Below are 57671 nucleotides of genomic sequence, written 5' to 3' on the forward strand. Positions count from 1 at the left end.
CTTAAATGAATAACCAAGTGTTGGCTTCCCCAATTCAACATACCTATTGGAAGCAACTGAACAATAATTCGCAGAAGTCGTTTGATGTTGCCACTATTAGTGCTGTTTTCGATGGAACTTTACAGGCTCAGGATATTAAAGTCTGTTTACAAAAACTGCTCTATGGTGTTGAAATTCTGCGTACTCATTACCATTTAGATGAGTTAGGTGCTTTATGGCAAAATATTTCATCAGAAGTAGCTGTTAACTTTATCGAATTGAATTGGCAACACCTTGATGAAATCCAAATAGCTGAACAAAAAAACAACATCACCAATGAGCTAAAATCTTGTGGTTCATCAACGCCCTGGCATCGAGTAGTGTTGGCGGATATGGGCGATACCTGTTGGTTATATCTGGAGTTATCTGGTATTAATACCGATGCTTTTTCTCTTAATTACCTGCTCGACCTTTTGCTTAGTGCCGGTAATGGTAACCTGAAACAGAGTCTTGAAAGACTGCATGAAGATATTATTCAGTATGCTGAGTTAGCCCCTTGGCTGGCTGATTTTCTGCTCGATGATGACCTGCTTGATGCGCGTGCCTTTTGGACTAAGGATAAAAGTATTGCGGGGTTGCAACAGCCGTTTTCATTACAGCGTTATATGCACGCTTCAACTATCGAGTCGTCAACCAGACAGTATAGTTTTGCCAGCGTTGAGCTGGGTGATGTATTTGATCACCTCGACAGTTACGCCTCTCAACATCAGGCGACGGTAGCCGAAGTTATCTGTGCAAGTTTACGATTATCACTCACCAAATATTCAAAAGAGGCTTCATTGGCAAGAGTCTTTGATAGCCGCGGCGATAGCACATTGGCTGAAGCGATTGGTCCACTGAGTCGGGCTGTGCCTTTATTTCCCGACGTGTCGGATTCATTCGACATTGCCGTTGAAAATGAACGTGATTGCAGTGCGTTGGCGATAGATTACAGTGAATGTTTCGCAAAGGAGCATGCACATGAAAACGACGGTTTTACCTTTATTTTTGATAGTATAGACAGACCCTCTGGGTCGGCAGCTACAATAGAGCAAGTTGCTTATTTCCCCGAAGCGTTTAAATTACAATTTATGTTAATCACCCAGGGCAATGCGACCCGTTTGCAGTTAACCTACGATAGTGATTTTATTGATGAACAGGCATTAAATTATTTTCTTACCTCGTGCAAATCTAACTTGGTTGATCACATTCAGGGTAACAAAATATCCCCCCCCCCCAGCTACAAAGCGATGGGCAAACAAGTAACTACGGGCAATGATGTCACTGTATTGAAATCATTCGAAAGGGCACTTAATATCCCTGATGCAGCCGTAACTCAGGTTGGTGGTGATATGGCCTCTTTAAGTGACATCAATGCCAGTGCGAATCGTCTGGCGCATTACTTGATAGGAACAGGCATTGGCAAAGGTGATGCCATTGCACTTTGCCTTACTCGTTCCATCGAATTTGTTATCGCCATGCTAGCGGTAATGAAAACGGGTGCCGCTTATATCCCGATAGATGTTGAATTACCCGTACAACGTATCAATACCATGTTACAAGATGCACAGGCAAAGGCATTTATTTGTCAGGGCGATTTTTCTATTGAAGGGTGTCAAGCTATCGATTATAGCGCATTGGAACTAGGGCGCTATGACATAACAACACCCGACATAACAATCGGTAGTGACGATTTGGCCTACATCTTATTCACCTCAGGCTCAACAGGTAAAGCCAAAGGTGTTAGCATAAGCCACAAAGCATTGTTAAATCATATGAACTGGATAAACCAGGAATTTTCATTTAAGCCCCAAGACCGTTTTCTACAAAGAACATCGGCGAGTTTTGATGCGTCCATCTGGGAATTCTGGAGTCCACTGCTGGTCGGTGGGACTATGGTGATAGCCCCAAGCGAAATCAACTATGAGCCGTCATTATTTAGACGTATTGTATCAGAGCAGCATATAACCCGGATGCAAATAGTACCTTCGTTACTGGAGGTTATGACGGAAGATAGTTTTGATGGCTATGAGCATAATCTTCAAACCATATTTTGTGGTGGTGAAGCGTTAAAAATGCTGACAGCAAGAAGGGCACAGAGCGTATTTAACTGTGAAATTGTTAACTTATACGGGCCATCGGAATGTTGTATTGATGCCACTTTTTGGCGTTTTAACGAGCGCCTAATCACCGATTTTGTGCCGATTGGTTATCCGGTGAATAACCTGAGCTGTCGGGTAGTTAAAGAAAATGGCACCGAGGCTGCTAAAGGGGAATCAGGAGAGTTGCAAATTGCAGGAGACTCGCTGTTTAACGGTTATTATCATCAAGCTGACTTAACCGACGAGGCGATGCATTATTGTGAAGCCAGTCAAATAAACTATTACAAAACCGGAGATCATGTACGGGTATTGGCGGATAATAATCTGATGTATCTGGAGCGACTTGATGATCAGGTTAAGCTAAATGGTTTCAGGATAGAGCCTGATGAAATAACAATGCTGGTATTAAATGCAGGGTTGGCCGAGCAAGCAAAATGTATTTTCAGTGCCTCGTCCCATAATTTATCATTATTTATCATTGAAGCTAAAGCGAGTGCAACTGAAATAATGCAAATGCTGAAAAGCGTATTGCCTGAATACATGGTGCCACATCAGTTGATCGAAGTTGAAACGTTTCCTTACTTGTCTAACGGCAAGCTCAATAAACGAGCCCTGGCTGATTGGGCGATGGAGCACAGCAGTGCAGGTTATGTAGCACCGGGCACCGAGATAGAAAGCAAGTTAGTGGTCATGTGGCAGGAGTTACTGAATATTTCGATGAGCATAGGAACTACCCATGACTTTTTTGCTATCGGGGGGCATTCGTTACTGGCGATGAAAGTAGTAAACCGGATCACAGAGGAGTTTGATATCACCATCAGTGTACGGGTGTTGTTTGAACATAAAACAATTGCAGAGCTTGCAGCTTATATAGAGCCATTAACCTTATTGGCCGATGTTGTAGAAAGCGAAGATGATGAAATGGAAGGTGGATTATTATGAATCTTGTAGCGTTACTAAAAGAAGTTAAAAACAAGGGGATCACACTCTATCTCAATGATGGGAAGCTAGCGTTTAAGGCACCTGCGGGGGCAATGGATAAAGCGTTAAAATCACAAATCGTCGCACTTAAAGTTGAACTTGTTGAGTTATTAGAAAAGCGTGAAAATGCTGAAACCACCCAGATTGAACCTATTGACAGACAACCAGGTGATGTCCTAGTGACTTCTTTTGCACAACAAAGGTTATGGTTACTGGATAAGATCGATGGAGGAAGTACGCATTATAATATACCTGAAGCGTTAAAGATAACTGGAGCATTAAAGCTTGATGTCGTAGCAAAAGCTTTTAGTAGTTTGGTTTCACGTCATGAAAGTCTGCGGACATATTTTGTTGAAGATGATGATGGTCAGCCAGTACAAAAAATCCAGGATCCAGGGATGTTTGATGTTGTGGTTATAGATTTTTCTTCAATGAGTGACGAAGAGCAACAAGCTAAAGTGATGAAGTGCGTGGAATTGGATGCAGCCAAGCCTTTTGATTTAAGTTGTGACTTTATGCTGCGGGTGCAGATATTGAAACTGAGTGATGTCGAGCATATATTGTTAGTGACTATGCACCATATTGCGTCTGATGGATGGTCAAGAGGAATTTTAATTAATGAATTTATCGCTTTATACACGGCTTATTCGCAAGGCAAGGAGAACCCTTTAGAGCCTCTTCCGATCCAATACGCTGATTATGCCTATTGGCAACATAACTGGCTACAGGGTGAAGTCCTGGATAAGCAACTTGTATACTGGGAAGAACAGTTAGTAGATTTACCCATAGTGCATGGTTTGCCGTTAAAGAGTAAACGTCCATTGGTACAAAGTTTTACCGGAGAGACTTATGACTTAATTATTAATAAGCAGACAAATAAAAATTTAAACCAATTTTGTCAGGATAATGGCGCGACATTATTTATGGGGCTGCATGCGGTATTTTCAGTACTGCTCGCCCGTTACAGCAATGAAATCGATATTGTTATGGGGAGTCCTAGCGCCAACCGGGAACAGCCAGAAGTCGCATCCTTAATTGGCTTTTTTATGAATAACCTGGTGTTACGCTGTGACTTATCAAATAACCCATCGTTTATTGAATTAATCGCCCGAAGTAAGCGAATGTTGTTAGATGCTTATGCTCATCAACAGGTGCCATTTGAACAGATTGTAGAAAAACTACAACCAGAGCGTAGTTTAAGTCATAGTCCTCTTTTTCAGATAATGTTGGTTTTACAAAATAATGACGAAGGAACACTTGAAATACCCGATATTAAACTGAGTCAGGTTCAGAAAAGTGACATTATTGCCAAGTATGATGTGATACTTAATATCTCTGAAAAAGAAGAAGGTTTATTATTAAGTTGGGAATACAATACGGACTTATTTACCACAGATACCATAACAGGTATGGGTAGACACTTTGAACAATTACTTGAAGCTTTGTTATGCACGCCAGAACAAGATGTATTTAAAGCGAAAATGCTGGGTGAGGCGGAGTATCATCAGCAACTGGTCACATGGAATAATACAGCACTAAGCTATCCTAAAGATAAATGCATTCATGAATTGTTTGAAGCGCAAGTAGAGAAAACTCCGAATGCTATTGCTGTGGTAATTGAAGACAAACAGTTGAGTTACCGGGAGCTGAACCAACTATCAAACCAATGGGCGCATTATTTAATTGAACAAGGTGTGAATAATGAAACCTTAGTGGGTATTTGTATTGAGCGTTCACTGGAATTGATGGTAAGTGTTTTGGCTATTCTTAAAGCCGGTGGCGCTTATGTACCGCTTGACCCTGCTTATCCTAAAGTCAGGCTGGACTATATGCTGCAAGATACAGGCTTGAAGCATCTATTATCTCGGTTAGATTTAATTACCGGGCTGGATGTTTCGGACAATGTCAATGTTATTGAAATTAATCCACAAATGTACCAGAAAAAAACACAGGATTATCCAGCAACAAACCTCAAACAATCCGATACTAAAAAAACATCTGATTTGGCTTATGTGACTTATACCTCAGGTCCAACGGGACAAGCCAAAGGGGTGATGATTGAGCATAAGTCACTGGTTAATAATTTGCTATCTCAGGTTGATTATTATTCATATGAAGAGAATGCTTCATTTATATTTTATAGTTCATATTGTGTCGATGGCGCATTAGAGGAATACTTATTACCTTTGATTTTTGGTGGGAAAACCGTAGTTTTTAGCCAAAATAAAATATTTGACTTAGAGTTATTTATAAATACTTTGGTCACTCAAGAGATAACCAAAGCTAATATTACCCCGGCGCTTTTATTAGCAATGAAAGATCAACTATGTAATATTTATCATAGGTCGCTATTAAAAACGCTAGTGGTAGGTGGTGAGAAGTTACCTACGAGTCTGGCAAAGAAGCTAGTTGATACAGGATATGAAGTCGTTAATAGTTACGGTCCGACAGAATGTACAATTGATGCTGTCAGATACAGGTACTCAGAAACAATAAAAGCTAATACGAGTATCATAGGTAAAGCGGTTGTTAACCATCAGCTCTATATCATGGATAATAACATGGGCTTAATCCCCATAGGCAGCTATGGGGAACTTTATATAGGGGGAGATGGTTTGGCGCGTGGTTATTTGAATAACCCGGAATTGACGCAAGATCGTTTCGTCAACAACCCTTATTATGAAGCTGACAGTGTCAATAATAGTAAATACTTATACAAAACGGGTGATTTGGTCCGTTATTTAGCTGATGGTAATTTGGAATACGTTGGCCGAACAGATGAGCAAGTTAAACTTAGAGGTTTTAGAATTGAGTTAGGTGAAATTGAGCATCAGTTAAGTGAACATGAAGGTGTTGATTCTGCGCTGGTATTGACGATAGAAAATGATATTGGCAATAAACAGTTAATTGCTTATCTTAAACCTGAATTGGGCCATGAAACAGATATTGATGACGTGGGATTGGTGCCTAATATACAACAATCACTTAAACAAGTGATACCCGATTATATGATACCAGAGCGATTTATCCTGATGCATGAGTGGCCACTTACTCATGATGGTAAAATTGATCGAAGCAGCTTGCCCAAGCCGGATATGTCATCCCACAAAGCTCATTACATTGAACCTTCAACAGCGACTGAAAGGGCTTTGATTGAAATTTGGCAACAGATTTTGAAAATTGAAACAATCGGTATTAATGATAATTTTTTTGATGTTGGTGGAAACTCAATACGCGCAATAAAGTTAATGACTAAGATCGATGAAAGATATGAACTAAGACTGCCGATCAGAACTTTGTTTGAATTACAGACTGTGACTGAATTGGCCGTACATATCGATTTTCTAATTTCTCAACAGAAAATTAACATACCCGATGTTGATATTTCAGCAGATATACAACAAGAAGAGGTCATTTGGTAACATGAAGGATTTAAAAAGGTTTCTCACATCATTACATGAAAAAGGTATTCACCTGTTTGTAGAAAAAGGCGAGCTAAAGTCCAATGCAAAGCTAGGTGCCATTACTTCGGAAATAGGCAAAAAAATCAAACAAAATAAGCTTGAAATTATCCGGTTTCTGGAACAAATTCATGGGAGTGAACGCCAAGGAGGGAAGATAAAAAAAGCGACAAATATCACCTCGTATCCTTTATCTTTTGCCCAGCTGCGTTTGTGGTTACTGGATAAGATTGACGGTGGCAGTAGTCATTATAATATGCCTACGGCGTTAAAATTGAACGGTGATCTCAATGTTGAAGCCCTTAAAGCCGCATTCAGCACCATAGTTGAGCGGCATGAGGCCCTGAGAACCTACTTTGTTGCGTCACAAAGTGAGCAGCCGATCCAAGTGGTGCAAGCGCCCGACGGGTTCGCCGTGACTGTTATAGATTTATCTGATCTGGAAGGTGAAGTGCAGGCAGCAGCATTGAAGCAACATGTCGGTGAGGACGTGACCGGCATATTTGACCTGTCAGCTGATTTCATGTTGCGGGTAACCCTATTACGGCTCGATGAGCAGCAGTATATATTGTTGGCGACCATGCATCATATTGCTTCTGACGGCTGGTCGAAGGGACTGATGGTCAATGAATTCACTACCTTGTATGGCGCTTATAGCAAAGGGCTGGCTAACCCGTTACCCCCACTTGAATTGCAATATACGGATTATAGCCAGTGGCAACGCAATTGGCTCAGGGATGATGTGCTGGATAAACAGTTAGATTACTGGAGCCGGCACTTAGCCGATTTGCCCATGGTGCATAGTTTACCGCTAGAAGGTGCCCGTCCACCGGTGCAAACCTTTAACGGTGACGACCATTATTCAGTGATAAAACAGCATAATGCCCAGGCCCTGGTGGAGCTATGTCAAAGTCATGGTGCTACCTTGTTTATGGGACTGAATGCGGCAATTTGTACCTTGCTGGCACGCTACAGCAATCAGACGGATATCGTGCTTGGTACCCCCATAGCCAACCGAGAACAAGCCGAAATTACACCCCTGATCGGCTTTTTCATGAATTCCCTGGTTTTACGTATGGATTTGTCTAATGATCCAAGCTTCAATCAATTACTGGCGCAGAGCAAAGGCATGCTGCTTGATGCTTATGCGCATCAGCAGGTACCCTTTGAGCAAATAGTTGAAAAGCTGCAACCTGAGCGCAGCTTAAGTTATACCCCGTTATACCAGATGATGCTGATATTGCATAACATTGAACAAGGCGAAGGCGAATTGCCAGGGCTGACCCTTGAATCGATACAAAATCAGGACAGTGATGCTAAGTATGATCTCATTTTTCACGTGACTGAGCTGTCTGAGGGGTTAGGGATCACTTGGAACTACAATACTGATCTGTTTAGCCATGATACTATCCGTGGGATGGCAGAACACTTTTCGCATTTACTGGAGCAGTTGCTTCAAAATCCTGACAAAGATGTATTTACAGTCGACCTGCTTAACCAAAGGCAACTGCAACAGCAGGTGCTGCAATGGAATGATACCCAGATCGACTATCAGGATGATCTGTGTATTCACCAGTTGTTTGAAGCCCAGGCTGCCAGAACCCCGGATGCAGTGGCCTTAGTATTTGAAGACACTGAGCTCACTTATGCTGAGTTGAACCACAAGGCCAACCAACTGGCCCTTCACTTGGTGGAAAATTATCAGATCACGGCAGATACCCTAGTGGGGATCTGTGTTGAACGCTCCATGGAAATGATGATTTCCTTGTTAGCTATCCTCAAGGCTGGCGGAGCATATGTGCCTATGGATCCAGGTTATCCAGCAAACCGTCTGGCCCATATCCTAGCTGATTCGGGGATCAGATATTTGCTGACCCAAACGGATATTCTGCCGATGTTTGAGCTGGATGATTCGGTTATGGTTATCTGTATAGACACTAAAAGCCTGATAAGGGATGATGAGGATGTCGCCAATATAGCCATTGAGAACCCTGCGTTAAGGTCCTCCAGCCTGGCCTATATGATTTATACTTCGGGGTCTACGGGCAACCCTAAAGGGGTCATGGTAAGCCATAAAAACGCACTTAATTTCTTCACTGGGTTAAACCAGACACTGGGCCAGTCAGAACATCAGGCTACCTGGCTGGCGGTGACCAGCATCAGTTTTGATATTTCGGTACTGGAATTACTCTGGACCCTCAGCCAAGGCAACAAGATTGTTATTCAACCGGACCGTCCGGCAGATATTTCACAACCCTGTGAGCTGGATATTAGCTTGTTTTATTTTGCAGCAGAAGAATCCAAATCCGGCGTTAACAAGTATGAATTGTTATTAGAAGGGGCAAAATTCGCCGATAAAAACGGCTTGTCCGGGGTTTGGGTACCTGAACGTCATTTTGCCAATTTCGGCGATCAATTTCCTAATCCATCAGTTGCCGCAGCGGCAGTGGCAGCCTTAACCGATAATATTGCCATTCGTGCCGGTAGTGTAGTTTTGCCTTTGCATGACCCAATCAGGGTCGCCGAGGAATGGTCTATGGTGGATAACCTGTCTAACGGTCGGGTGGAAGTGGCCATTGCATCGGGCTGGCACCCCAATGACTTTGTTTTTGTGCCAGAAGTATTTGAAACGCGTCACCAGGTAATGCGTGATAACCTGAATATAGTACAAAACCTGTGGCGGGGAGAGAGTATTAAACGCACCAACGGGCAGGGCAAGGAAGTAGACATCCAATTGCATCCCAGTCCGATACAGGCAAACATGCCGACCTGGATCACCGCAGCTACTTCACCGGTTACCTTTGAATACGCAGGTTCCATTGGTGCCAATGTACTGACCCATTTGCTCGGACATAGCATTGAAGAGCTGGGTGAAAAAATTAAATTGTATCGTGATGCCCTAGAAAAAGCAGGCTTTGACCGTGAGCAAGGGAAAGTGGCCCTTATGCTGCACACCTTTGTCAGTGATGACCCTGATATTAAGGAAATTGTACGAGAGCCGTTGAAAAATTATCTTCGCCATTCATTGCACCTGATCAAGTCTTTGGTCGAGGGCACGGAAGTGGACGAAGGAGTGGATTGGGAAAAAGATCCCGAGGTGGTACTTGAATTCGCTTTCCAGCGTTATTATCAATCTTTCGGCCTGTTTGGCAGCGTGCAAGCTTGCCAGACCAAGGTAGCAGAATTTACCGCCATAGGTGTCAATGAAGTGGCCAGCCTGATTGATTTTGGTATCGATAACCACACAGTGCTGGCCAGCCTTCCTTACCTGGCCAGTCTGCAAAAGTTATGCAAGCAAGGTAGCGCCAGACAAAAGTTGTTGTCTAAGCGCTTATTGAGGGAATGGTCACCGTTGGCATTGATTAAAAAATATAATGTCACTCATATGCAGTGTACACCTTCCTTTATCAATGACTGGGTTAATAATCAAGATGGTCAGCAAGGGCTGAATCAACTGAAAATGTTACTGGTCGGTGGAGAAGCAATCGCCCCTGGGGTCGCCTCTAAACTGGTTGAGCATGTCTCGGGTGTCATCTACAACATGTACGGACCGACGGAAACCACTATTTGGTCTGCGATTGACCGCATAGATAGTAGCGATGTACGTATCGGTTTACCTATGGCTAATACCCGTTTTTATATTCTAGATCGCCAACATCAGTTGGTGCCAGATGGCATTGTCGGAGAGTTGTGCATTGCTGGTGATGGTGTTGCTGGGGGGTATTTCAACCGCCATGAACTGACCATGAGCCAGTTTATCACCGATCCGTTTACCAGCGGTGATAGCGAAATCATGTATAAAACTGGTGACCTAGTGCAACGCTCTGCTGATGGCCGACTCAGGTTTTTGGGTCGACTCGATGAACAAATAAAATTTAATGGTTTCCGCATTGAATTGGGTGAAATAGAACATTATATCAATGAATTTGACGGGGTTGATTCGAGTTTTATCTTGGCGCATAAAAACGACAATGACAAGCGTACCCTAGTCGCTTATATCCGTATGAAAGATGGCCAAGCTAATGTCGAGCAACATACATTGGCTGACAGGTTGCGTCAATACCTAGCGACCCAGGTGCCGGACTTTATGATCCCCGCAGTCTTTGTCCTAGTGGCACATTGGCCGTTGACGCCTAACGGTAAGCTTGATAAAAGGGCCTTGCCGGCCTTGGACGGGCAACAGTCGGGTGCCCGCCATATTGAGCCTGATGGTGAGACTGAAAAAGCACTGGCCGAGATCTGGTACGGTGTATTGCAACTTGAAACGGGCAAGATCAGTGCCATGGGCAACTTCTTTAATCTTGGTGGTCATTCTTTGTTATCGTTACGCCTGGTCGCCGATATTTGCAAACAGTTTGCCATTGAAATTGATGTCAGGGCGGTGTTTGAAGCTCCGGTATTGCGGGATATGGCATTGGTGATAGATCGTGCACTGTTGGTCATGAAGTCAGCAGCATTAACAGATGAAGAAGTAGAGGTTGAAGGATGGCTTTAATTGCAGAACAGATAATTAAAAAATCTCAGGAAACGGGGGTTTATCTATTTATCGAAAAAGGAGCTTTGGGTTTTAAACAAACAAAAGGGGCGCGCTTCGATGCCGATCTGAAACGGGATATCCAGAAACATAAGGCAGAGATCATCGATTTTCTGAGCCTGCATACAAAAACAGTTCACAGAAAAGAGATAACCAAGATTGACCAAGATACTAGCTTGATCCCTATGTCTTTTGCCCAGCAACGCCTATGGTTACTGGATAAAATCGATGGTGGTAGTTGCCATTACCACATGCCAGCAGCACTAACCTTATCAGGTGAGTTAAATCTCGATGCATTAGAGTTCACCTTTAATAAAATTATCCAGCGCCATGAAAGTTTACGTACTGTCTTCAGAGAGGACGACGATGGTCAGGCCGTTCAAGTTATCCTACAGGAAGTTATATTCACCCTGCCGCTAACAGATTTGTCTAACCTGCAGGGAGAAGTACAAACCAGGGCGCTGACCAAGGCTATCGAGCAGGATGCGGTCGCCCCTTTTGATTTAAGTCGAAGTTTGATGTTACGGGCGAGTGTATTGAAGTTGGGTGAGACAGTACATGTATTACTATTCAACATGCACCATATTGCATCTGATGGCTGGTCAATGGGAATTTTACTGAATGAATTTTCATCACTATACACGGCTTTCTCACAAGGCCAACCAGACCCTCTCACACCGCTAGACATACAGTACGCCGATTACGCCCACTGGCAACGAAACTGGTTGCAGGACGAGGTATTGGATGAACAACTAGGTTATTGGAAAAAACAGTTAGCAGGATTACCTGCGGTGCACAGTCTTCCGTTGGGTAAGATACGTCCCGCAGTACAGAATTTTAACGGACAAATAGTTAGCTCGCATATTCAGCGCAGCAGTTACGATACCCTTTATCGTTTTTGTCAGGTTAATGGTGCAACTCTCTTTATGGGATTACAGGCTGCTTTTGCGGTATTGCTCGCCCGTTATAGTAATGAAACCGATATTGTGATGGGCACCTCAATCGCAAATCGTGAGCAACCAGAAGTCGCTGGTCTGATTGGTTTCTTTGTTAATAACTTGGTACTGCGCAATGATTTATCAGCCAACCCCAGTTTTAGAGGTTTATTAAATCAAAGCAAAGCAATGTTACTGGATGCCTATGCCCATCAACAGATCCCTTTCGAACTGATTGTCGAAACCCTTCAACCAGCGCGTAGCTTAAATCACAGCCCGCTGTTTCAGGTAATGTTGGTTTTACAAAACAATGAAGAAGGCACACTGGAGCTGCCTGGATTAACCCTGCTATCAAGCGGAGAAAGGAGCAGAGTAGCAAAATATGATTTAACGCTGAATGTGACAGAGAATGAATATGGGTTACAGCTTGACTGGGAATACGATAGCGATTTATTTGAGAGAAGTACGATAGCACTTATGGCAGGTAGTTTTGAGCGCCTGTTAATTACCCTGTTACAGACCCCAGATAAAAGTGTATTTGAAGTCGGGGTACTTAGTGAGGCCCAGATACACCACTTAGTGCATGAGCTTAATGATACACAGGCAGATTATCCGAAGGATAAGTGTATCCATGAGTTTTTTGAGCAGCAAGCTGAGCTAAATCCAAATAACATAGCAGTGGTGTTTGAAGATAAGCAACTTACCTATAAGCAATTAAATGAAAAATCCAATCAATTAGCGCATTACCTCAAAATACAGCATGATATAAAACCAGATACCTTAGTAGGTTTGTGTGTTGAGCGCTCACTGGAAATGGTGATAGGTATTATCGCTATATTAAAAGCGGGTGGCGCCTATGTACCACTGGATCCAAGTTACCCACAAGATCGTATCAGCTATATGCTTGAAGATGCCCAGTTAGAGCTTGTATTGAGTCAGGTTCAGGTACAAAAAGTGCTTTCAGGCTTTAATGGTGCAGTTGTGATGCTGGATGGCTTGGGTGATACAGATGAAAATCATGTCGATAGCCAGAGTCATTTTTGTAGTCGGTATGGTAAAAACAACCTCACAGTCGCAAATAGCGGATTGACCTCATCGCACTTAGCTTATGTGATTTATACTTCGGGTTCAACCGGTCAGCCCAAAGGCGTTATGATAGAGCATCAGGCTTTTGTTAATTTTGCATTATCTGACCAACGTCATTTATGCTACGACAGTAACAGTAAAATATTGAATCCATTATCCATTAGTTTTGATGCAGGTAATGGTTATTTGTTAGGTGGCTTGTTATCGGGAAGTTGTGTTTATATTGGTCACGAAATTAAAAGGGGAGGCGCTTATTTATTTGATATTATAGAGAAAAATAAGATAACCCATGCTGTTTTTCCGTATTCAGTATTGGATAAGAGTAGTATCAAAGTAACTAATTCTCTTAAGTACCTTATTTCTGGTGGTGGGAATATCAATAGCGAAGTAATTTCACTACTTGAAGAGGTTAATTTAATTAATTGTTATGGTCCAACTGAGGCAACGGTAACTAGCACCTTTGCAGAAATGTCTGTTTCAAAATTGGTGACTATAGGTAGACCCATTGATAATTGTGAAGCGTATCTTTTTTCCTCGGTTCAGCAATTGTTACCGCTAGGAGTTGTAGGAGAGTTATATATTGGTGGGGCTGGACTTGCTCGCGGATACTTAAATCGCCCTGAGTTAACAGCAGAGTGTTTTATCTCTAACCCATTTTACGATAAAAACAAAGCCAATAGCGCTCCGCGTTTATACAGAACAGGGGACTTAGTACGTTATTTAGCTGACGGTAATCTTGAATTTATCGGCCGTGCTGATGACCAAGTAAAAATACGCGGATTCAGGATAGAGTTAGGTGAAGTTGAAGCGCAGTTAACGCAACTCGACTCAGTTGACTCAGCCTTAGTGATGGCAAAGGAATTAGCAGGCAGTCAGCAATTGGTAGGTTATGTTAAGCCACAAAATGCGATAGCTGAACAGGATGTAGCAAATTATATAACAGCAGCCAAAGCATCGCTTGGACAACAGTTACCCGAGTACATGGTACCAAACATTATTATGCTGGTTGAACAGTGGCCATTAACGCCTAACGGTAAGATAGATAAAAAATCCTTGCCAACACCAGATGGCAGTTGCATGCAGGGTGAGTATCTCCCCCCTGAAACTAAAGCAGAGAAAAGCCTAGTTGTAATTTGGGCCGACTTACTTGATTTGAATGCGGATACTATTAGCATCACCGCGAACTTTTTTGAACTCGGTGGCCATTCTTTATTGATTATTCAATTAGTGGCACGTATTAAGAAATTAGGGTTAAGTATTGATGTGCCGTCTGTGTATAAATCAGCTAACCTACAAGTCCTGGCGAGTATACTTGTTAATGCAGATACTGACGCCATTGATTTTGTGGTGCCAGAGAATTTAATCCCAGAAAACTGTGATTACATTACACCTGAGATGTTGCCATTAGTTGATTTAATGCAATCTGAGTTGGATGATATCTTTGCAAAGGTGCCAGGTGGTGCGAGTAATATTCAAGATATTTATCCGCTTGCAGAGTTGCAAAAGGGGATATTGTATATACATAATGTTACTGAGCAGCGCGACCCTTATGTCATTCTTTCTTACTATGAGCTTTCTAATGAACAATCACTTGAGCACTTTATATCATGCCTTAATTTCACCATTGAGCGCTATGATGTTTTACGTACGGCGGTATTGTGGCGCAATCGTGAAACTGCATTACAAGTTGTATATAAGGAGGCTCAGTTACCGATAGAATATCTAAACTTTGATAATGCTGATAATGTACGAGAGGCTTTTTTTAGCTATGCAGATAATGGTGCTCATCGTATTGAGCTTGAAACGGCACCTTTGATTCAATTGCAAGTAGTGAAAGATGAGCAGTCAGGGCAATATTTAGCGTTGTTGAAAAAACACCATTTGTTGATCGACAACGTTTCTATAGAAATCATCATGTCGGAAGTTGCATTATTTCAACGAGGTATGGCTGATAGTTTACCTGTCCCTGTGTTGTATCGGGAGTTTATAGCGCGTACATTGCATAATCATGCGACATTAGACATAGAGGGTTTTTTCACACAGCAATTGGGTGATGTGGAAGAAGCCACTTTACCCTTTGGGTTAAGTGATGTTACAGGAGATGGCAGTGATATAGTTGAATTGCATGTTGATGTGGGTGAGGAGGTATCTACCCGCATTAGAAAAATCATGCGTCAGGAGAAACAAAGCCCAGCAAGTTTCTTTCATACGGCGTGGTCCATGGTGTTATCGGTATGCTGTGGTCACGATGATGTTGTATTTGGTACGGTTTTATCGGGTCGTATGAATGGTGATGAAAACAGTGAAAATGCGTTAGGGATGATGATAAATACTTTACCGCTAAGAGTGACGCTTAATGATTTAGATGCAAAATTGGTAGTTCAGCAAGTACATGATGGGCTTTTATCACTTATACCTTATGAGCAAGCCTCGTTAGCGCAAGCTCAGCGTTGTAGTGGTTTGGGAGGCTCTGTGCCATTATTCAGTGCAAATCTGAATTATCGGCATAATAAAGTAGAGACATTTAAGGCTGAGATAAATGAGGTAGATAATGAAATACAGACCTATGAAACTGCTTATATCACTTTAGGTTCGCAGGAACGCACGAATTATCCATTTAATCTATCAGTAAACGATAATGGCAAAAGTCAAGATTTTTCATTTGATTTTCAAATAGACAAAAGCGTTGAGGTTCAACGTATTGCTGATTATATGCAAACAGCAGTAATGTCATTACTCGAAGCACTTGAGCAGGATGATAAAACCCCAGTTAAGCAAATATCTGTGTTGCCAAACACAGAAATAAAACACTTAGTGCATGAGCTAAATGAGACCTGTTCTGATTACCCGAAAGATAAGTGTATCCATGAGTTATTTGAGCAGAAAGTTGAAGAAAATCCAGATAATATAGCCTTAGTATTCAAAGAACAACAGCTTACTTACAAGCAGCTAAATGATAAGTCCAATCAGTTAGCACATTACCTGTTAGATAATCACGATATCAAGCCAGATACTTTAGTGGGCCTTTGCGTTGAACGTTCATTGGAAATGGTTGTGGGTATTCTCGCCATTCTTAAAGCGGGAGGGGCCTATGTACCACTTGATCCTGAATATCCAGAAGACCGATTGAAATATATGATTGAGGATGCTGAATTAAAGACTGTTTTAACACAAAGTAGTTTAAGTGAATGTAAAGCTGTGTCAAAAGAGCAGGCCTTATATATAGATGAACTACTAGTTTCAGAACAAATAAATGAATATTCAGCAGCAAACATTAGTAAAACACAGTATGGTTTGCAAGCTAATCATCTTGCTTATGTGATTTATACCTCGGGTTCAACGGGACAACCTAAAGGTGTAATGGTTGAGCACGAACAGCTAAATAATTTGCTTAACGGTATTAAATCTCAATCTGGCTGTGATAAGCAAGATCAATTACTCGCGGTAACTTCTCTGTGTTTCGATATTCATACGCTTGAAATTTTCTTACCCATTACGAATGGGGCTACTTTAATTATTGCTCCTAAACGAGCGGTTACCACGCCAGAAAACTTACAAAATTTGATTGAAAAACATCATGTTACTATCATGCAGGCAACCCCATCTACCTGGAAGATATTAGTTGAAAATAACTGGCAGCCTGAGCACAAGATTAAAGTGCTCTGTGGTGGGGAAGTACTGACAGAGCAATTAAAAAATGCGCTGCTCAAACGGCACAATATTGAACTTTGGAATATGTACGGTCCAACAGAAACTTGTGTTTGGTCAGCCACTGCTCAAATGAGTTTAGCGCGAACCGTCGATATAGGTGCCCCGGTGGGCAATACAAGCTTTTACTTACTGGATGATAAGTTAAAGCTTGTTCCACACGGCTTGCCGGGCGAACTGCACATTGGTGGAGTAGGTTTAGCTCGCGGATATTTAAACCGAGCCGATTTAACTGCTGAAAAGTTCATTGAAAATCCTTTTTACGATAAAGACAATTGCAATAGTAGCGAGCGCCTATATAAAACAGGTGATTTTGTGCAACGGCTCCCTGATGGTAAGTTAAAGTTTTTGTCTCGAATAGATCATCAAGTTAAAATACGTGGCTTTCGCATCGAATTAGGGGAAATAGAGCATGTATTATCGACGCATTTTACGGTAAAAGATGTCGTGGTATTGGGCCGGGAAAATAATAATGGTGATAAACATCTGTCGGCTTATATTGTACCGACAAAAGCGCTTGACCTTGAAAGTGAAGACGTTAAATTATTACGCTATGAGTTAAAATCAGCACTTAAGCAAGTGTTACCCGAATATATGATCCCATTAGAATTTATTTTGTTAGATAAATTTCCTCTAACAAATAATGGCAAATTTGATCGTAAATCCTTGTTAGCAGCTGATTTTTCACAAGAGCAAACTTTTTATGTAAAACCTTCTGCAGATTCAGAGAAGCAAAAACAATTGTGCGATATTTGGCAAAATATTCTAGGCGTTAAACGAGTTGGTATTACAGATGACTTTTTTGAACTTGGCGGTGATTCCATAATTGCATTACGATTAATTAATGTCATGGAGCAGCATGGGCTTTCAATCAGTATCGGCCAGTTATGGACACATCGAACAATTGAGGCTTTATGTGATTCAACCGTGTTTGATCTTATAGATGAAAATGAGCATGATTTGCCTATCACCATGCTTGATAAAGGTCAATGCTTGATTGAACACTTTGAGATCGATACACCGTTCAATGAAACTTATTTACGTTATGCGATTAACAAGTTATTATCAAATGAATTATTGAATTATAAAGTTATAGAGAATAACGGTGAGCATGTCTTAGTGGCTGCTAATCGAAGCAGGAAAGAGAAAAATTCGATTTGGCAAATATTAGATGAAACAGTCACAGATGTTGATAATTTTATAGAAAAGCAAAGTAGGCGCTTGAATGATAAAATTATGGCGCTTAATGGCGATTTAATAGGATTGGCTTACCTTAACCATAATGATAGACAAATTTGTATTATTGCCACGCATAGTTCACTGATTGATGAAAATAATTGGCACAGTTTACTGGCTAATTTTAAAAATGATCTTATCAAAAAAGATTGAATTATTTAAAGCGTAGATAGGGTATTGCGCCCGATAGATATCGGGCGTTTAATGTTGATTTACTGATCCTATTGAAACGAATACGTTTTCTCACAATCAATAGTTATCGGTATTGTTATTAAAAAACTACAAATCATCGGTGTGAGATTGCATTATGGCGATGAGAGGAGAAGTTATAATGGAATTGAAGTTAAAATTGCCAACTTTAATTGAGTTAAATAAATCAACGTCCACCACCAATGTATTTTGTTTACATACCATGGGTGGCGGAATTAATGTTTATAATGGGTTTGCTGAAAAAATGTCGGAAGAAGCTAAATTTTATGGATTGGAAGAGCCATTAATTTATGATGATTTTGAATACAGTTCTCTTCCTGAATTAGCTGAATATCATGTGGATACGATAAAAGCGGTACAAGAAACAGGTCCATATACTTTAATTGGCTATTGTTCAGGAGGGCCAATTGCTTATGAAGTAGCTTATCAGTTGTCGTTGGCTGGTGAACAAATAAATAAATTAGTAATAATTGGTTCGAAGCTTCTTTCAAGCCTGATGGGATCGAACAGTGATGAAAAAGAGCGTTATTTATTTATTAAAGATTATTTATTGCTCAAATATATGCTTAATCTAGAACGACTTGATTGGCCATTGTTGGAAGATCATAAGTTAAAATTTGTGATTGATTCCATTATTAATGAGATTAAGCAACAACAAGGAAATGAATTTATCAAGGATGAGAAATGGGTTCGTAAAGGAATAAAAGCATTGTACTTTATGCGTAATGCCTTAAAAAAACATTCTGTTTCAGGCTCTTCATTTGATGTGGTTTTGTTTGATCGTTATATAGCACCAGAATTTAATAATAGGATGATGCCATGGTTTGATTGGGACAATATTACCTCGGGAGAGCTCGATGTTATTAAAGGGGTAAAATTAAAAAATCAAGATGACGATATTAATCAACCACCCTACCTTGATAAAACAGTTAACCAGTTGAAAATAAGGCTGTTTTAATTAGATATTATACCAAGTTGTAAACATGTCATTATTGAAAATACTTACTACAAATTATTATATGAATTCTAAATGATATTATCTGATGTTGAGATACCATGGATTCAAGATATTGATTCTGTAACGGTTAACTCTTTGGAAGAAGCAAATGGCATTAAATTATTGTTGAACGTAGGGGAGTGATAATTATCAGCATGGGCAGAGAAAAATGTCACTCATATTCAACGATTACTTAAACAAAATGGAGCATTATTAACCCGGGGGCTAAAAAGAAATAGCTCCAAACAATTTGGTAATTTGCTTGAGTCTTTATTTGGTTCTCCGTTGTTGCAGTATAATTACCTTCTACCCCAGAACAGGTCTCAGAGGTAATGTTTATACGGCTACTGAGTATGCTGCAGAGGAAGTGATACCTCAGCACAATGAAAATGCTTACTCAAAAATCTGGCCCAATAGTATTGGCTTTTTATGTCTGTTGCCGAGCCAAACCGGAGGGGCAACAGCGATCAGTGATTCAAGGTATATTTACTGATTCTGCTAAACTTTTGGCTTATGGATGGGCAATTAGTATTATGATACCTATTGCTCTATATATGTATTTAACCCAAAAGATGAATTATGATATTTCGATTGAGGTTTCGGCTTTGGTTGTAACATTTATTCTTATTTCACTTACGTCATTTATAGCGTGTTTTATACCATTAAGGAGAATTGTTAAGTCGCAACCTATTAACGCATTAAAATAAACTAATACTAGTTGATAGTCTTAGGCCTCTTGCTCTTTGGGACATAGGGTCTGCTGTCTGTCCTTTAGGATGATTGATGATTGAAAAATTATAACAAATAAAAGAGTAAAAAAATTTTGAATACTGATGAAAAAACAACACTGATTTGTCTGCCATTTGCAGGTGCCGGAACTTCATTTTTTAATGAGTGGATTGAACTTTCAGACAATATTACTATTGAGGCGATTGGGCTCCCAGGCAGAGAAAAGCGCTTTATTGAACCGGTTTATACTGATGTTCGTTTAGCTGCTGAAGGTATTTGTAGAGAATTATTATCTAATAATGATATTGACTTGGACAACCCGATTGTTTTATTTGGGCATAGCCTTGGCGCTGTACTGGCCTTTGAAGTAGCTCAGTGTTTACTTAAGCTGAATTTTCCCTTGATGTCCCTTATTGTGAGTGGTTCACCAGATCCATGGACGCCACGAACGCAAAAAGCGACAGGGTTGGATGATGATGCTTTCATTGAAAAAGTGTTCGAATTTTCAGAATATAAGCATGAAGCACTGGAAAATGAAATGATGCGAGAGCTGATTATGCCGGCTTTAAGGGCTGATGTTGAAATGCATGAATCTTATATTGCTGAAAAAAATGCCTGTATTGATGTACCTATCGTCGTTCTACGAGGTGATAAGGATAATTTGGTTAGTTCAGAGCAAGTTCAAAATTGGCGCCATGCAACCAGTCAATCAATTGAGTATAAAGAAATGAATGGTGCTCACATGTTTTTTGTTGACCAAGCTAAAGAACTATTATCTTTAATTGAACAAACAACACAGTCAGAAAATTTATTAGAAGAGGGAATATTTTGAGCCTTCAGGGAAAAGTAGCTGTTATTACTGGTGCGGCTCGTGGTCTTGGTCGTGCCAGTGCAATAGAGTTTGCTAAAAATGGCGCAGACTTAGTAATAATTGATATTTGTGAAAATATAGATTCAGTACCTTATGTTTTGGGTTCGTTAAGCCAGCTGGATTATACCGGGCAACTATGTAAAGAACTTGGCTCAACTGTTCAGGTTTGTAAAGTTGACATCCGCAGTATGGACCAAATAGAGCAGGCTATAGATAGTGGCATCGCAAGATTTGGTAAAATTGATATTTTACTTAATAATGCAGGAATTGCCGCACCTTCGGGCAAAATTGTTCATGAGGTTACTGAAGAGCAATGGCAGGTAATGATTGATATTGACCTCAATGGTGCCTGGCGAATGATTAAGGCAGTTGGTAAACATATGGCTGAGCAGCGGACGGGTAGCATTATCAATATCGCCTCTACTGCCGGAGTGGTTGGATATCGTCATTTCTCAGGATATGTTGCTGCCAAGCATGGCATTATTGGATTGACCAAAGCAGTCGCGCTTGATTATGCACCGCTAAAAATCAAGGTAAATGCGATATGTCCAGGTTCGGTAAGAGATTCAAAAGAAGTAGAAGGTATCATGTTGTCTGAAATTGCTCGCGCACTAGAGGTGCAAGTCAGTGAACATGAAGCAACTTTTGTTCAGGCGCAACCGATGAATGAATTGGTAGAACCACAAGATATTGCCGATGCTGCTGTTTGGTTGGCATCTGATGCCAGTCCGAGAATGACAGGGAGTGTTATTACAGTGGATGGCGGATTTTCAGTTAAATAAAATAGGCTATGACCCGAATAATCGACTTTTATTCTATCGAGGGATTAATCCCCGAAACATTGTTTTTTGAGTATCAGTCTCAGCCAAATCGACAAGTCAATGGAATTAATGAATGAGTAGTATCAAATCATCTAGATCTATTAGTAACAATGTTGCAGCAAATTCACATGCAATCTGCGCGAGAATAAATCAATCAGCCAATGCAATTGAACAGCGTTGGCAACAACTGCTAGTACAATTGCAAATTCAACACAGTGCGATATCATATGTGTCTTCAAAATTATGGATAGAATCTATAGCTGATGTAGCTGATTCTGGCTTGGCGAAAGCAAGCGTATCAAAAGAATTTAATCGTCCAATTTATAACAGCGATCTTGGTGTTAGAGCGACTCTGTTGGTTTATGGGAATGGGCTTTCCGATTTGATTGTAGTTGCTGATAAATCAATTTTTGATAAAGCAGCATTAGTGGCGATAGTAAATAGTCTAGTTTGTAATGGTATAGTTTTAGAGGGAAATTCAACGTTACAGGCTCAGCCATTGTCAGTAACAGATTTTGATTTCTTTTATGCGATGCCTGGTTTTGAAGCGATAAATACAGGAGTTGAATGTGTCGAACTATCTAATTTAGCAGATATCAATAGATTATTAGCCGTTTTAGGTTATGTTTTATCTGTATTTGAGCTAGATAATGAAAAATCAGTGTCATTTTTTCAATGTGATAACACCAATAGAAGATCATTTGACAGCAAGGATAAGTACAGACCCCTTGCATTAAATGTCAATGATCAAGATGGATTGTATACTTTATCCACAAATGTTGATGTTCAAATGGGTGTAAATTCTGTTAAAGACTCAATAAATGAATTGGCAGATAGCAAAGTTAGTATTCTCTGGGATTGCAATGAAGCTGAACTCACGCATGAGATCATGAACTGGTATTATCTGCCTTGTTTGGGACCATTGACTCCCTTGACATTTATCATTACGAAAAATGCTCACAATACATTATCATTGCTTTTGATGTTTAATAAACAATTATTTTGCCATAAATTAATTAAACGAATGCTCTGCTTTCTGGGTCGTATTGCGAGTAAAGCAGAGGAAGAAACAGCCTGTTTTTTACGTCATAGCGGTTTATTGAGTGCATGTGAAGAAAAAATTATTGCCGAGTTGGGTAGGAATGAGATCAGGCTAGATAAGCCAATTAGTATTAATGAAAGAATATTCCAGCTGGCTAAAAACCAACCTGAAAGAGTAGCACTTTGCTATGGAGATAACCAGCTTACCTATCGGGAACTTGATGATAAAGCGAATCAGATCGCACATGCATTGCTTGAAAAGAGCGTTGTTAAAGGAGACCATATCGGAATTTGTTTGTCTCGATCGTTTGATATGGTTGTTTCTATGCTGGCCATCCTCAAAGTAGGGGCGGTTTATGTACCTATAGATCCAACCTACCCCCTTGAGCGAATTGCATTTACCTGTATTGATGGAAATTTGAAATTTTTAATCAGTGAATTAACTGAAATAAACCAAGTAGAACCAGCTAGATTGATTGCCAGTGAATCTTTTTTCCAAGATTGTCGTAGCTATAGTACAGCTCCACCAGCGGTTGCAAATTTGAGTGTAGATGATGCTGCCTATATTATATATACGTCAGGGTCAACAGGTAAGCCCAAAGGTGTAGTGATCCCGCATAGTAACCTTAGTCATTTGGTCAATTCGACTACGGATGATTTTCAATTTAATAATGAAGATGTTTGGACCCTATTTCATTCCACTGCTTTTGACTTTTCAGTTTGGGAGATTTGGGGATGTTTACTGACAGGGGCAAAATTGGTGATTGTGCCTTATTGGACAAGTCGCAGTGTTAATGAATTTATCAATTTATTACGAGATAAAAAAGTGACTGTACTAAATCAAACACCATCAGCCTTTGTTTCATTGATTAAGGAAGAAGTAAGTAACCCTATAGGTGATAACCTACGCTTGGTTATATTTGGAGGAGAAGCACTTGATACTAAAGCTTTATTGCCTTGGTTGGATCGTTATCCTGAAACCCAGTGCCGGTTGATTAATATGTATGGTATTACTGAAACCACTATTCACGTAACTTCAGAAAATATAACCCGACATCATGCTGTTACCGCTTCCTCCTCTGTGGGTAAGGCACTATCTGGATGGGATGTATATGTACTTGATGATAATCAAAAAATGCAGCCGCCGGGTGTTAGCGGTGAAATTTATGTAGGTGGTGTTGGTGTTGCAATAAAATATCACAATAAAACTCAACTGACATCTGAACGTTTTGTTGAGAACCCGTTCCATCGAGGTATCATGTATAAAAGTGGTGATAAAGGCATAATGTTGGAAGACGGTAATTTGTTACATATGGGGAGGTTAGATGATCAGATTAAACTGCGAGGTTTTAGAATCGAATTAGGAGAGATAAGAAATACTCTGTTATCGCTAGAGGGGGTCACGGCAGCAGCTGTTAAATTTAGTCAGTCAGATCCTACAGATCAAGCCAGTGCAAGATTAGACACCTATGTAATGTTGGAAAGAATATCTATTGACGATGTAATAAGACATGCTAAGAGATACTTGCCCGATCACATGCAATCAGTGAGCTACCAGCAAGTGTCCGAAATGCCGCTGACACCAAATGGTAAACTCGATCTTAAGAGAATAGATCAGATGGTTATTCCAGTGTATAAAGCTAAGGGCATTAGCAAAAGCACTAAGAGTCGAACCCATTTTGAAGGTGATACTGAAAAAAAGGTCAATGCAGACGCATCAAGAGAAAAATCTATTGAACAGAAATTGACCGAAATTTGGCAAGAAGTTTTGACTCAACCCGTTAGTGCCCACGATAACTTTTTTGATTTAGGTGGTAATTCGCTTTATGCGATAAGAATTTCTACAGCAATGGAAAAAATTGGTTTATCGTCTATACACTTACGAGATATATATATTCATCAAACGATACATAATTTGATTAATTGTAGTAATGTCATTACCAATAGAGTAGTCGAAACAATTACAGAGTGAAGTAAGTTGAAGATAATTTGGCCATATAACATTAAGTAAAGTTGACGTGCGGTTCCAAGGTGAAGCGCGGTTTGGACAACAAAATACAACCACTCGTTTGTGGGCTGAAATGGGTAGTCGCCAAGAGCCGTAAGGCAACAGCAATTTCAAAAAAATCAACTCGGACATCCATTGTTATTTGAGCATTACTTTGAAGGGGAAGTAGGGTGGTGCTATTATTTTTATGTGAGAGGATTTAACAATGTCCTAGTTGATTTACGTCAAAACACGCTAATCAATCAAAGCGCTTGATTGACCAATAGCTGGCTTAAGTGCGATCTCTATTTGAGAAGCTATCTTTGGCTCTATGATATTTACGCGAACCCATTGTCAAATCTATTAAGCGAGCTCAACGGTCCTCTACCCGTTACTGACTAAACGGGTGGATTTTTACTTCGTTTATTGCATTTTTGTTGTATGAACTCTTTTTAACAGAGAGTTAGCCTGCTTTGTATTCTGTACCTTGGGTTAGCATAGCGAAAGCTGTTCTCACTGTTTTATTCGCTAACGCCACGACCGAACATTTTTACCGCGACGCTCCACCAACGCTTTAAGCTAAATATTCTTTTGTGTTTTGCTTCTCGTTTGACCACGTGGCGTATTGTTGCCGTCGCCCCACAAACCAGCTGACTTCTTAGCAAACTATTTTTATATTTTGTCTTACCGTGGCAACTAACTTTACTGAAACTAAACGGGCATCATGACCTGCTTATATCGCTTTTTGCTTCCAGTAGTTAGAAGTACTGCAGGCTTCAAATATTATTGTTGATAGCTTATTTTTGAAAAGCTACACAAGAAACTCATCCGGTGTTATTTCAATATTCGAATGCACCTTTTTGCTTCGACAAGTACAAACCGGGATAGCTTCTTTTGCTAAATCAATACCAACTCTAGTACTATGCATATAGGATTCTTTAATATATTTGTGTAGGAACTTTTATATTACCCTACACCTCTGGTGTGTTGGGGAGCCCAATTATCTATTGGGATTGAAAGTAACGAAGTATTGGATATTTAGGCCATTTGAAAATGATCATTTTCTTAGTGTCATTGGTATCAGGAGGGCTGAAAAAAAGAATCGGTAATTGCGCTATTTAGTCTATGACCGAAAAGGTATAAATAACATTTAAACCTTTTCTTCCTTCGTTGCATCTCACTTAGTTATAATCAAAATCCTCGCTAAGTGGTCAATATACTCATTCAGTTGGTATGAATATAATAATAACATATATGGAGATAACCCAATGTTAAATACGAAAAATACTTTTAAATGTGCCCCAATAGTACTGTTATTAATGGCTGGAGGTTTACAAGCGAAAACCATCAATGACGAGTTTACTGTTGCCAATGGTAGATTACTGAAAATTGTTACCAATGTCGATGCAATTGATATTGATACACACACGAAAGAAACTGTATACTAGTTCACTTGGTATGAGTATTATACTCATAATCATTCAAACGGCTCGTTTTTATAAGTCAAAAAGTTTCATCTATTGAGTTGCATTCAATTCTAATAACCAGTTATTAGTCAATCATGCGCCTTGTAGCTAAAAATTTTAGCCATTTTAAAATTCATGTAGTTTGAATGGTCACGAGTATATAATAACATATATGGAGATAAGCCAATGTTTAATACGAAAAATGCTTTTAAATATGCCCCAATAGCACGGTTGCTAATGTCTGGAGGTTTACAAGCGAAAATCATTAATGAGGAGTTTACTGTTTCCAACGGTGGCTTACTGAAAATTGTTACCGATGTCGGTGAAATTGATATTGATACACACACGAAAGAAACGGTATTGATTACAGTAGAGATTACCGGCAAAAATAAAGATGATATGAAGGTTAGCTTCCAAAATAACGGTGACAATGTCAGCATTAAAGGTGACTTTGACTGTAGTATGCTTGGTTTAGGTAATAAACATGTAAGAGTTACTTATAAAATTACTTTGCCACCAAGCTATGATGTCGACCTTGATACCAACGGTGGTTCGATTAACATCGAGAACCTAAAAGGTAAAGTTGATGCGTATACCTCAGGTGGTGCTATTTCTTTAGAAGATATTAAAGGTGATGTTGATATTAAAACTTCTGGTGGTAGTCTGGTTCTTGATAACATCATTGGAAAAATTGATGGTCATACTTCAGGTGGTAGCATTAAACTTAAATTACCGAAAAAACCAACTAAAAATAATAAGGTAAAAACCTCAGGTGGCTCCATTACTGCTTATTTAGCAAGAGATGTTGCGGTAAACCTTTCCGCTACATCCAGTGGTGGTCATCTATCGAGTGAATTTGCTGTTAAAGGAAAAACGACTAAACGTGGAATTGTAGGCACTATCAATGGCGGCGGCCCGAAACTTATATTAGAAACCCGTGGCGGAAGTGTTCGCATTAAAGAGATATAATACCCCGTATATTAAGTTGTTTTTCGCTCCCGAGAATACGCTGCTGCATTCTCTAAAAATGTTTTTAGACCAACTATATGGGGATTGCTGAGAAAAGCATGTACTTGGTTGCCTCTTTTTTTAAGGGAATGACCATTAACCAAAAAGATGCGCATTAATTAATGCACTACCTGTGATTGATTAACTATCTATTTGTATGATTTTTGTTTCGCTGAATAGTGACCAATATTAATGACTCATCGGATCAAACCAACGTATTTTTTACATCAAAAGGTGGAATCTATTATTAGAGCACTGCCAATAGACTGACTAATACAGCAATGTTTTATGGATTGGAATAACCATTAAATTATAATTTTTATAGGAAGTAGGAATGAATTTACCTGCAGTTGAAATACCTGAACACCATAATATTGATGTACCTTGGACAGAAGTATTTCAAACAAATGAACGACTTGAAGTAGAATTATTTTGTGCCGCCAATGACATCACTTGTGAATGGAAAGATGATGGTCAGTTAAGAACAACCCTGTTAAATCCGGCTGTGGTTAATCACCCTATAAGTGGGGGGGAAAGTTGGTTTAATCAGGCCCATTTATTTCATATATCAAGCCTGGAGCCCGAAATGAGAGCAAAAATTCTTGCGAGTTATAATGAAGCTGATCTTCCAAGAAATACTTATTTTGGTGATGGAAGCCCAATCGATGAAAGTGATTTAGATATAATCAGAGCATTATATAAAGAATCGACTATTCGTTTCGATTGGCAACAATATAATCTGATGTTGCTAGATAATATGCTTTTTACTCATAGTAGAGAGTCATATACAGGTGAAAGAAAGGTATTAACGGGCATGGCCTAAGTAAATGATTAAAGATAAATTAACGTTAACTTACATCATTAAACTTTAATAAAAGGTAGTAAAGTAAAAATGGACATAATAAAAAAAGGTAATAAAAACAACAATAAAAAGTATATCTATTTTATAGTGGTAGTTATGGTTGCATTAGCTTGGATTATTTTTAGTTTTGCTTCAGGTACTTCAATAAAGCGCCAGGATATTTTGATTAAGACTGTAGAGCTAGGTACGTTAAATATAGAAGTTGAAGGGTATGGGAAGTTACGTTCAAGCAAACAGAAACTATTGACTAGTCGAAGTAAAGCAACAGTTAAAGAAATTGTACTTAAACCAGGTGCCTTAGTTACTCATGATAGTATAATTTTGCACCTGGATAATTTGGATCTTGAGCATGAAGTAACTATTGCAAAACAGGAATACACTCGCCAGTTGGCAAATTTGCGAAAACTAAAATTGATTCAAATACGCGAAGTATTAACAAATGATGAAAATTTAGCAATCATACAGGCAGATTATGACGCTGCCAATATGCGAATGACTGCAATGGGGGATTTAGCAAGTGAAGGAATTGTTTCTCAACTTGACTATAATGATCTTAAGCTGCAAACAAAACAGCTAAAAAAGCGGATTCAGATTATTAAAAATAGTTATTCAAAGCTTAAGTTAGTTCATGCAGAATCAATTAATATCCAGGCTGAAGAAATTGAAATTGCTAAAAGTAATTACGATAAAGTACAGGAAAACTATTCGCGACTAACAGTTAAAGCGGGGATGGAAGGAATTTTACAAGAATTACCGGTAGAGCTTGGGCAAAGTCTGGCAGTAGGTCAGCAGATTGCACTTATAGGTGGCACAAAAGATTTGGTTGCTTTGATAAAGGTTCCCCAATCGGATGCTGATAAAATAAGGATTGGCCAAAAAGCATCAATAGATACACGAAAAAATATTATTGAATCTGAAGTGTTGAGGATTAGTCCTACAGTTGAAAATGGTACGGTAGAAATAGAAATTGCATTGACGGGAAATCTGCCAGCACATTTACGACCAGAGCAGGATATCGATGCAGTTATTTACATTGAAAAAATAGAAGAGGCATATTTTATTCAAAGGCCTTCCAATGTATCTTCTTTTTCAACTGCAATGCTATACAAATTATCTCAAGATCAATTATCAGCTCAAATTACCTCTATAGAATTTGGTGTCACCTCAGGCCTTTTCATTCAAGTAATTTCAGGTGCAACTAGAGGGGACAGTTTAGTTCTTTCTAATTTATCATACCTTACGGATCTTCCTGTGATAGGTTTAAACAATTAAAATGGGTCAATAATGAATAATATAAAAATTAAAATGAAAAACATCACCAAAGTATTTGAAATTGATAACATGGAAACTCATGCCCTTAGGGGGCTAGACTTAACTATTTATGATGGTGATTATATTTCAATTTCAGGTCCTTCCGGTTGCGGTAAATCTACCTTGTTGTCAATTTTAGGTTTGTTGGATATGCCCTCCTCGGGAACTTATCATATTGAAGGCGATGATGTTAGTCAGCTATCATTGGCCCAAAGTGCTCGTATTCGAGCAAACAAAATTGGATTTATCTTTCAGCAATTTAATTTAATTGATGAGTTAACTGTTTTTGAAAATATAGCATTGCCTCTGCGTTATAGTGAGAAACAGTACAGTGAAAGTGAAATTAAACAGAAAGTAAAGAAATGTCTTGATAGTGTTGAGATGTCCCACCGTACTAATCACTATCCACACTTACTTTCCGGTGGGCAGCAGCAACGCATTGCGATAGCCCGATCGCTAGTGGCGGATCCTGCGATACTATTAGTTGATGAACCTACGGGTAATCTGGATTCTAAAAATGGTGATGCCATTATGGATATGTTGGAAAATTTAAACAATCAAGGTACTACTATTTGTTTGGTTACCCATGATCCCAGGTATGCAGATAGAGCAAAAAGCCAGTATCATTTACTCGATGGTCGAATAGAGATGGTGAAATCTATGTTGGAGGCCGTATGAGTCACTTAGTCAAAGATTTTAGGGCTGCTCTTTATAGTTTAAGTAAACGGCCTGGGTTTGTCGCTGTGGTGATTTTAACTTTAAGCTTGACGCTTGGGGCTTTTATTACTATGTCTGCTCTAAACTATACCTTATTGCTTAAGCCACTTCCTTATCCTGAGCAGGAGAAATTATTTATAGCACAGGGAGAGCGTTTTTATGAAGGAAAGCAACTAGCTTCTGGTATTCATTCGTACGCTGGTACGGTGGAGTTATATAAAAAGAATCAAGTATTTTCAGAAACAGCAATGCTTCACTATGAAGAACAGTTGATTAGCAACTTGCCCGGACAACCAAAACTATATACTACGTTTACCACACCTGAAATATTTAGTCTTTCGGGCGCTAAAATGGCTCAGGGGCGTTATTTTGATAGTACTGAGGGCTTGGATACCTATAAGCCTGTGGCAGTTATCACTTATGATATCTGGCAACAAAAGTATGCTGGAGCTGCTGATATATTAGATAAGAAGGTCCAGATAAGTAAAGTAAGTTACACAATTGTGGGGGTATTAGCGGAGAACTTTATTGAACCTTTACTCTTTATGCCTGGTCGTGAGACTCAAATTTGGTTACCGTTTGACTATAATTATGTAGATGAAGAGGGGAGAGAAAATGGGACTAACGGCTCTTCTAACTTAAAGCTGGCAGGTAAATTAAAAGTTGGTATGAGAGAAAATGAAGCTAATCAATACTTAACCAATCCTATGAATGATAGATTTGTTGAAGCAGCAAGAGCTTTCCCCGGGGGGAAAGGTGTTACCGTAGCAATTACACTCAGAACATTTGAAGATATCATTATTGGTGATAGCCCTACTACATCGCTCATGCTTTTTGGAGGAGTATTTGCGTTATTATTAATAGCATGTGCTAATATTTCTAATTTGTTTTTATCGCGAGCAGCAGAAAAGCAAAGGCAGTATGCAATTCAGGCTACACTGGGAGCACAAAAATTTCATATATTTAGAAGTATTTTTATCGAATTGTTCATCTTAATTTTTGTTTCTAGTGTTTTGGCCTTGGTATTCGCCCATTTAAGTTTTGCTTTATTACAACAATATGCAGAAGGTCATTTAGCCAGATTAAATGAGCTGTCCTTAAACGCTCCAATCTTATTTTTTACCGCGTTAGTCTCTTTATTGTTGACATCTGTTTTTGCTGCAATTATATCCCATTTGATTGATTATAAGTCTTTAATTTCAATATTACGGAGTAGTGGAAAAGGCAGTGGATTGCAGATATCCAGAAGTACCCGACAGATATTGATCATATCTCAAGTGGCATTGGCTGGTATTTTATTATCGGTTAACTTCACATTATTGAAGGGCTCAATGGAGGTGATTAATCACCCTGCGGGATTTAATACCGAAAATATTATAAGGATCGGTTTGGATGCCAGCGGGCAAAACTTTAACAGAGAAGAACGAATCGCCTATATTGAAACTATTAAGGATAAGTTATTACAAATGCCAGAAGTGAATATGGTAAGTAACACTATATACCCACCATTGGTTGTTAATAGCTGGACCTCGTCATTAGCAGAAGATTTATCAGCTAGCGGGAAACAGGTATTACCCAATGTGAATTTAGTAGATGAGCATTACCTGACATTATTTGATATCCCTTTAATTGCAGGCCGAAATTTTAAACCTGAGGAAATAAGAGATTCTCAAAAGGTAATTATTATTAATGAAACAGTCGCTAAACAATTTGCAACCAGTGGTGGAATACTTGGTCGAAACTTGTATTGGGAAGGTGGTGAAGACCCCTATAAAGTTATTGGTATCATCAAAGATGTCAATATTCCCAGAGTTGATATGGTACCGCAAATGCTTGCAGGAAGGACGACAGGTTTTAATTTTATGATTGGGCTCAACGATAACCATAACGTGAGTAAAATACAATTAAATAGCATTTTCAGACAAATTAATCGCAACCTGAGAGTTTCAATCTACGCTACAGTTGACGAATCCTATAAAAAGTTGCTGCTACGTGATATTTCAATTGCAGTTATTACAATAGCATTGTCACTTTTGACCTTATTACTTGCTGGCTTGGGAATTTATGGAGTATTAAGTTATAGCATCAACTTACGTACTTATGAACTTGGTGTTCGCATGGCATTGGGCGGTTCACCCAATCTAATTTCAAAATTGGTACTTACTGACTCTGCTAAACCTGTGGCTTATGGATGGGCAATTAGTATTATGATACTTATTGCTCTATATATGTATTTAACCCAAAAGATGAATTATGATATTTCGATTGAGGTCTCGGCTTTGGTTGTAACATTTATTCTTATTTCACTTACTTCATTTATCGCGTGTTTTATACCCTTGCGTAAAATTGTCCGGTTGCAGCCAATTAATGCACTAAAATAAGTCAAAAGATACGTTGAGGATGTCCTCGTTAATCGTGTAGATAAATTTTATAATTTATCTACACGAGCAATATATGAAAAGCCTGTAAGTAACGTTGAACAAGTAATCCTAGTTTGAGGGATTTCAGATAAATGACAGTTATTCGAGAATTTAAGGGATAGACTGATTGACACCCAGTTCAAAAGCACGACATCTCTAAATAAGAAGTAGACTTGAATAGAAATCATACAAAATAGCACGAAATTATCTCCTTCTAAAACGGTGGTTGTTTCGTAAAACCTTCAAAATCAAAAAATATAATATGTGATTATAATAATGGTTAATAATAAATGGTTTGTTAGACCAAACCCAAACCCTACAGCTGATTTAAGACTTATTTGTTTTCCTTACGCAGGAGGGAGTTCTACAACTTACCTATCTTGGGTAAAAGAACTTCCCAAAAATGTTGAGTTGGTCATTATACAAACTCCAGGGCGTGGCTCCCGCATGTGTGAAGTTCCTTATTCAGATATGGATACCTTAGTTGGTGATTTAGTTAAAATCATACCTCAACTTTTAAATAAACCCTATATTTTATTTGGTCACAGTTTAGGTAGTAGGGTCGCTTTCGAGCTAATGAGTCAACTAAAAATGTTAAACCACCCGCCCCCCATACATTTTATTGCCTCAGGTAGCAGAGGTCCTCAGTACTTATCAAATAATGAACCTATCTACCATTTGAAAGATGAAGAATTTATCAATGAAATTAGAGGTTTAAATGGTACGCCTCCGGCTGTTTTAGACAATAAAGAACTCATGGATTTATTTCTCCCAATGCTAAAGGCCGATTTTGAAATAGCAGATAAATATTGTTACAACAAAAATGAAACTTTTAATTGTCCTATATCTGTATTAGGTGGGGAAGATGATTTTGACATCACTTATTCTAAACTTAGTGGATGGGGAGAACACTTTACGCATGATGCTGAGATACATATGTTTGTAGGTAATCACTTTTTTATCGATAGTAACAAAGAAGGGGTGTTGAAAAAAGTTAATAATATCATCGCGTTATGTTTGGTTGGAATTATAAGTGTTATTACGGCGAGTTGAATTGTCAGTGTGTTTTTTGAACGAAACGGTATAATTACTTTCGCCAAAAACAAACACACGAAATCACCATGCCAAGAACAATGTTAATAGATGCCAGGTGGGAAAAGTATAATTGCTTCTGCATCATACAGGGCGTATCTATAATAAATCAGAGCATAGGAACACTTTTGAATGTACTTTATATCGAATGCGTGTTGGCTGTCGCCGACGCGATGTACCTGATTCTTTTGTTGACTGGAGTACTATTTATAGATGATTTAACCTTTGGTCTCAAAAGGCATACTAATTGAGTTGTTTAAGTTACTCAGCACTGAGTCATATATGGAATGGCAATTTATTGATGGCAATATTGTTAAAGCGGATCAACATAGCAGCGGTACGACATCAAAGAAGCATTAAGGGATAGGTAAAAGTGTTGTGGGCAACACCACTAAAATAAATTTAGCCGTAGATAGCTATGGTTTACCGATTGTTTTTGCAAGATTAAAGCATTATCGAGGCATAGCGACTCGCTATGCTAAATTGAAAATAAATTATGCAAGCACATTGGCTTTGTCTGTTGTTTAATCTGGTTGTCAATTAGCGTGTGAATTATGAACAGCAAAGATCAACACGCCCTAGCTAATGCATACTTTTCCTTAGTGTAAAAATGGACCTTACATAAAACATGAATCAAGCTAATCTAAACTTGGTAAATAAAGCATCATTTATCAGTGTAAATGATGACCCAAGTATTTTTCTGCCAAAGCACATTTTATTAACTAGCTGTGATTATCAATTATCACTATTGAACACACAGCAGTATCAAAAACTTAATGTTGCTCTTCCTGAGTCTATCAAAAAATCCGTAATAAAGAGACAAGCTGAATATCTTGCTGGTCGATATGCTGGAATACTCTGCTTGGAGAAACTCGGGTTCAAAAATACCCAGATACCTATAGGAAAACATCGATCCCCTGTCTGGCCTTGCAACGTAGTAGGGTCAATAACACATACTAATACAAGAGCAATGAGTGCTGTTGCGTGGAAAAAGAATTGTTCATATTTAGGAATAGATCATGAGAACATTTTAACCTTAGAGTGTATAAGTGAAATAAAAAGAAGCATTATAAATATCAAAGAAGAAATACTACTAAGTGAAATATGTAAAAATAAGACAAATAATCTCGACTTTGAAAGTGTTTTCACGTTGATTTTTTCGGTTAAAGAAAGTTTATTTAAAGCACTTTATCCAAGTGTAGGGTTTTATTTTGATTTCTCAGTAGCAGAAGTGATTAATATTTGTTGTAAAAAAGAAAGTGTCAGTATAATTTTGCTACAAGATTTAACTTATGAATTTAAAAAAGGCAAAGTTTTAACTGGTAAATTTCATTTTGATAAATCATCTGTATTTACAATTATTATACAGCAGTAATGTTTTGTTCTATATAAAATATATATCTGACCATTTATGCTGTAGCAGTAGTTCTTTTTTAATTGATTAAGCTGATTTATGTCAAGTTAATCTATGTTGTAGTAATAGGTAACTAATAATGAAACTAGTTAATGTTGTGGTAATATTAGGCTGTGTCTCTCTTGGCGCTTACGATATGTTATTTAGCAAAAACCTAACACTTAATCGTATTCCTTTAAATGATGAAGAGCGCTATGAACGCATGAAAAAATAATATAATAAACGCGCTGCATTAGTTGGTACTATTGATAGTGCTGAAAAGCTTCAATCTCTGACAATAGATGCCGAAGTTGAACAATATTTAAATGAAGCGGTAACAGAACCGGGGCTTCAGAACTTTTATAATCAGAATATTGAAGACTATAAAGTCCATAAAATACATGCTACGAATTTTCTCTTTTGTGTTAATCCTAAAGTGGGTGTAGTAGAAAGGCAGGCGTTATTAACTTCGGCTCAGGACACGTATAGTAAAAGAACGATCAGCAGTGATTTTTCAGAGTTGGTTAAGTCTCAATCAGGCGATAAAGTTTTAGTAAAAAGGAGGCAACTTAGGTTGGATTAAACAAGGCGCTGTATCTACTGAGTTTTCACAAAAAGTATTATAACTATTCAGGATGCTTACTTCTAAAGCATCCTGATATTTTTGGTGAACCTTGGTCATCCTAATGTCTTTCTCTCCTTGATTGTTGGTAAATGGCACTCCTGGGCTCATCATGGAGCGCAAAGTATCATCCTGATAATCCCTTAATCGATCCAGCAACGCTCTGGATTTTATTCGATTTAAACGCCCTCATTGACCTTTTTATCGGCTACTCTTATCTGATGGTAGGCATTTTTAGCATTCCCTTTAGCACTGTCTTTACTAAAAACAGAAGAAAATGATAATGAGTTAGCTCCGGATTTTAATGCTCAATATGGTCAACCTATTGGATATGACTTCATTGAATTTTCACAAGGACTGGGTTTAAGCGGTAAGTTAATTTTAAAAGTCATCTCAGAAGCGGTTAAAAATAAAGGCATTGTAATTGGTACCATTGATAGGTGTTTTATGACAGAGGCTCACAATTGATAGATTGTTCGTTGCTTTAATCAAAGGCTGAGTCTTCTTCTAGTTCAAGACTATAATCCTATCTAAAAATATAGGCTTGTATTTTTGTACTCGCCCTAGTGACTATTTTGGGTTGTTAATTCAGATGTAAGCTATTGTTCTCAAATGGCTGGTACTGCAACTACTCTCATGCTATTAGAACGGACTGTACGTGTAAGTCGTTGTATTATTGTTTTTAGTTGTTTTTGGCGTTCTTAAAGGGGCTGTTGACTTAAGTTGTGGGGATTCAAGTCCCCCCATCACTAAATTTAGATAATATATTAAAGGCAGATACGTAATATATCGGCTTTGTTGCGTCTGATTTCTAATTATTACTGAGAAGGTAGGTGTAATACTATTAACTACTGTACTGTTATCATTTCAAACTCTTAATATGCAAAATTACCTCCCTTCATTATTATTCATTTGAAAAACCACTTGAGTATTTATTTATTTAGCTCTGATGATTTGGGTTAAAGTAATATTCAAGCAAGAATAGTAATAATTCAGGTTTGAGGTGCATCTAAAACAAAAACATCAATAAACTCATTCAGTTCTATTATTTTTTATTTTATGCTTCTTACTGCCTGCAACTTTTTAATTTTATCCACACTTGGTGACAAGGAAATACCTTGTTTTTCAGCATTTTTGTGAGCTTAATGACGCGCATAAAGCTGAAAGAAGAGAGTGTTAAGCTATCTATTAGGCAACGAAAACTTGCTGTTGCGCTTGAAAAAACTAAAAATAAACTAAATGGTGTAAAACAAGAGGTAAATACAATCATTGATGGATGCTTTTACTCCATTATAAGCCATTTTATAAATGCACTTTATCATCTAACTCCAGAAGTTATTATCTATTACAAAGTAAGGTATCAATAATGTGCTGTCGATGTAATTGCATTGGGTATTAAGAAAATTACGATTAGAAGAGTCATTCTAAATTGTAATTTCATTTTCACCCACTGTAATTCTGTGTGGGAAAGATGATATTTCCTTATTTTTAAAAAAAAATAGAATGTGATTTTATACCATGTAATGTTGATCCATATCTAGCTACAGATGATACATCGTCAATGGTTGGTTGCCCAAAATATTGATAAAACTCGAACCTATTATGTTTTTTGTGCCATTCAAGCCTGAGTAAAACATGAAGGTTTTTCTATTTTGACATGTACTCGTCGAGCAAAAGAGTATTGATTACATTGATTAAATTATGGTTGTTTCTTGTTCTATTTATTTCACCGTGTTATATTATTCCGCAAATTAATGAATATATTGTTAAGTATAACGATAAGTTGTAAATTTTAAGCTGTTTACGTGTTGCTGAAAAGGATTTTAGTTCATCGCCTCCATTTTTTCATAACATCAAATACCTACCTTTTTACAAATACATTTTTCCATGTATCTATTGCCTTATTGTTAGTTACTTTATTAGTGGTCAATCAAGGAGCTAAAATGTCGTTCGGCTTGTATCTGCGAAAAATTTACATCGTCCTAATTATTAATATCATCTTGTTTTCAAGTTTTGTGAAGGCAGATGTTGATATTAGGGTGGGTGATGTTTCTGCATTGTCTAACGATACTGATATTGGTTATGTTGCCAGTATTTCATTGTGTGGTGAATTAACCGAAATAGAGGCAGGTTCGTCCTCTGAGTTAATAAATTATACTAACGATGATATTGTGTATAACCCTACCAACCCATCACAGTGCTCTCTTTATTTCACCTTATCAGGTCCTAGCCGATTCAACCCTGTTTTAAATCTAACTTATCAAGATTCACCAACAGAAAGCTTTTCAGAGTTCTTTTCCTATGAAGACGCATCGCCTGAATTATCATTTAAGAATGCAAGTATAATAGGTGAGGCTAATGCACAACACCTTATTATTGAAGTTGAAGCTACAGATAATCAAGATTTAGCTTATATTTCATTTGATGTTGTAGGCCTTAGTGCTGCAGTTTTGAGAAACTCAGGGGGGGTTGTTGCAAAGGCTAAAGAGGCTTCTTTTGCTGGTACCGGTGTTGCTAAGCGTGTTTACCCTTCAAGTGATAGTCAAACGATATTTAAGTTATCAATACCATTAAAACAAGCTTTAACTGCTGAACAAATCGCATTTGATACTATTATATTGTCTGATGTAACCGTGGTGGATGCTTCTGGTAACCATAACTCTATTTCAAAATTAGCTTTTACTGGTGATTCAATTCAAGAAGAAGCTAAGGCTTTGATTGTTTCTAATACCCGTATTGTTATAAGTAATTCGCTGCAGACACCTGTAATCATCCCAGCGGTTGATTTTCAATTTAGAGGTTTGGTTAATTTGCCTGGTGCCGGAAATGGCATTAGCTATATTTCATCGCATCCTGAGCTTGTTAATGTAACGTCAGCAGGTGTTTTATATGCTTTAAAAGAAACTGCAGGTCAGCAAGTTTTAATTACTATTTCTTATGATGGACTTGAAAGTGTTGTTGTGCCTGTTGAAGCCGATTTTTCTAAAGAAATGATAGGTATAACGTTAGCTGGTGTTGATGCTATTAACCCACTGATTCTTCCTAGCCTTAATACATTTTATGATTTACCTGAAATGGTAGGTGTATTTGACGATGGAAGTACAACAAGCATTAGTGGTCACTGGACTCCGATTATTACGCTTAACCCTGCAATGAGTGCTTATCTTGCAAAAAATAAATTTCAGCAATTAAAATCAACTGTCATTATTTCTGAAGGTAGCGATTATGGTATACGTCTTAGTTTGCAAGAGTTACCTGATGTTTTTGCAGATATTCGAGTAAAAGCGATAGATAAAGCTCCATCAATTACGTTAGATGTTCCAGCAACTATTTTTTATGATAAAGATCTATTAATTAGTGCTGTTGTCAATGATGATGTTGGCATTAACCAGGTAGAATTCTTTCTTGATGATGCGAGTATCGGAACAGTTTCTAAACCGCCTTACGAATTGAGGTTACCTTTATCCTCACAGCTAGAAGAGCGAGTTTTACAGCTGAAAAGTAAAGTTGTTGATACTGCTGGTCAGCAAACCTTATCTATTGATTATGAGGTAACTGTTAACGCTCCTGCAGAAGTTACAATTCCGGCATATAGTTTTGTGAAACCTTTTGATGGTCAGCGTATTGTTGAATCGTCACCTCTAAAAGTTCAAATAGAGTCTTCTTTAGGTACCCTGCCAGATGTTGCTAGAGCTAGTGGCATCAAACGTGTTGAGTTTTTCTTTGATGGTAAAAAAGTTGGAGAGGCACGCTTCCCTGGTATTGAAATACGAGATGTGCCAGGTAGTGAAGATCAGGAAATGTTTGAAACATGGGGTTTGACTGGAAATGTTTCATCTATATCAACCGAGGAATCCTCTATAGCTGTTGGCGCAACCATTTATACCAATTCAGGGCAGGAGTCAGCACCTTCAAAATTAATTCGTGTCGTAAATAATATTGCACCTACAGTAAATATAGTAACTCCTAGTACAGGGGGAATTGCTACAGCAGGTCAAAAATTGCCTATAACGATAGAGGTTATTGATGATTCCTTAATGTTAGGAGCAAGTATTGAGATCCTGCTTGAAGATAAAGTGATTGCAAGTAGGAGTTATTATAACGAATCTTCTGATGTTGAAAGCTTAACGACACAATCAGCATTTCAAAGTTTTTCTTATGATGTATTAGCAGAAGATGTTGGCTCAACATTAGAGTTACAAGCAAAAGTTACAGATTTTCATCAAGCGATTAGTTTATCTTCAATTGTACGCATCCCGGTTAAAAATGATCAGTTACCTACCATCGCTATCTCTAACCCAACGGTTGGAGCTTCATTTGTTTCTGGGTTACCAATACAGTTAAGAGCTGATGCAGTAGATGATATTAAGGTAAGCAGAGTAGACTTTTATGTTAATTCGCAACTAGTTGGCTCTGATCATATTCCTCCATATGCCTACAATTACGAAACACAAAAAGAATTGACGGTTGAACAAAAGCTAACTGTACACGCTGTTGCTGTTGACTCGTCTGAGCAAGAAGCAATCAGTAATTCTGTCGATGTTACATTAGGGCAAGATGAGGAATCTCCAGTTGTTAACATCAGTTCACCATTTATTTCTGCTACAGATGTAGGTGATGATATTGCTGGTGTTATTGCACAAAGTGAATTTGTTTTTAAAGTAACAGGTTTTGATAATGTTGGCGCTGAACGTGCTGAGGTCAAAGGAATTAGGCGCGAAGGGCATGCTTTTATTTTAACGGGTAATGCTGATGATATACTGACAGGTGATGATTTTCCAATTCAGAAACTCCCTGGTGTTTTAAATGCTTATAGTGCACTAAAACTTACTAAAACGCCTGAGTATAAAGATAAAACGTCTGCTGAATACGATAGATACCCTGTTTCTGTTACGGTATTTGATGAAACTGGAAACAGCTCAACCGCAAATATTATCATTGGGGTATACCCAGATAGACCACCAACAGTAACTGATGTAACCACGAATAACTCAATTTATTTCATTAAAGATATTGCAGAAATCCAAGTTCTTTCAAATGATGACCGAGCCGTGACACGTGTTGAAATCAGCTATAAATTAAACGGTAATCTTTTAGCATCACGTACGTTTAGTAAAGATAATGGTTTAGTACCAATGTCAATTTTACAAGTAAATGATAGCCTCAATTTATCTGGTTTAGCATTATTGAATGAAGAGCAGACGATAATTGTTGAGGTGGTTGCCTTTGATCAACTAGGTCAAGAATCGGCTACATTTGAATCTGAAATAAATGTAACTGGGGATGGAGACGGCCCACTAGCCACTATTAACAACCCTGTTCCCGGCTCAATACTGTATGTGGATGATAACGTTAGCTTTTCTATCAGAGCTATCGATGGTAGCGGTTTACAACAAGTTAGGGTTATAAATGGTGCTGCGGACGTCGCTGTATTTGACTTTAATGAACAACCTAAAGAAATTGATGAAGTTTTTAGTTTAAAAATTCCCCAGGATAAAGCTACCCTGGTTTTAACTATAATTTCGACTGATGTGTTAGGAAATACGTCAACATTAAAGCAATCTTACGAAATTGAGACAGATGTAAAACCTAAAATATCAATCCGTCACCCAGCGGCGGGCTCACGCTTAATTGAAGGTGAGAGTTTTACTATAAATGCACTAATTAGTGATAATAGAAGTATTAATTCAGTTGAGATTTTTATAGAAGATAATGGTGTGCAATCGTTTATTAAGCACTTTTCAGCTAACGAATCTGCACTTATTGTTAATGATGGTGGGTACTTTAGTGCAACTTTACGTGTGCCTCATAAACCTGATTCAGGCGAGCTTAAAATAGGTGTGCGTGCACAAGATAGTGCGGGTTTAGTTACTGAGAAATTACTTGATTTAGAAATATTTGATGACTCCGAAAGTCCTATTATTAATTTAGCGAATCCAGTAGATGACCTAACGCTATATGCAGGTGAGGCATTTAAACTGTCAGGCGTTGCCAATGATAATATTTATATAAATAAAATCACCCCTGTACTTATTAAAGGCAATGAAGAGATATCATTAAGTTGGGAAGTCTTTACAAGGGAAGACCGTTTAGAGCAAATTTTAGTAGCCAATAAAGATTCATTTGGCTCAGTTGTAGCGGCAGAAAAATTCTATAGCGATTACAGTGGTCGCATTCGTATTCCTGAAGAATTGCAAGATCGCGCGGGAGAAACATTCGACTTTCTTTTGCGTGCTACAGATAACGGTATTAATACTTCAGAATCAAACACAATTAAAATTACGCTTAAACTTGATGACGAAGCACCGACAATAGAGTTTAAATCACCAAATAAAAACTTAGTTGAAGGACAAGAATCTACACTTTCCTTGGCTATTAGAGATAACATTTCAGTCGCTAATTACAGTATAAGTTTAGTTGATACCGAATCGAAGGAGGTATTATCTGCAACGGGGTTGAATAAAAAATTAGTCTCTATAATTGATAATAATGTTCTTGATCTTTCGAAGTATAATCCTTTACCGGCTGAAGGAGTAAAGTTCAGTGTCATTGCTCGAGTAGAAGATAGCTCTGGTAATAAAGCAAATAAAACTTTACAAATAAATCTAATGCCAGACCAGCCACCAGTCGTTAAAGTGGTAAATAGGGTCCCTGAAAATAACCTTACTTACGGAGAAACACAATATACACGTTTAGAGATTACCGATGATTATGTTGCCTCAGGTAATCCCAACCAACTATCCGTGTTATATACATCACTGAAAGGCCTAAATAATATTAACGGCCGTAATTTGCTTAACGATGTATTTGTGACACCTAATGACGATTTTAACCGATTCAACTTTAACTACCCAGAGGCTGGTAACCTGTCAGGAAGTTTGCAAGTTAACGAACAAGACTATTGGTTATTTTCTAAGGATAAAAGCCAGCTTTTAGCGAATAAAGTTTCACAAGTCGAATCTCTAAAGTTATCAGTGGATGGTTACACGGTTAGTTACCTCATTGAGGTTTATTCCAGTGATATGTGTTCACCGCAATATATGCAATATAAAGTGGCGTCAGCAGATCTAAGTGCTTCAAATGGCATACTTGATATCGATTCATATAAGCCGAAATCAGGAAGGGTTGTTATCACCCCGATCATTGATGGTTTAATGGATGAAGAACAATTTATTAAGCAAATATACTTGAGCTTTCAAGAGCTACCAGATACGTTGAGTTTTACTGACAGAGACGTTAAACGAACAATACGTACACATGATGCCATTCGTTTAATTATCTCAGATTCTGATAATACGATAGGAAGAGGCTTTTTAAGCCATGGACCTTTAGTTTCAGTTAATAGTAAAAAAGAAGAGTTAAGCCACTTTCTTCTATCTCCAGCTGATCCAACATTTAGCAATATATTTATGTACGCAGCATTGAGTGATAAGTTTAGTACTCAACGATCAGCGCAAGTAACGCCATTAATCAGTACATTTAACTATGTGGCAGACGAAGAAGATCCATCCTTGACTATTTTATCTCCTGTCGATGGCTCAGTACTAGTGCCAGGAAAAACGATTGAAGTTAGAGTGCAAGTTACTGATGATACTCAAGGTATTAGCAGTATAAGTTTAGCTGATAATATTGGTTATATAGCTGAAGTGACCGGTGAATATCAAAAAAATGATGAGTATGTTTTTCAATATACGGCTCCATTGAATCAACGTGGTGGTGAAATACATTTAGCAGTAACATCAAAAGATTTCTCTGGCCGAAGCAGCGCCGTTAGTGTTGCTCTACCCATAGAAATTAACCAAGCACCTCAATTAAAATTATTATCATTTTCTAGCTATAAAGTTTTCAATCAACACCATAATAGGGATGAATTCACTAAGATTATTGATGAAACAGAACGAGTGAATTACGGCGAGTTTTGGCTTCGTACTGGTGAGGAATTTGAATTATCAACTGAAATAACTGACGATGCGGCTTTAGTTCACTATAAAATAATACGTTTTAACCGTGACGGTAGTACTACGGTAGAATTTGAGCATGGCTTTGCTAATCAGTGTCCAGTATTACCAGTATTAACTAGTATAGAAGACACTGAACTATTATTTAATCAGGTAGAGCCAACAGAATACGAGGTCTCAGTTGAAGATAACTCAGGGAATATCTCCTCACGAAGGTTTATCATTCACCCGCTAACAAATGTAACGCCTGAAATTAGAATAACTACCCCTAGTGAAGGGCAATTCATTGTTGCGGGCACCTTTCAAATCGAAGTGGGGCTACTGGCAGCAGATGATCGTGAAATCTCTATCAATGATATACAGATTTACGCAAACGGAGTGCCGTTAACATTTGTAGATATGGGCGGTACTGGTAACTCAGATGCATCTTATGCCCGAGCATTAAACTCTATTTATGATGCGTTAGAAGTTAAGTACTCTGAAGATATAGCTAAAGAATATGCCCGTTCATCAAGTGATTACTTATTGAACAAAGTTGCAGTATATAATGTGCCTAGTGGGCTTATTAAGTTTAATGAAAATATTGTCCTCACGGCACAAGTCAAAGACTCTGATAATTCTATCGGGACTACAGAGGTTACCTTTATTGGTGCCGCAGATGAAATAAACCCTGAAATTGCCATTATAAAACCTATCATAGGTTATGGCCCTCCAGAGTTCTCTGATTTTTCTGTTGAATATCGCTCATATGATAATGTTAAAGTTGAACAGCTTGTGTTTTCAACCACCTACGGTGCACAGCTCTCTGATGGCAGCTATCAAAAGTTATCATACGAATTACCTATTCGCACTATCAATGATATCCGTGCAATTGATCACGAACCTATAACTACTAACAATATCGATACGTTAATTTATAAACAACTTGTGCATGTTGACCGCTTAGCTGAAATTGCAGGTTTATTTGACTCTTTACCCTTAGCTGATACTGAACGTTTTGATATTTGGGTTAAGGTAGATGCTCGTGATCCATCAGGCAATATTCGCAGTAGAGAACTCAGTTTTCCAGTGCGAATTGATGAAAGACCTGTAGTTGACATTGTTTCACCTCTAGATGGTAATCAAGTTGTTGAGCTAACTTCTTTATTAGTAAATACCAATGCTTATGATGATGTTGGTATTGACTCACTTCGTTTAGTTGCCTTATCTGGTTCAATAGGCAATGAGACTGAAATATACAATATTTTACTACGACAACCTCCCTATAATTTCAGTGTTGATATGCCAGCATTTAATGCCAGCGATAATGCACAAAACCGTGTGGTTTTAAAAGTTGAAGCAATTGACACCTATGGTTCGGCTTTTGGTGATTTGGATAAACACAATGCTCTTGAAACCATTGTTGTGCAAATTATAGAAGATGTGCCCCCTGAAGTGACCATATCTACACCGGTAAACGGTGATGACCCGGTAATTGAAGGGAAAAATGTATTAGTTCAAATTAATGCAATAGATGATGTTGCGATAGATAAAGTAACGTTAAATGTTGCAAATCTGATTAATGGTGATCGTACTTTTACTGATGTTACCTATCCTTATGAATTCTTTTTGAATATACCCTATGGACAAGCAGGAAAGGCGATAACATTAAGTGCAAGTGCGACTGAACAACGTAATAGTGGTGTAAAACGTACGGTAGCTGCAACCAATGCTGTTGTGCTTAATATAATTAAGGATATTGAACCACCAGTATTTCTTCGAGTAGCGCTTCCCCCTGAAGGTGGCACCAGCGTAGCCGAAAAACGTAGTTTCCCCTATCAGTTTGACGTCTCAGATAATGTCGGTGTTTCTTCGGTTAGGCTAGTGCTGTTTGTGGATGGTAATAGTGATGGTCAATTCGACTTGCTTGAAAAAGAAAGTGAACAATTATTGATTGCTAGTCCTTATGTTGGTCGTTTTAATGTCAGATCTATTAAAGATTATTACCAAGGTGATGTTGCTACTATGCCTGGCCAGTTAGCTATGCAGTTAGTTATGTATGCGCAAGATGGTGCGGGTAATGAATCATTCGTCAATAAATCAATTATTTTAGTTAAAAACTCTCCACCTGAAGTGACAGATATAAAGATTTTGGATCAACGAGGTAATAACCTTGGCTCAATCGCTGAAATCACCGAAGGAAGAGAGTTTGTTGTCGATGTAGTGGCAAGCGATCCCGAGGTAGGTGTTGACACTGTTACCCTGTATAAATCTGTTGGTGAAGGTGATGAACAGGCTTTTCAAGCGGTTTCTACTGATGGTGCGGCCCCTTTCCAATTTCATATCTCAGCACCAATAGACCAAGAAGGTAAGACGTTAAACTTTCGTGCCATAGCATTAGATCTTGACGGTAATAGTTCTGAGCAGTCAGCTATTCGATCATTAACTATTATTGATGATAAACCGCCGACTGCAGTGATCAAAACGCCAGTGAATAATGCGGTTTTTATCGATGGACAAAGTATTGATATTCAGGTTGAAGCATTAGATGATCTTGGTGCTGACGGTATTGACCGAGTTGTTTTTTATCTAAACAATAAACCTGTCTATACGGTTTATCAACATACAGAATTAAATGAAAACTATTTTTCCGCATTAATTGAGCCACCTGTCGATGTTGATGGATTTTCTATACAGGCTGTTGCCTATGATGTACTTAACCAAGCAGGCAGCTCTAGCGTTGTTAAAATAGGACGTATTGATGATACGGTGGCACCTAAACTGTCAATATTAAAACCTTTTAATAACGATATTTTAACTTCCGGTGAGCAGCTTGTAGCTGCGGTTAGTGTGACTGATATTGGCATTGAGTCTGAGCGTCGCTTATATATGACTTGGGTACGAGAATACCAGGATAAAGCAGGTATTTGGCAAATGCTTGATACTCGTGAAATTGAACTGTTTAGGGATGATGAACCGTCAGGTCGTCCAGATATTCCAGTGAGCGAACCTGATCAGTATTATTATATTTATTGGGCTAGGTTTGCTGATGGCTCAATATTACAACGTGGCTCACACAATACCGAAAGAGTCCGCATTGAAACGCGAGTTGAAACACCTAATCATGTCATTAAGGAAAGCACAGAACATGAAGTCGGTATGCCTATTTCTGAGCGACGCTTCCTTGCACCGACAAAGCTAAGCGGCCTGGGTATTGCAAACTCGGTTTATTATTCATCGGTAGCACAGTTTATTAGTCCTGATCGCGATGGGGCAATGGTGGGTTCTTGGTCAACACATGATCCTGCTCGTTACGATAACTTAACGGTTGCTTCTGACTTTACAGCACAGAAAACTGCAAATCAGTGTTCAATGTGTACTGGTATATTCTTAGCTGACTTCGCTTCAGAACAAACAGACTCTGGTGATATTCTACTTTATTCTGAGCTACTTAACGGTGCCAGTGAGATCTTCTCAGGCACAATATCAGAAATCTATGCCGATGAAAATGTTGTCTTAACTACAAAACATGGGGTGCCAACCTTTAGTGAAGACAGATATAAAAATAGCATCTTTAGAGAGCATCTTGAGGCAGAAATAGCTACAGATCCGGATACTGGTAATACTTATTATGATAATGATTCGGGCGAATTGTTATTGTTTTCTAATCAAAATGGTGAAGGGCAATTTGGTCTGCCTTATTTATTAGCCGGGCGTGTTGATTTACCTTTTATCGAGGTTTTTGGTTTAGCGAGAAAAGATGACTTAGTTTTTGTTGCCAACGGTGCAGGCGGAGTTCAAGTCGTCGATATTTCGAATATTCAAGCTCCTTATAGAACAGGGTTTGTTAAGCCTAATGGTTATGCCAGAGATGTGAAAGTTAGTGGTCATTACGCCTATATTGCGGCTTCCTATGAAGGTGTTGTCGTGGTTGATATCGCGGATCCAAATTTACCTATCATTGCCGTATTAGATACCTTGGGCGTTGCAAATAGATTACAAATTGTTGGCAGTAAACTTTATGTGACCGATATGTCAGGTGCGGGTAGGGTTTCTCAATTAAACGTAGTTAATATCAGTGATCCTTTTCACCCTAAAATGGAAAGGAGCATTGCCATAGAGCCAGCGCGTGAAGACTTTGTCAGTGATGGTGTCTATGAAGTACATGTCTCGGGTAATAAAGCATATTTAAGTGTTCATTATTCTGACCAAGAAGATAAACAAGTACAAAGTGTGGTGGAAATACTAGACCTTGAACAGGTTGACCAACCACACGTAGATGCCACTATTCCAGTTGTGATAAATCGAGATGCGTCTGAAGATAACTTTGCTATCAGAGATCTCACTCTTGCTCGAGGCGCCATTCAAGTGGCTGCGGGAAAATCAGGTATCAATCGTATTGAATTATCTGAACTGACCGTTGTTGCTCATTCACCAGAAGTTGATGAAACATATATTAGTACATCGTTAGATAATATCTCTATTGAGTTGTCGGCAGTTATTACTCATGATGTAAATATTGCGGATTTTGTTGAGGTTTATGAAGGTGCAGTACTGTCAGATGGTGATGGCTCTTACTCTATTGGTGAAAATATCTCTGAACGCTTTAGCTTCTCTTTTGCAGAGCGAAACAATCAACCTGCTTATCGCTTTATTGATATAAAGCCAAACAAAAAAATAGACCATTTACAGAGCAATCAACAATATGTTGTTGTTGTTAAAAGTGGCTTAACACCACTGTCGGGTAATTCGCTAAGTCGAGATTATGTGTATTCTTTTTATACATCCCTTGCAGGCTCACAACCATTACCTGATATTAATGTTATAGCGCCAGCTTCTGGTTCAATTGAAGGGGGTGAACAAATCACCATTGAAGGTGTTAATTTTGGCAATAATCCTAAAGTATATTTAGGCGGGTTACCCCTAGTAGTTAATTCAGTTGAATTAGCTCAATCGATAGATGAACTAGATAAAGTTATAGTGACAACTATTCCTAACGTAGCAGGGCCTGCTGCAGTAACTGTGGTCACTGAACAAGGTTTAGAAGATACGGTAGTTGGTGCTTATACTTATTTAGATATTCTGAAAATTTCATTTATTACCCCGTCAGTAGTTGATGTTAGCCAAGTCGGTGAAAATGATCACGTTGAAATTGTTGGTTATGGTTTTAGTCAAAAAGTAACGGTAAAAGCGTATCCAGTAGGTCAGCCAGAAAAGGCGATATTGGCAACTGTGGATGATAATTACTTATTTTCTACGCTAGGCCAAGGAGAGCTGACGTTATTAACTCCACAATCAATGAAATGGACTGTGCCTGACTTTGGTAATAACTACCGTGGTTATATTGATGTTGAAATTAGTGATGAACAAGGGCGATTTTATTACGCACCTAAATCGTTATTTTATGGCAACCTCTCCGCTAATGTTCATATTAATCTTGAAAAACCTTTTACATATGAAGAAATGAAGGATGAATTATTCGCTATATCACAAGGGGCCGCTTCAACGATTAGCCGAGATCCTGCTAAGTTACCTGCGGGCAAAATTGTTGGTTTAGCAGTGGATAGTGAAATTGGCCTTGTTTATGCGTTAGGTCGTGGTAGTGGTGTCTCAGGTTCACCTCGAATATCCCCAGCAAGCGTGGTGGATCAAGAGCAATTTAGGCAATTTATAACACCTAGTTGGCTTGAGCTTATTCACTATGATCGCTCAGCTCTACAAAATACTGCGCCAATGGTGGGCTTAGGTTATTTTGATTTACCTCAAGATTTAAATGCCTCGGGCATAGTCCTAGCTGATAACCACCTTTATGTAACAGCCAAGGGCATGCACTTTCCAAATATAGATACACCTTTTGAAGATTTGGTTTGGCTGCTAACCTATGACAGAGAAGATAGGTTGCCAGGTGAATTAACAGGACAAGATGCACAAAATAGTTCAAAGGACCGAGATATACAATTTAGTATTCCTTTGCCTTTTAATTTGCCGCCATCAGAGATATTGATAAAAGATCAGTTATTAATTACTCATGCAGGGGCTGAAGGGCTGGTGATTGTCAGTATTGCTGAGCCAGAACGACCAAGTGTGATTAAACATATTAAAAAGTTTAGCCGAAATGGTATTGAACGTGAGCTAAATGTAGCAGCGATTAGCATTGAGAAAAACTATCTGTCGGTGTTAGTTAGTGGTTCTACTCGTGTCATTTATGATTTAAGTCGACCAGGTTTACCTCAAATACAGGACCATTCATTATCTGGAAAAAGAGTCTTAGCTAGTATTGAACAGCAAACAGCTACGGCTTTTTATCAAGATGGTGTTAGTTTATTAAATGATGCTAATATTCAAAACCCGTTAATAGCAGCAGGTTATAAAGCTAATGGCTTTACCCTAAAAGGTGAACCACATGCATTGGTCGGCTTAACGTCTTTGGTCGCTAACCTTAATATTGAAAATATCTATAAACAGGATAGATTATTTTGTCATAAAGGTTATTTAACATTATTTGATATTAGCCAAAAAACTGATGTAAGTATTAAAGATTTATCGGTGTTAACTCAATGTAATCATGGTATTGCAACTATGATGTATGAGGCGTACCCTACTTATAAAGCACCATTAGTCTTTAGTGACGATGGTCTTGTGGTAACTATTTCTCAATACGATGATGGTTTTGATGCATTAACCATTGTTGATACCTATATGCTTGATTTGGTCATGAGTTACCCATCACAACAGCAAACAGGAATTAGCTTAGATAACACAATATATTTGAGTTTTTCGCAGCCAATTATCATTCCTGACGGGCAAACCGAAAGCCAATATTTATCTCGTTATCTTGCCTTAATTTATGATGATTCGACTGATCTAGGTAAATTAGTTGATATCAATATAATATTAGATGCAAGTAACCCTCGTAAAGTAAGCATTACTCCTACTGAAAATCTCGAGAGTGATAGCGAATATCACATTATATTAAAAAGTGAACCATCAGATGGTGGCCGTCGTTCGACGGGACTATTTGATCATGTTATTAGTTTTACAACCGGTACAGGCTTTGGTGAACAACCTGTTATTCATTCAGTTACTCCTCATGTTATTGAGACTACTGGTGGCCTTGTTAATGTAGTGGTATCAAACAGTATCAACCCGAGCTTTTTAGTGGCTAATTCACCAGCTGTTATTCTGTCTCAAACAAGCTTAGCGGATAATAAAATTGAGTACAGTTTGGAGCTGCCAGAAAATTTAGCTGGCGCTGCAAGTTTGTCACTTATTGAACCAGATGGTAAACAGGCAACACTTTTGGGAGCTGTGCAATATACAGAGCCTCTTGTTTTAGAAAGTATTTCTCCTGTCGTTGGCAGTGTAGTTGGTGGAACGACAGTAAAACTAACCGGTAGAGGTTTTAAAGCGGGAGTTGGGTCTACACAGGTATATGTTAATAATATACAAGTCGCCGCACATAATATAAAAGTCATAGATCAACAAACCCTAGAGTTTATAACCCCACCAGGTCAGCTTGGCTTATCAGATATCCGTGTAGAAACGGTAGGCCAACAAGAAACATTGACCGATGCTTTCACTTATCTACAGCCAGTTAAAAGCAATATTACGGCGAATAAAACAGATACATTTTATGATATAAAAATTGATCCCACTGGCACATATGCAGTTGCAGCTGCAGGTAATGGAGGTGTGCTTATTATTAATATCGACTCATCAACATTCACGGCTGATGCTGATGATGTGACCAATATTGATGAATTACGCGATTTGATTGATAAAAATCAAGACAAGATTGATGATCGCATTATTTCTCGTATCAAACTTCCAGGCAGTTATGCTGCACTGGGAATAGACCTTTTCTTTGAACGAAATAATGATCGTATATTTATTACTGCAGCTAAACTAGGTGGGTCTACCAAAGACGCCAAACTATTTATTGTCGCGGTTGATAGCCTCGATATTACCAAGTCAACCATAGTAAATGAACTTCCACTCAATGCTAGTTTTGCAAAAGGCATTGAGGTTAAAAATAATCAAGCGGCTATCGCTATGGGCGATAAAGGTTTAGGTTTTGTTGATGTCTATCTGCACAGCAAAATCTATTTATCTGACTATATTGCTTTACCAAATAATAAACCTGCATTAGATGTCGCTAAACTTGCCAACCAAGCGGGTGTTTCTTCACGTTATGCAGTTACCGCGGGAGCGTATAATTTTTCTACTAACCGCTTGGTTGATTCCGAGATTGTTGGTGGTGGTGGCTTTTATATTATTGAGCGTAACAATAGCAAAGGTTTACAGATACTCTCTAGTCTAGATATTCCTTCCTCTAAGGTTATTCTTGATAATACCAACTTCTCATCGCCAGTGAATCAATATGCATATCTTGCTGCGGGTGAGATTGGTGTTGTTATAGTGGATATTTCAGATGTACATAATCCAAAAATTATTCATCGAATCCAGACTCCTGCTTACGATATTTCACTGCAAGGTAATATTCTTTATGTAGCTCAAGGTGAAATAGGCATCACCAGCTTTGATGTAACTAACCCCAACGCACCGGTAAAACTTGACAGTTTTGAAGCATTCGACGGCAGTAGTATTGACGTTGTCTTAGCAACTAATTATTCGGCTATTGGCGCCGGTGAAGGCTCCTTTGGCCATGGTGTTGTACAAGAAACGCCTGACGCTATTTTAAAAATAAACTCAATAGATCCAAGCAATGGCATTCTTGATTTTGATACCGATGAGCAGCTCAAACTGCGTTTACGCTTTAATAAAGCGATTGATTTATTCGATGCTAACAAAGACCATTTCACTGTATTTGATGAAAGTGGTCAGCCTATATCGAGTCGTATAGAAATCATCAATAATGATGCCATTATTTACCTAGATAGCAGTGTATCACTTGAAGTTAATGATATTTTAACTGTAGAAGCTACCGCTGGTATCGTAGCGAGTAAGCCTGTTCTACAAGATGGCGTGCAAATAAATATAGAGCTCTATCGATTAGCAAGCACTCAGTTAATGGATTTTGTATATCGAGGATCAAGACCTGAAAAAATTAGTATAGATACAGTTTTACCAAGGCGTATTCAGGTAAATTATGCTGAAAATATAACCGTTTCCATGTTGGGTTCACCGCTTGATACTAGCCGTATCCGAGGTTTTATCGGTGACTCTGAAATTAACGCTGTATCAATTGACAGTAACAATGATGACGAGCGCATAAGTATTATTACTTTTGCAGTTCCACCTATTGCAGCCAGTGGCTTGTACGATTTAACAGTGATGGTTGAAAAGCAAGGACTTTGGCAGTCCGCCTCACTTTATGGTGCTTTACAAGTTGATCAACCTATTGAATTTACCAGTATCTCTCCTTTATGGGGGCCGCTTGCTGGAGGTACAAAAGTCACGGTATTTGGTAAAGGGTTTGAGCCGGGCAATACGGTAATGGATGGTCTTACTGTGAGTGTAGGATCACAACCAGCTCGAGAGTTTAGGGTGATATCCACAACCGAAATAGAAATTATTACCCCTCGAGGAGTTAGTGGTTATAACAATCTTTATGGGCAAGACCGTTATGGTAACCGTACCTCGCTAGAAGGTGATAACGGTTTTGGTTACGGTATTGCTCAATTATCAGTTACAAGAGCAGCACTTGTGAATCCTGTTGATGTTTATGTTGATCAAGAAACAGGTGTTGCAGCACTAGCAACAGGTTACTTTTCAGGTTTTAGTTATGATGATGTGGTACGTCATGGCAATGCACAGTTAAGCGATGATCCTGATGAAGATATTGTTTATGACGGTACAGAGCTTAATGAATCATTGTTTGCGGCTAGCTTCAATGTGCAAAACGCCACTTCGCCAATACTCGTTGGCGGAGTACCTACATTACCAAGTGGTGAAAAGGGCTTAACTGAGATTACCCGCTTCCAAACCTATGCAGAATTAGCGGATAAAAAACTGAGAAGTGAAGTATTAATTAACCATCCAAGTTTAACTACTGAAGAACAGCGTGAACTTGATCGAGTAGACGGAGCTGAGTTACCGGGATCCGTTGATTCCATTCGTGTATTATTCAGTGAAGATGAAGAAGACGGCGTGCAGCATAAGCGTCTCTATGTGGCGGCAGGTAATGGCGGTATTACCCGACTTAATTTTGATGATCAAAATGGCATGCAAGTCATTGACCGTATCTCACCTACTGAAATAGTTAGAGATATTGAAAAAGTTGGTTATAGCTTGTTTGCCTCAACAGTTAGTGGCTCTGATGCCGTAGCACCTAAGGGTTGTGCAAATGGTTTGGGGAAAGGGACTAAAGGAGCTTTTGAGTCTTATAGTTATATTGAAACAACGGATCCAATTCATGTACCAAGTGTCGGGCTTCTTACTGGCGGTGATCTACTCTATTACAGTGACGGTTGGTTATTTAGTGGTTCAAGCTCTTTTGGTGCAGCATGGGGATCATGTCCACCCAATTGGCGAAAACTTTCTGCTGCACCGTTGAGAAATAGTGATACAGATACCCTTAATGTCATCAACGTATTTGACCCTTTATTAACACAAAGTTATGACTTTGATAGCACTGTTTTTGATGTACTCAATTATGGTGAATATATTATTGTAGCTTTAGGGAATAAAGGCATAGAAATTTTCCACCGCGATCATCCTGATACAAGAGTGCGTGTAGATTTAGAAAGATTACAAGAACAAAGCAGTAATGCTCATCGCCTTAAGCTTGCCGGTAATGTGTTATTTGTTTCAGCCATGAATAGTGGTGTTATTGTTATTGATTTAAGTGAGGTAATGGCGCCACGTGTAATTTCTGCTGGTAATGATGAAATTATTAACTCGTTAGATATTTACCGAGATCGTTTGATTGCAGGCGCTGGGCCAGAAGGCTTACGAACACTACAATTACCTGCTGCCATCGTATTGGCTACCTCAGTAAATGAAGGTGATTATCTTGCTGCTAATGAACCTTACCGAGTCACCTTCAATGAATCAATTACTATTGATTCTGTTAAAGCTGACGGTGCTCTTCAAGTAACAAGGCTTGATAGTAATGAAATCGTGCCTGTAGTTATTACGGCAATTGATACAGCTGATAGCAGTGCACGTGAATTTGATCTTAACTTTGTCCGAGAAACTGGTGTTGCTTATCGCATTGATATAAATGATGTGCGTAACTTACGTGGTACAGGTCAATGGGCACCTTTCAGCCAAACTTTTGTTCAGGCGAGTGTTGACGCCTTGCGTCCGTTTATCTCAAACCTTGATAATAATGTTTTCCATCGCGGTGATCAGCAGACAATTACCTTACATGGTGAAAATTTCCGACCAGAGATGACACTGTTAGTTGACGCATATCCTGTGGCTCTTAACTGGATAGATGAAAATACGGTAGAAATTCCAGCTTCTGGTTTAGATATGTTACCGCTAGCGATAGGGCAACATCACATCAGGCTAGTTGATGCGGAACTTGAGCTTAAAGTACCCGGCGCAATTCTCATTGGTGATGAGCTTGTTGATGTTAAGTTAACCTTGAGTCGTGATTCTGTCGACACTCAAGGTGGCTATGATGTATCCATTAGTGCTTCAAAATCGATAATTTTACCTGGCGCAAAAGTTATAATGCGCTCGTTAAGCGGCAAAGAAATTCGTAGTGAGGTTAATGATTTAGGTTTTGACATAACTGATTTACTTGATGATGTAAAAGATTTAAATACCTTCACCTTCCGTGTTCCGGGTGTACTTACCCCTGAGTTATACCGTGTTTATTTAGCGATTAACGGCACAGAGTTATTGGTTGGTAATATTTCCTATACCCTTGCGGATGGCATGAATATTGACTTACCTAATTATCCTCCACAGCAATTAGGGGCAACGGTTATCACTGATAACATCCTATTCGCTGGAGTTAAATCAGGTAAAGAAGCAACAGCAGAGAATCGTTTCTTGATGCCTTCAGGTTTAGAAATTTACGACATTAGTATTTGGGAACAACCGATCCGACTCAGTCAATTGATTACGGATGAGCCAGTAACCGGTATTGAGGTGGTAGACAATATAGCGTTCTTAGCCAATGGAAAAGATGGCTTAGCTATTGTTAATATTACTGATTTAGCCAAACCCTTATTAATCAATAACCATCCGGTACCTAGTCATATAGCAACGGATGTTGCCTATAACACAAAAACAAAAATACTTGCCATGTCTGTTGCTGATGAGCTTGGCTCTGGTTTTATACGTTTTTATGATGTAACTGATGATCAGCTCAATCCTCCGACAGGTTATAGTAGCCTGATATTTAATGAGGGAGAACTTCGTGGGCAGCCAGTTGATATTCAATGGCTTAACGACGAGCTTTATGTATTACTTAAACGTGACCAACAACTATATCTAGTTATTTTTAAAGACTTAGCTGGAACATCAAGCTATCAAGTACACCCTATTGAACGTGGCTCAGTTGATAACCTTAATGATGCATCATTATTCGTTGAGTATGGTCAAATTACAGTAACCAGCAATAAAGAATTGTTAGTTATACAGCCAAATGAACAAGACGAATATAAAACCATTTATTGGAATGATTTAAATACCTCGGGCGCAGAGGTATTTAACAACCAGGGTAGTGCCTTTGTTTCAACAACTAACGGTATAGGCGATGTTACCAGTCCAGGGTTAGTTATTAGTTCATTTTCGCCAGCAGATGGCACCGAGTTATCTAAAAATGAAAGTATTCACATTCAATTTAATGACTTAATTAATACCGATGGAGATACAATTACTAATGCAGTGATCTTGCAGCAAGCTGATGGCTCAGCATTAGCAAGTAACACATATAATATTTCGGCAACAAATACCTTGGTAGGAGCTTATATCGATATAAGTTTTACCGAGAATATGAGTTACTCAGGTGCAGTTAAAATTATTGTAACTACAGGTATTCAAGCGTTAAATACCAGCCCGATTTTATCTCCATTGACCATCAATTACCTATTAGTTGATGGTAATCGCCCAAGTATTAATTCCATTAACCGCTTGGTTGATGGGGAAGCTGCTCAGCACTTTTTCCATGCAAATGGTACAGAAACAGCTCGTATTAGTGGTGAGCACTTTGGTGATACTCCTGATGAAGTTACTATTAAAATTGGTGAAACCTTATTACAGGGCTCAGCAGTTACTCACTTGTCAGATGGAATCATTGAATTTGTCTTACCTGATCTATTTCTTGCTAACGAGGTGGTTACCCTACCTATTACTATTGAGCGAAATGGTTTAAGTATTGTAAAACAAGGCGCAGTTGTAATCCTACCATTGATTGATATCGATGATATAACACCTATTAGTGGTCCTCCACAAGGAGGAAATACTGTTGACTTATTTGGTAGCGGCTTCAACCACTCAACAGAAATAACTTTTGCTGGTGTTCAAGCGGGAGACCTGAAAGTTATTAACAGTGGTCATATACAAGTTCGTGCACCATCAGGTACTTTTGGTTATGCACAAGTAGTGGCAGTTAACAATCAGTTTGCAGATGAAAAAATAGCATCACCGATTGACTATTTTTATGCTGAAAAAGAAACCGGCTCGGTAGATTTAAATGCAGATAAACCTAGCCCCGTATCGGCAATTCATCTTGGCGAACAAGTACTTTATGCGGTAACAGGCGGACATTACGATGTTATGGGTGAAGAATCTGGTCGTATTGAAAAGGTTCTTAGATCTAATGTTGCGCGTCTCGTGGTAACTAATGTTGCAGATCCTGTTCGACCTATTATTATAGAAAAAGAGTTTGCTAATGAATTTCACCCCTATCATTTAGAGGTAACAGGTGGTTTAGCACCAGAAGGTTTTGTTGGCCTTGTTGGTGACGGTACTAATTTATTTGCTCTTGGTGGTAAAGGTCTTTATCACTTTGATATAACACTACCAACATCGCCAAATTTACTTAATACACTTGAGCTAAACGGTACGGCACGAGATATCGCTATTGACGGTGATATCGTCTATGTTTCCGACAGTGTAGGTATTCATATATATAAAATTACTGACCAGCGAACTATCAGACTGATAAAAACAATAACAAGTATTGCGTTAAAAGGTACTACGGA

At 38.6% G+C, this 57671-nt stretch carries 20 protein-coding genes and 3 pseudogenes (1 of these 23 running past the window's edge); 22 read left to right on the plus strand and 1 reads right to left on the minus strand.

The window, feature by feature from the left end; genetic code table 11:
• Positions 1-17 precede the first annotated feature (17 nt).
• From GAB14E_RS00950 to GAB14E_RS25595, 20 genes and pseudogenes are all read left to right on the plus strand, one after another.
• Positions 18-3062, plus strand: a complete 3045-nt coding sequence (locus GAB14E_RS00950; protein ID WP_231562111.1) for a non-ribosomal peptide synthetase — start codon at positions 18-20, stop codon at positions 3060-3062.
• Positions 3059-6523 (plus strand): non-ribosomal peptide synthetase, encoded by a 3465-nt coding sequence (locus GAB14E_RS00945; RefSeq protein WP_033084518.1) that lies wholly within the window; start codon positions 3059-3061, stop codon positions 6521-6523. Before GAB14E_RS00950 ends, GAB14E_RS00945 begins: the two co-directional genes overlap by 4 nt.
• 1 nt (position 6524) lies before the next feature.
• On the plus strand, positions 6525-11057 hold the full coding sequence (locus GAB14E_RS00940; RefSeq protein ID WP_052094129.1) for a MupA/Atu3671 family FMN-dependent luciferase-like monooxygenase: 4533 nt from the start codon (positions 6525-6527) through the stop codon (positions 11055-11057).
• Positions 11048-18214 (plus strand): non-ribosomal peptide synthetase, encoded by a 7167-nt coding sequence (locus GAB14E_RS00935; RefSeq protein WP_052094130.1) that lies wholly within the window; start codon positions 11048-11050, stop codon positions 18212-18214. The genes GAB14E_RS00940 and GAB14E_RS00935 overlap by 10 nt, the downstream gene beginning before the upstream one ends.
• 178 nt (positions 18215-18392) lie before the next feature.
• The gene (locus tag GAB14E_RS00930) at positions 18393-19229 is read left to right on the plus strand and encodes a thioesterase domain-containing protein (RefSeq protein WP_033084519.1); all 837 of its coding nucleotides are present in this window, start codon (positions 18393-18395) and stop codon (positions 19227-19229) included.
• 406 nt (positions 19230-19635) lie between these two features.
• A complete protein-coding gene (locus GAB14E_RS25675; protein WP_414734070.1) occupies positions 19636-19761 on the plus strand; it encodes a TauD/TfdA family dioxygenase in 126 nt (41 codons plus the stop codon).
• A 330-nt stretch (positions 19762-20091) separates the two neighbouring features.
• Positions 20092-20829, plus strand: a complete 738-nt coding sequence (locus GAB14E_RS00925; protein WP_052094132.1) for a thioesterase II family protein — start codon at positions 20092-20094, stop codon at positions 20827-20829.
• On the plus strand, positions 20826-21650 hold the full coding sequence (locus tag GAB14E_RS00920) for an SDR family oxidoreductase (protein WP_033084522.1): 825 nt from the start codon (positions 20826-20828) through the stop codon (positions 21648-21650). The genes GAB14E_RS00925 and GAB14E_RS00920 overlap by 4 nt, the downstream gene beginning before the upstream one ends.
• 112 nt (positions 21651-21762) lie before the next feature.
• Positions 21763-24702, plus strand: a complete 2940-nt coding sequence (locus tag GAB14E_RS24315; RefSeq protein ID WP_052094133.1) for an amino acid adenylation domain-containing protein — start codon at positions 21763-21765, stop codon at positions 24700-24702.
• A gap of 19 nt (positions 24703-24721) precedes the next feature.
• Positions 24722-24864: pseudogene (locus GAB14E_RS25180) on the plus strand (IS630 family transposase); the annotation flags it as partial.
• 1121 nt (positions 24865-25985) lie between these two features.
• Complete coding sequence (locus tag GAB14E_RS00915; protein ID WP_033084523.1) at positions 25986-26165, plus strand: hypothetical protein; 180 nt, start codon at positions 25986-25988, stop codon at positions 26163-26165.
• Positions 26166-26369: 204 nt separating this feature from the next.
• Positions 26370-27152, plus strand: coding sequence for a DUF4097 family beta strand repeat-containing protein (locus tag GAB14E_RS00910; protein WP_033084524.1), 783 nt, complete (start codon positions 26370-26372; stop codon positions 27150-27152).
• 373 nt (positions 27153-27525) lie between these two features.
• Entirely contained in the window at positions 27526-28014 is a 489-nt protein-coding gene (locus GAB14E_RS00905) for a TauD/TfdA family dioxygenase (RefSeq protein ID WP_052094134.1), read from the plus strand.
• A 69-nt stretch (positions 28015-28083) separates the two neighbouring features.
• Positions 28084-29325 carry an HlyD family secretion protein gene (locus GAB14E_RS00900; RefSeq protein WP_033084525.1) on the plus strand — a complete coding sequence of 414 codons (1242 nt, stop codon included), beginning with the start codon at positions 28084-28086 and terminating at the stop codon, positions 29323-29325.
• Positions 29326-29337: 12 nt separating this feature from the next.
• Positions 29338-30042: an ABC transporter ATP-binding protein gene (locus tag GAB14E_RS00895; protein WP_033084526.1), complete on the plus strand. Its 705-nt coding sequence runs from the start codon at positions 29338-29340 to the stop codon at positions 30040-30042.
• Positions 30039-32462: an ABC transporter permease gene (locus tag GAB14E_RS00890; protein WP_033084527.1), complete on the plus strand. Its 2424-nt coding sequence runs from the start codon at positions 30039-30041 to the stop codon at positions 32460-32462. Before GAB14E_RS00895 ends, GAB14E_RS00890 begins: the two co-directional genes overlap by 4 nt.
• A 315-nt stretch (positions 32463-32777) precedes the next feature.
• Positions 32778-33554, plus strand: a complete 777-nt coding sequence (locus GAB14E_RS00885) for a thioesterase II family protein (RefSeq protein WP_033084528.1) — start codon at positions 32778-32780, stop codon at positions 33552-33554.
• 68 nt (positions 33555-33622) lie between these two features.
• Positions 33623-34144: pseudogene (locus GAB14E_RS24655) on the plus strand (transposase).
• Between the two features lie 77 nt (positions 34145-34221).
• Positions 34222-34968, plus strand: a complete 747-nt coding sequence (locus tag GAB14E_RS0123580) for a 4'-phosphopantetheinyl transferase family protein (RefSeq protein WP_052094135.1) — start codon at positions 34222-34224, stop codon at positions 34966-34968.
• 118 nt (positions 34969-35086) lie between these two features.
• Positions 35087-35221: a hypothetical protein gene (locus GAB14E_RS25595; RefSeq protein ID WP_269429143.1), complete on the plus strand. Its 135-nt coding sequence runs from the start codon at positions 35087-35089 to the stop codon at positions 35219-35221.
• A gap of 406 nt (positions 35222-35627) precedes the next feature.
• Here GAB14E_RS25595 and GAB14E_RS25400 read toward each other — a convergent pair.
• Positions 35628-35797, minus strand: a pseudogene (locus GAB14E_RS25400) (IS66 family transposase); the annotation flags it as partial.
• Positions 35798-36726: 929 nt separating this feature from the next.
• Between GAB14E_RS25400 and GAB14E_RS0123585 the strand changes: the two are divergent.
• Complete coding sequence (locus GAB14E_RS0123585) at positions 36727-36975, plus strand: hypothetical protein (RefSeq protein WP_156115809.1); 249 nt, start codon at positions 36727-36729, stop codon at positions 36973-36975.
• 576 nt (positions 36976-37551) lie between these two features.
• Positions 37552-57671, plus strand: the 5' portion of a protein-coding gene (locus tag GAB14E_RS00880) for an Ig-like domain-containing protein (protein ID WP_033084530.1). The gene runs 17782 nt beyond the window's last position; 20120 of the gene's 37902 nt are visible here — the first part of the coding sequence; its start codon is at positions 37552-37554; its stop codon lies off the right edge, out of view.

Origin of the sequence: Colwellia psychrerythraea, assembly GCF_000764185.1 — a bacterium.
GTDB lineage: Bacteria > Pseudomonadota > Gammaproteobacteria > Enterobacterales > Alteromonadaceae > Colwellia > Colwellia psychrerythraea_B.

What these genes read in the sequence shown, in the direction of transcription:
- GAB14E_RS00945 (WP_033084518.1), top strand. Translation starts at nt 3,059, where the DNA reads ATGAATCTTGTAGCGTTACTAAAAGAAGTTAAAAACAAGGGGATCACA.
- GAB14E_RS00940 (WP_052094129.1), top strand. Translation starts at nt 6,525, where the DNA reads ATGAAGGATTTAAAAAGGTTTCTCACATCATTACATGAAAAAGGTATT.
- GAB14E_RS00935 (WP_052094130.1), top strand. Translation starts at nt 11,048, where the DNA reads ATGGCTTTAATTGCAGAACAGATAATTAAAAAATCTCAGGAAACGGGG.
- GAB14E_RS00930 (WP_033084519.1), top strand. Translation starts at nt 18,393, where the DNA reads ATGGAATTGAAGTTAAAATTGCCAACTTTAATTGAGTTAAATAAATCA.
- GAB14E_RS24315 (WP_052094133.1), top strand. Translation starts at nt 21,763, where the DNA reads ATGAGTAGTATCAAATCATCTAGATCTATTAGTAACAATGTTGCAGCA.
- GAB14E_RS00915 (WP_033084523.1), top strand. Translation starts at nt 25,986, where the DNA reads ATGTTAAATACGAAAAATACTTTTAAATGTGCCCCAATAGTACTGTTA.
- GAB14E_RS00910 (WP_033084524.1), top strand. Translation starts at nt 26,370, where the DNA reads ATGTTTAATACGAAAAATGCTTTTAAATATGCCCCAATAGCACGGTTG.
- GAB14E_RS00905 (WP_052094134.1), top strand. Translation starts at nt 27,526, where the DNA reads ATGAATTTACCTGCAGTTGAAATACCTGAACACCATAATATTGATGTA.
- GAB14E_RS00900 (WP_033084525.1), top strand. Translation starts at nt 28,084, where the DNA reads ATGGACATAATAAAAAAAGGTAATAAAAACAACAATAAAAAGTATATC.
- GAB14E_RS00895 (WP_033084526.1), top strand. Translation starts at nt 29,338, where the DNA reads ATGAATAATATAAAAATTAAAATGAAAAACATCACCAAAGTATTTGAA.
- GAB14E_RS00890 (WP_033084527.1), top strand. Translation starts at nt 30,039, where the DNA reads ATGAGTCACTTAGTCAAAGATTTTAGGGCTGCTCTTTATAGTTTAAGT.
- GAB14E_RS00885 (WP_033084528.1), top strand. Translation starts at nt 32,778, where the DNA reads ATGGTTAATAATAAATGGTTTGTTAGACCAAACCCAAACCCTACAGCT.
- GAB14E_RS0123580 (WP_052094135.1), top strand. Translation starts at nt 34,222, where the DNA reads ATGAATCAAGCTAATCTAAACTTGGTAAATAAAGCATCATTTATCAGT.
- GAB14E_RS25595 (WP_269429143.1), top strand. Translation starts at nt 35,087, where the DNA reads ATGAAACTAGTTAATGTTGTGGTAATATTAGGCTGTGTCTCTCTTGGC.